Origin of the sequence: Kordiimonas marina (assembly GCF_023006325.1) — a bacterium.
GTDB lineage: Bacteria > Pseudomonadota > Alphaproteobacteria > Sphingomonadales > Kordiimonadaceae > Kordiimonas > Kordiimonas marina.
Genome location: NZ_JAINDF010000005.1, coordinates 1 through 55191, shown reverse-complemented (window position 1 = coordinate 55191; position 55191 = coordinate 1). Strand labels below are relative to the sequence as shown.

Annotated in this window: 54 protein-coding genes, 1 tRNA gene and 1 pseudogene (1 of these 56 only partly in view); 20 read left to right on the top strand and 36 right to left on the bottom strand. The window is 61.3% G+C overall.

The features are described 5' to 3' along the window. Together secB and K6118_RS12060 are read right to left on the bottom strand one after the other, a co-directional pair. A protein-coding gene (gene secB / locus K6118_RS12065) for a protein-export chaperone SecB (RefSeq protein WP_247120615.1) crosses the window boundary here: on the bottom strand, window positions 1-461 show its 5' portion. The gene continues 106 nt to the left of window position 1, outside the view; only the first 461 of its 567 coding nucleotides appear in the window; the start codon lies at window positions 459-461; its stop codon lies off the left edge, out of view. 129 nt (window positions 462-590) lie between these two features. Beyond that, window positions 591-1091, bottom strand: coding sequence for an FxsA family protein (locus K6118_RS12060; RefSeq protein WP_247120614.1), 501 nt, complete (start codon window positions 1089-1091; stop codon window positions 591-593). 102 nt (window positions 1092-1193) lie between these two features. On the opposite strand from K6118_RS12060, the gene K6118_RS12055 reads away from it, so the two are divergent. From K6118_RS12055 to K6118_RS12035, 5 genes are all read left to right on the top strand, one after another. Further along, window positions 1194-1844: a Tim44/TimA family putative adaptor protein gene (locus K6118_RS12055; RefSeq protein ID WP_247120613.1), complete on the top strand. Its 651-nt coding sequence runs from the start codon at window positions 1194-1196 to the stop codon at window positions 1842-1844. 4 nt (window positions 1845-1848) lie between these two features. Next, complete coding sequence (mltA, locus tag K6118_RS12050; protein WP_247120612.1) at window positions 1849-3057, top strand: murein transglycosylase A; 1209 nt, start codon at window positions 1849-1851, stop codon at window positions 3055-3057. Then, entirely contained in the window at window positions 3054-3641 is a 588-nt protein-coding gene (locus K6118_RS17575) for a Smr/MutS family protein (protein WP_247120611.1), read from the top strand. Before mltA ends, K6118_RS17575 begins: the two co-directional genes overlap by 4 nt. Then, window positions 3638-4018, top strand: a complete 381-nt coding sequence (locus K6118_RS12040) for a helix-turn-helix domain-containing protein (protein ID WP_247120610.1) — start codon at window positions 3638-3640, stop codon at window positions 4016-4018. The genes K6118_RS17575 and K6118_RS12040 overlap by 4 nt, the downstream gene beginning before the upstream one ends. Before the next feature lie 83 nt (window positions 4019-4101). Then, window positions 4102-5637: a YifB family Mg chelatase-like AAA ATPase gene (locus tag K6118_RS12035; protein WP_247120609.1), complete on the top strand. Its 1536-nt coding sequence runs from the start codon at window positions 4102-4104 to the stop codon at window positions 5635-5637. A gap of 20 nt (window positions 5638-5657) precedes the next feature. Here the strand turns inward: K6118_RS12035 and K6118_RS12030 are convergent, their stop codons facing one another. Both K6118_RS12030 and K6118_RS12025 read right to left on the bottom strand, forming a co-directional pair. Beyond that, complete coding sequence (locus K6118_RS12030) at window positions 5658-6326, bottom strand: hypothetical protein (protein WP_247120608.1); 669 nt, start codon at window positions 6324-6326, stop codon at window positions 5658-5660. Window positions 6327-6613: 287 nt separating this feature from the next. Further along, window positions 6614-7138 carry a SixA phosphatase family protein gene (locus tag K6118_RS12025; protein ID WP_247120607.1) on the bottom strand — a complete coding sequence of 175 codons (525 nt, stop codon included), beginning with the start codon at window positions 7136-7138 and terminating at the stop codon, window positions 6614-6616. 133 nt (window positions 7139-7271) lie between these two features. On the opposite strand from K6118_RS12025, the gene K6118_RS12020 reads away from it, so the two are divergent. Continuing rightward, the gene (locus K6118_RS12020) at window positions 7272-7901 is read left to right on the top strand and encodes an alpha/beta fold hydrolase (protein ID WP_247120606.1); all 630 of its coding nucleotides are present in this window, start codon (window positions 7272-7274) and stop codon (window positions 7899-7901) included. Window positions 7902-7949: 48 nt separating this feature from the next. On the opposite strand, the gene acs is transcribed toward K6118_RS12020, so the two are convergent. From acs to rpmI, 6 genes are all read right to left on the bottom strand, one after another. Next, window positions 7950-9887: an acetate--CoA ligase gene (gene acs / locus K6118_RS12015; protein ID WP_247120605.1), complete on the bottom strand. Its 1938-nt coding sequence runs from the start codon at window positions 9885-9887 to the stop codon at window positions 7950-7952. 152 nt (window positions 9888-10039) lie between these two features. Then, window positions 10040-11032 carry an SAM-dependent methyltransferase gene (locus tag K6118_RS12010; protein ID WP_247120604.1) on the bottom strand — a complete coding sequence of 331 codons (993 nt, stop codon included), beginning with the start codon at window positions 11030-11032 and terminating at the stop codon, window positions 10040-10042. 129 nt (window positions 11033-11161) lie between these two features. Further along, window positions 11162-13561, bottom strand: coding sequence for a phenylalanine--tRNA ligase subunit beta (gene pheT, locus K6118_RS12005; RefSeq protein ID WP_247120603.1), 2400 nt, complete (start codon window positions 13559-13561; stop codon window positions 11162-11164). Beyond that, window positions 13558-14637 (bottom strand): phenylalanine--tRNA ligase subunit alpha, encoded by a 1080-nt coding sequence (gene pheS / locus K6118_RS12000; protein ID WP_247120602.1) that lies wholly within the window; start codon window positions 14635-14637, stop codon window positions 13558-13560. The genes pheT and pheS overlap by 4 nt, the downstream gene beginning before the upstream one ends. Before the next feature lie 150 nt (window positions 14638-14787). Next, window positions 14788-15147: a 50S ribosomal protein L20 gene (rplT, locus tag K6118_RS11995; RefSeq protein WP_247120601.1), complete on the bottom strand. Its 360-nt coding sequence runs from the start codon at window positions 15145-15147 to the stop codon at window positions 14788-14790. A gap of 37 nt (window positions 15148-15184) precedes the next feature. Next, entirely contained in the window at window positions 15185-15385 is a 201-nt protein-coding gene (gene rpmI, locus K6118_RS11990; RefSeq protein WP_247120600.1) for a 50S ribosomal protein L35, read from the bottom strand. Between the two features lie 262 nt (window positions 15386-15647). Here rpmI and K6118_RS11985 point away from each other — a divergent pair, with 262 nt between their 5' ends. Next, window positions 15648-16529, top strand: a complete 882-nt coding sequence (locus K6118_RS11985) for a TraB/GumN family protein (protein WP_247120599.1) — start codon at window positions 15648-15650, stop codon at window positions 16527-16529. Window positions 16530-16560: 31 nt separating this feature from the next. Here K6118_RS11985 and K6118_RS11980 read toward each other — a convergent pair whose 3' ends face one another. From K6118_RS11980 to cmk, 7 genes are all read right to left on the bottom strand, one after another. After that, window positions 16561-17670, bottom strand: a complete 1110-nt coding sequence (locus tag K6118_RS11980; RefSeq protein ID WP_247120598.1) for a hypothetical protein — start codon at window positions 17668-17670, stop codon at window positions 16561-16563. Then, window positions 17667-18407 (bottom strand): orotidine-5'-phosphate decarboxylase, encoded by a 741-nt coding sequence (gene pyrF / locus K6118_RS11975; protein ID WP_247120597.1) that lies wholly within the window; start codon window positions 18405-18407, stop codon window positions 17667-17669. The genes K6118_RS11980 and pyrF overlap by 4 nt, the downstream gene beginning before the upstream one ends. A 99-nt stretch (window positions 18408-18506) precedes the next feature. Continuing rightward, window positions 18507-19613 carry a hypothetical protein gene (locus K6118_RS11970; protein WP_247120596.1) on the bottom strand — a complete coding sequence of 369 codons (1107 nt, stop codon included), beginning with the start codon at window positions 19611-19613 and terminating at the stop codon, window positions 18507-18509. A gap of 42 nt (window positions 19614-19655) precedes the next feature. Then, window positions 19656-20030 (bottom strand): LapA family protein, encoded by a 375-nt coding sequence (locus tag K6118_RS11965; RefSeq protein WP_247120595.1) that lies wholly within the window; start codon window positions 20028-20030, stop codon window positions 19656-19658. A gap of 55 nt (window positions 20031-20085) precedes the next feature. Continuing rightward, on the bottom strand, window positions 20086-20364 hold the full coding sequence (gene ihfB, locus K6118_RS11960; RefSeq protein WP_343269965.1) for an integration host factor subunit beta: 279 nt from the start codon (window positions 20362-20364) through the stop codon (window positions 20086-20088). A gap of 241 nt (window positions 20365-20605) precedes the next feature. Continuing rightward, window positions 20606-22300, bottom strand: coding sequence for a 30S ribosomal protein S1 (gene rpsA / locus K6118_RS11955; protein ID WP_247120593.1), 1695 nt, complete (start codon window positions 22298-22300; stop codon window positions 20606-20608). A 207-nt stretch (window positions 22301-22507) separates the two neighbouring features. Beyond that, window positions 22508-23140, bottom strand: coding sequence for a (d)CMP kinase (gene cmk / locus K6118_RS11950; protein WP_247120592.1), 633 nt, complete (start codon window positions 23138-23140; stop codon window positions 22508-22510). A gap of 191 nt (window positions 23141-23331) precedes the next feature. On the opposite strand from cmk, the gene K6118_RS11945 reads away from it, so the two are divergent. Further along, window positions 23332-23721, top strand: coding sequence for a VOC family protein (locus tag K6118_RS11945; RefSeq protein WP_247120591.1), 390 nt, complete (start codon window positions 23332-23334; stop codon window positions 23719-23721). A 224-nt stretch (window positions 23722-23945) separates the two neighbouring features. Here K6118_RS11945 and purH read toward each other — a convergent pair whose 3' ends face one another. The 4 genes from purH to K6118_RS11925 all read right to left on the bottom strand — a co-directional run bounded on the left by purH (window position 23946) and on the right by K6118_RS11925 (window position 29455). Then, window positions 23946-25526: a bifunctional phosphoribosylaminoimidazolecarboxamide formyltransferase/IMP cyclohydrolase gene (gene purH, locus K6118_RS11940; protein ID WP_247120590.1), complete on the bottom strand. Its 1581-nt coding sequence runs from the start codon at window positions 25524-25526 to the stop codon at window positions 23946-23948. 65 nt (window positions 25527-25591) lie between these two features. Further along, window positions 25592-27331, bottom strand: coding sequence for a heparinase II/III family protein (locus K6118_RS11935; protein ID WP_247120589.1), 1740 nt, complete (start codon window positions 27329-27331; stop codon window positions 25592-25594). Between the two features lie 40 nt (window positions 27332-27371). After that, entirely contained in the window at window positions 27372-28031 is a 660-nt protein-coding gene (rpe, locus tag K6118_RS11930; protein WP_247120588.1) for a ribulose-phosphate 3-epimerase, read from the bottom strand. A gap of 71 nt (window positions 28032-28102) precedes the next feature. Beyond that, window positions 28103-29455: an RsmB/NOP family class I SAM-dependent RNA methyltransferase gene (locus tag K6118_RS11925; protein WP_247120587.1), complete on the bottom strand. Its 1353-nt coding sequence runs from the start codon at window positions 29453-29455 to the stop codon at window positions 28103-28105. A gap of 197 nt (window positions 29456-29652) precedes the next feature. Here K6118_RS11925 and K6118_RS11920 point away from each other — a divergent pair, with 197 nt between their 5' ends. The 3 genes from K6118_RS11920 to olsB all read left to right on the top strand — a co-directional run bounded on the left by K6118_RS11920 (window position 29653) and on the right by olsB (window position 32703). Next, window positions 29653-30384, top strand: coding sequence for a hypothetical protein (locus K6118_RS11920; RefSeq protein WP_247120586.1), 732 nt, complete (start codon window positions 29653-29655; stop codon window positions 30382-30384). 11 nt (window positions 30385-30395) lie between these two features. Then, window positions 30396-31742 carry an AmpG family muropeptide MFS transporter gene (locus K6118_RS11915; protein WP_247120585.1) on the top strand — a complete coding sequence of 449 codons (1347 nt, stop codon included), beginning with the start codon at window positions 30396-30398 and terminating at the stop codon, window positions 31740-31742. Between the two features lie 64 nt (window positions 31743-31806). Next, entirely contained in the window at window positions 31807-32703 is an 897-nt protein-coding gene (gene olsB, locus K6118_RS11910; RefSeq protein WP_247120584.1) for a l-ornithine N(alpha)-acyltransferase, read from the top strand. Between the two features lie 87 nt (window positions 32704-32790). On the opposite strand, the gene K6118_RS11905 is transcribed toward olsB, so the two are convergent. Genes K6118_RS11905 through K6118_RS11890 form a run of 4 tightly spaced genes read right to left on the bottom strand, consistent with a single transcriptional unit; the run spans window position 32791 to window position 34813 of the window. After that, window positions 32791-33429, bottom strand: coding sequence for a DUF938 domain-containing protein (locus K6118_RS11905; RefSeq protein WP_247120583.1), 639 nt, complete (start codon window positions 33427-33429; stop codon window positions 32791-32793). A 1-nt stretch (window position 33430) separates the two neighbouring features. Beyond that, window positions 33431-33673 carry a hypothetical protein gene (locus K6118_RS11900; RefSeq protein WP_247120582.1) on the bottom strand — a complete coding sequence of 81 codons (243 nt, stop codon included), beginning with the start codon at window positions 33671-33673 and terminating at the stop codon, window positions 33431-33433. A gap of 13 nt (window positions 33674-33686) precedes the next feature. Then, complete coding sequence (locus K6118_RS11895) at window positions 33687-34136, bottom strand: hypothetical protein (RefSeq protein ID WP_247120581.1); 450 nt, start codon at window positions 34134-34136, stop codon at window positions 33687-33689. Continuing rightward, window positions 34133-34813, bottom strand: a complete 681-nt coding sequence (locus K6118_RS11890; RefSeq protein WP_247120580.1) for an EI24 domain-containing protein — start codon at window positions 34811-34813, stop codon at window positions 34133-34135. The genes K6118_RS11895 and K6118_RS11890 overlap by 4 nt, the downstream gene beginning before the upstream one ends. 140 nt (window positions 34814-34953) lie before the next feature. Between K6118_RS11890 and K6118_RS11885 the strand changes: the two genes are divergently transcribed. Next, window positions 34954-35943, top strand: a complete 990-nt coding sequence (locus tag K6118_RS11885) for an adenosine kinase (RefSeq protein WP_247120579.1) — start codon at window positions 34954-34956, stop codon at window positions 35941-35943. A gap of 22 nt (window positions 35944-35965) precedes the next feature. Here K6118_RS11885 and htpX read toward each other — a convergent pair whose 3' ends face one another. Next, window positions 35966-36880, bottom strand: coding sequence for a zinc metalloprotease HtpX (gene htpX / locus K6118_RS11880; protein WP_247120578.1), 915 nt, complete (start codon window positions 36878-36880; stop codon window positions 35966-35968). A 199-nt stretch (window positions 36881-37079) separates the two neighbouring features. Here htpX and K6118_RS11875 point away from each other — a divergent pair, with 199 nt between their 5' ends. Both K6118_RS11875 and K6118_RS11870 read left to right on the top strand, forming a co-directional pair. Next, window positions 37080-37970 carry a CPBP family intramembrane glutamic endopeptidase gene (locus K6118_RS11875; protein ID WP_247120577.1) on the top strand — a complete coding sequence of 297 codons (891 nt, stop codon included), beginning with the start codon at window positions 37080-37082 and terminating at the stop codon, window positions 37968-37970. A 30-nt stretch (window positions 37971-38000) separates the two neighbouring features. Beyond that, window positions 38001-38195 (top strand): DUF1674 domain-containing protein, encoded by a 195-nt coding sequence (locus K6118_RS11870; protein WP_247120576.1) that lies wholly within the window; start codon window positions 38001-38003, stop codon window positions 38193-38195. A 26-nt stretch (window positions 38196-38221) separates the two neighbouring features. On the opposite strand, the gene K6118_RS11865 is transcribed toward K6118_RS11870, so the two are convergent. Continuing rightward, window positions 38222-40069, bottom strand: coding sequence for a hypothetical protein (locus K6118_RS11865; RefSeq protein WP_247120575.1), 1848 nt, complete (start codon window positions 40067-40069; stop codon window positions 38222-38224). A gap of 10 nt (window positions 40070-40079) precedes the next feature. Then, window positions 40080-41714: an ATP-binding protein gene (locus tag K6118_RS11860; protein WP_247120574.1), complete on the bottom strand. Its 1635-nt coding sequence runs from the start codon at window positions 41712-41714 to the stop codon at window positions 40080-40082. A gap of 140 nt (window positions 41715-41854) precedes the next feature. Between K6118_RS11860 and K6118_RS11855 the strand changes: the two genes are divergently transcribed. After that, window positions 41855-43081, top strand: a complete 1227-nt coding sequence (locus K6118_RS11855; protein WP_247120573.1) for an MFS transporter — start codon at window positions 41855-41857, stop codon at window positions 43079-43081. Here K6118_RS11855 and K6118_RS11850 read toward each other — a convergent pair. Continuing rightward, the gene (locus K6118_RS11850; protein ID WP_247120572.1) at window positions 43053-44036 is read right to left on the bottom strand and encodes an SDR family oxidoreductase; all 984 of its coding nucleotides are present in this window, start codon (window positions 44034-44036) and stop codon (window positions 43053-43055) included. The two genes, K6118_RS11855 and K6118_RS11850, sit on opposite strands and share 29 nt — an antisense overlap. Before the next feature lie 212 nt (window positions 44037-44248). Here K6118_RS11850 and K6118_RS11845 point away from each other — a divergent pair, with 212 nt between their 5' ends. After that, window positions 44249-45151 carry a DUF481 domain-containing protein gene (locus K6118_RS11845; RefSeq protein ID WP_247120571.1) on the top strand — a complete coding sequence of 301 codons (903 nt, stop codon included), beginning with the start codon at window positions 44249-44251 and terminating at the stop codon, window positions 45149-45151. 10 nt (window positions 45152-45161) lie between these two features. Here the strand turns inward: K6118_RS11845 and K6118_RS11840 are convergent, their stop codons facing one another. The 3 genes from K6118_RS11840 to K6118_RS11830 all read right to left on the bottom strand — a co-directional run bounded on the left by K6118_RS11840 (window position 45162) and on the right by K6118_RS11830 (window position 47494). Next, on the bottom strand, window positions 45162-45581 hold the full coding sequence (locus K6118_RS11840; protein WP_247120570.1) for a secondary thiamine-phosphate synthase enzyme YjbQ: 420 nt from the start codon (window positions 45579-45581) through the stop codon (window positions 45162-45164). Window positions 45582-45583: 2 nt separating this feature from the next. Then, on the bottom strand, window positions 45584-45991 hold the full coding sequence (locus K6118_RS11835) for an Hsp20 family protein (protein WP_247120569.1): 408 nt from the start codon (window positions 45989-45991) through the stop codon (window positions 45584-45586). A gap of 141 nt (window positions 45992-46132) precedes the next feature. Further along, window positions 46133-47494, bottom strand: a complete 1362-nt coding sequence (locus K6118_RS11830; protein ID WP_247120568.1) for an SPOR domain-containing protein — start codon at window positions 47492-47494, stop codon at window positions 46133-46135. Between the two features lie 151 nt (window positions 47495-47645). On the opposite strand from K6118_RS11830, the gene K6118_RS11825 reads away from it, so the two are divergent. Further along, complete coding sequence (locus tag K6118_RS11825; protein WP_247120567.1) at window positions 47646-49046, top strand: tetratricopeptide repeat protein; 1401 nt, start codon at window positions 47646-47648, stop codon at window positions 49044-49046. Window positions 49047-49100: 54 nt separating this feature from the next. Here K6118_RS11825 and K6118_RS11820 read toward each other — a convergent pair whose 3' ends face one another. From K6118_RS11820 to K6118_RS11805, 4 genes are all read right to left on the bottom strand, one after another. Then, the gene (locus K6118_RS11820) at window positions 49101-49514 is read right to left on the bottom strand and encodes a hypothetical protein (RefSeq protein ID WP_247120566.1); all 414 of its coding nucleotides are present in this window, start codon (window positions 49512-49514) and stop codon (window positions 49101-49103) included. Window positions 49515-49544: 30 nt separating this feature from the next. After that, complete coding sequence (locus tag K6118_RS11815) at window positions 49545-50255, bottom strand: ParA family protein (protein WP_247120565.1); 711 nt, start codon at window positions 50253-50255, stop codon at window positions 49545-49547. Window positions 50256-50492: 237 nt separating this feature from the next. Beyond that, window positions 50493-50568, bottom strand: a tRNA-Ala gene (locus K6118_RS11810). A gap of 145 nt (window positions 50569-50713) precedes the next feature. Further along, window positions 50714-51049 (bottom strand): TIGR02300 family protein, encoded by a 336-nt coding sequence (locus K6118_RS11805; protein ID WP_247120564.1) that lies wholly within the window; start codon window positions 51047-51049, stop codon window positions 50714-50716. Window positions 51050-51169: 120 nt separating this feature from the next. Between K6118_RS11805 and aroA the strand changes: the two genes are divergently transcribed. From aroA to K6118_RS11790, 3 genes and pseudogenes are all read left to right on the top strand, one after another. Then, entirely contained in the window at window positions 51170-52489 is a 1320-nt protein-coding gene (gene aroA, locus K6118_RS11800) for a 3-phosphoshikimate 1-carboxyvinyltransferase (RefSeq protein WP_247120563.1), read from the top strand. A 79-nt stretch (window positions 52490-52568) separates the two neighbouring features. After that, window positions 52569-53294: an N-acyl amino acid synthase FeeM domain-containing protein gene (locus K6118_RS11795; RefSeq protein ID WP_247120562.1), complete on the top strand. Its 726-nt coding sequence runs from the start codon at window positions 52569-52571 to the stop codon at window positions 53292-53294. Window positions 53295-53427: 133 nt separating this feature from the next. Further along, window positions 53428-55191, top strand: a pseudogene (locus K6118_RS11790) (histidine kinase N-terminal 7TM domain-containing protein); the annotation flags it as partial.

Sequence of the window (55191 nt, the reverse complement as noted above, 5' to 3'; positions counted from 1 at the left end):
TTGATCGGCTCCAGAAGGAGCGGCGGGAAGCCACCGTCGCGCGAAGCGTCGGCGATGATCCGGCGTGCAAACGGGAACATCATGGTCGGGCCCTGGATCAGCAGGAACTGCTTGAGGGCTTCTTCCGGGAGGCCCCGGACACCGAAGAGCGTGGCGTAGGCCAGCTCGACCACGAAGGCAACATGGCTCTCGCTGCCATCTTCGTTGGCGTGCGATGCGGTTGCGGAGATTTTCAGTTCGACCTCATAAACTTCGTCGTTCATCTTGCGGACGCCGACATTGACATTGACGTCAATCGCGGGCTTCGCAGCCGACAGGGCCTGCAGGCTTGCGGGCGCATTCGGGTTCTCGAAGGACAGGTCTTTGATATACTGGGCCAGAACGCCGGCTTGCGGGCCTTCGGCACCTTCGGGTGCGGCGCCCATCGGCGTCTGATCGGTGGTAAATTCGTTATCAGCCATTTTATCACTCTTGTTTGTCTGCCATCCCCCATGGCCTCCACGGCTTGGGAGACCGGCGAATTCGGGTGAACGGCTAGCACGGTTTCAGCCATCCGACAACCTGCAAATGTGGTGTGTGCGGCGCGTTTCCTAATTTTCCGGCCCGTTTGGACCGATATGAGGCGGAGTATCTGTGTGCTGGTCACCTCTTCCGCGTGTAGGGCGGTCGGGGTGATCGGTTTCCACAAAATCCCCTTCGATGATGATGGTGGTCTGGCTTGTGCCGCTCCCGCGCCGGACCATCAGGTGTGCAAAGCCAAGCTTGGCCAACAGCATCCGGACAGGCGGGATCAGGAGCAAGGCCCCGATAGTATCGGTGACAAAGCCGGGGATCAGAAGGAAGAAACCCGCGACCACCAGGAAAAAGCCATGGACGAGGCTGGCGCCGATCGGCTCCCCCCGGTTCGCGGCCGTTTGCATGTCCGCAAGGACCTTCAGGCCCTGGTGGCGGACGAGCGTCAGGCCGATGGCGGCGGTCAGGAGGCAAAGCCCCACGGTGTTGAGCGCCCCGATTTCGCCGCCGACGTGAATAAGCACCGTCAGCTCGACAACCGGGATGGCTAAAATAGCCATAAGAATGATCAGCGGCATTCCTTGTTCTTTCCTGTGATTCCCCTTATCTATTAGGGGATGAACGGGTGCCGCTTCAATGGGGTGCTTGGAAAAACCGTAATTTCAGCTTCTGGGATCGATATGTTTGAAATCGTTCTGCTTGCCATGGTCGCCGCCTTTATCCTCCTGAGGCTGCGGTCGGAACTTGGCAAAAAAACTGGTAACGAGCCATTGCCGCCTTTTGCCCGCCAGGCCCCTGAAGGCCCGAACGGCCATGTGATCGAGGGTGAAACCGTCCCCCGCGAGGCGCAGGATAATATTATCGACCTGACGGCCGACCCCAAGCTGCGCCGTGCCCTGGAAGATATCCGCCGCGCTGACCGCAGTTTCGACCCGGCAGCCTTCATGGACGGCGCGAAAAGCGCCTACCAGATGATTCTGGAAGCCTTCTGGGCCGGGGACCGCAAAACCCTTCAGGAGTTTCTGGACGATCAGGTCTACAGCCAGTTCGAAGGGGCGATCACCGCGCGCGAGAAGAATAATTACAAGCTTGAAAACCGGCTTCTGGAAATTGAGAAGGCGGAGCTTGTCGGCGCGCAACTGGTGGACGGCAGCGCTGAGCTGACCGTTCATTTCAAGGCCGAGGTCATCGCCATCACCCGCGATCAAGATGGCAATGTGGTCGAAGGCGATGTTTCGGACGCGGTCGAGATGAACGACAAATGGACATTCGCGCGCTCCACCCGGTCACGTGACCCGAACTGGACCCTCGTCGCCACCCGGGCGGCCTGACCTCATGCGCAGGGTATGGGCATGGCTTGCGGCCTTTCTGCTGCTGGCACTGCCTCTTGTCGCGGCCTATTTCCTGATTTCCGCCCCGAAAGCGGGCTTGAGCTTCCGCGCAGTGTCGTTCGAGGACCTACCGGGCTGGCACAAGGACCTGGTGATCGAGGCCCTGCCCGCCCTCCAGAAAAGCTGTGACAAGATCCTGTCCCTGCCGCCGGAACGCCGCCTGCCCGGCGCCAGGATCGGCGGCACCGCGGGCGACTGGCAGGAAGCCTGCCGCGATATCATGCTGGTTCATGCCGAAGACGAGCTGCGCCATATCCTGGAAAGCCGTTTCACGCCGCTTGAAGTGTCGGTCGGCGGTAAAACGGCGGGCACCTTCACCGGCTATTATGAAACCCTGCTGCACGGCAGCCGCACCCGGTCTGCCCGCTATCACATCCCGCTTTATGCCCGCCCGGATGACCTTGTCAGCGTCGACCTCGGCACGTTCCGGGACGACCTGAAGGGCCGCCGCATCGCCGGGCGTGTCGTTGGCAACAAGCTGGTCCCCTATGCCGACCGGGAGGCGATCGAGGACGGCGCGCTCAAGGGCCGCGACCTTGAAATCCTGTGGGTCGACAATCCTATCGATGCTTTCTTCCTGCAGATCCAGGGCTCCGGCCGGGTACAGATGGATGATGGAAGCCTGATCCGCGTCGGCTATGCCGGGCAAAACGGCCACCCCTATTATGCCATCGGCCGCAAGCTGATCGCCGATGGCGAAATCGCGCCCGAACATATGTCGATGCAGGCGATCCGCGCCTGGCTGAAGGCGCACCCGGACCAGATGGACGCGGTGATGAACACCAACCCGTCGTTCGTTTTCTTCCGTCTTTTGGACGGCACCGACGGGCCTTACGGCTCTGCCGGGGTGCCCCTGACCGCGCGCCGCTCAATGGCGGTGGACCGGGTGCATCTACCGCTCCATGCGCCGGTGTGGCTCGCCACCAGCTATCCTGCGCCCGATAGCGCGGTTGACGAACCCGGCGTGCCCTTCGAGCGCCTGATGGTGGCGCAGGACACGGGCGGTGCCATCAACGGCGAAATCCGCGGCGATGTCTTCTGGGGCTTTGGCGACGAGGCCGAGGCCATTTCCGGCCGCATGAACAATGAAGGCCGCTATTGGCTGCTGCTTCCCAAGGCCCTGGCCGCGCGCGCGGTGGAGACCGGGTCGTGAGCAAGCGCAAGGACATGATGACGCCGGAAGAGCGCGCCCTGTGGGAAACGGTGACCCGCACGGTCACCCCGCTCGGCGAGCGCCCGGACGCGCCGCCCATTGCCCCCCGGCGCATGGTGCGCCCGCTTGGGCGCGGCGCCGAGCTTCCGGCTGACTGGTTCGCCGGGACGGCGCCCGAGCCCGAAAAGACCATCGACCGCAAGACCCGCAGGCGGCTGGTTCGCGGGCAGATGCCGGTGGCGCGCTCGGTCGATCTGCACGGCCTTAACCAGGAACAGGCGCAGCGTCTGCTCAAACGCACGGTCGAGTCTGCGGTGCGCGCGGGCGAAAAAACCCTGCTTGTCGTCACCGGTAAGGGCGGCAAGCGTTTTGCCCAAAGCGATGGCACACCCGCCGCCTTCCGCACGCGGAGTGATTTCGATCAGTTCGGCGGTGTTCTCAAGCGCATGGTGCCTCTGTGGCTTGAGGGGCCGGATCTCAAGCCCTTCATTCAGTCTTACGGTCCGGCCGCGCCCGACCATGGCGGTGACGGGGCGCTTTACGTCCTCCTGCGCCGCAAAAGCCCCCTGGAGCGCAGGTCATGACCCCATTCGGTGACAGGTTGCGTGCCCTCAGGCGCGCGAAAGGCGTCAGCCAGGCCGATATGGCGGCGGATATCAATGTTTCGCCCGCTTACCTGTCCGCGCTCGAACACGGCAAGCGGGGGGCGCCGTCCTGGGCGTTCATCCAGAAGGTCATCCAGTATTTTGGGCTGATCTGGGATGAAGCCGAGGCCCTGAAGGACCTGGCGCTCATGTCCCGGCCCAAGGTGACGATCGACACCTCGGGGCTCGACCCGCGCGCGACCGAGGCGGTCAACCTGCTCGCGCGCCGGATCGGCCGCCTGACCGAGCGGGAACTGGACCAGCTTCTGGCGCTCGTCAGCGACGTCCCGGCCCGGGACTATGGCCCGCGTTCCTAGCCTTTCTTAGCTTCAAGTCTTTCTGGACCTTGTTTCTGTTTTGTTCTAATCTCCACAATCCAGAACAGCAGAGCGGGGACTCTATGGTTGCAAGCGTGCAGACGGTGGCGTTCGAAGGCATTGAGGCCCGGCCGGTTGAGGTGCAGGTCCAGATCAGCCGGGGCATCCCCACCTTCACCGTGGTCGGCCTGCCGGACAAGGCAGTGAGCGAAGCGCGGGAACGCGTGCGCGCGGCCCTTTCGGCCATCGGCCTGTCGCTGCCCGCGGACCGGATCACCGTCAACCTGTCGCCTGCTGACCTCCCCAAAGAAGGCTCGCACTATGACCTGCCCATTGCGCTTGGGCTCCTCGTCGCGATGGCGGTGGTGCCCGCCGATGCGGCAGAAGGCGCGGTGGCGATGGGCGAACTGGGGCTTGATGGAACCTTACGCGCGGTCGCCGGTGCCTTGCCGGCGGCGATCCATGCCGCGGCGTCGGACAGCCGGTTCATCTGTCCTGCGGCTTCGGGGCCTGAGGCCGCCTGGGCCGGCGGCGGTGAAATTATCGCCGCGCCAAGCCTGCTCGCGCTCATCAACCATATCCGCGGCACCCAGATCCTGAGCCCACCTGAAGCCAAGCTGGCGGACACGCCCGAGGGCCAGCTCGACCTTCGTGACATCAAGGGTCAGGAGACGGCGAAGCGCGCCTTGGAAATCGCGGCGGCGGGCGGCCACACCATGCTCATGTCCGGCCCGCCGGGCTCAGGCAAATCGATGCTGGCCTCGCGCCTGCCGTCGATCCTGCCGCCGATGAGTGCCGAAGAAGCTTTGGAGACCAGCATGATCGCCTCGGTCGCCGGGCGGCTCGAAGGCGGCACCATCAGCCGCACCCGCCCATTCCGTGCCCCGCACCATTCCGCCAGCCAACCGGCGCTCATTGGTGGCGGCGCGCGCGCGAAACCGGGGGAAGTGTCGCTGGCGCACGCCGGTGTGCTATTCCTCGATGAGCTTCCGGAATTTTCCCGGCAAACGCTGGAAGCGCTGCGCCAACCGCTTGAAAGCGGCAAGGCGGTGATCGCGCGGGCAGCCGCCCATGTAAGTTATCCGGCCCAATTTCAACTGATCGCGGCGATGAATCCGTGCAAGTGCGGCTATCTTGCCGATGAAGGCATGAGCTGCGGCCGGGCGCCGCGCTGTGCCGCGGACTATCAGGCGCGTATCTCCGGTCCCCTGTTCGACCGGATCGACCTGCATGTGGATGTGCCCGCCGTGGCCGCATCCGACCTCAGCCTGCCGCCACCCAGGGAGGATTCTGCGGCTGTGCGCGCCCGCGTGGCAGCGGCGCGTGAGCGTCAGACGGAACGTTATCGCTCCCTTGGTGCGGCCAGTGTGCGCGTCAATGCCCAGGCGGATGGCGAGCTTCTGGAAAAGGTGGCAGCGCCTGACGCGGCAGGGCGGGAGCTTCTGACCCGCGCGGTCGATGCCATGCGCCTGTCCGCCCGCGGCTATCACCGGGTGCTCCGGGTTGCGCGCACGCTGGCGGACCTTGCGGGCACCGATGCCATCACCAGCGGCCATATTGCCGAGGCGCTCAGCTACCGGCGCATGAGCCCGCACAGCTTCGCCCGCGTCCGGGCATAACGGTAATATTCTTTTGAGGGTCAGATCATCACGGTGCCGGCGCGGCGCTGCTGGGTCGGGGAAGGCCTTGCCTTGCCGTCACCCGGCACGTCGATCGACACCACGCGCCAGAAGCGCTGGTAATTGCCGTCATGCACCACGGATTTCAGCACCATCGACAGTTTGGGGTCGAAATAGACCGTGTTGGTCTTGCGTTTGACCACATTACCCTTGTGATATTCGGTGACGATGTCGACCACGAACACCTTGCGCGCGCCTGTGGGCAGCTCGATGGTCTTTTGGTCGACAACGCTGAGGTTGGTCCAGAAATCGGCGCTGGTGCCGCGGTCGATATCCCGCGAGGTGCCGCTGAAGCTGACTTCCTTGCCGACCGTGAGCGGGAACAGGGGTTCAAGCTTGGCTTCGTCGAAATCGGCTTCCCAGTGATAGCCCTTGCCACGGCCGCTGACGGCATAAAGCCCGCGATAATAGGACCGGATGGCGGTTTCGCCGCCCTGCCACTGGAATTCGGTGGTGACCAGCTTGCCTTTGACTTCGCGGATTTCCGCCGTCATTTCCTGGCCGTAGCCCTTGATAAGCGCCCGTGTACCGACAATGGCCTCGGGTGACGCGGGGGCTTTCGCCACCGGGTTACAGCCGGCAAGACCAAGGGTCAGGCATATCAGGATCAGGCGTGAGGCAAGGGACACGCGTAGCTACTCCCCAACTGAACTTAAATCGTCATAGCACCCGTTCGGGACGGTGAAAAGGGCGCTGTTCACGGCGCCGTCCACTTCTCCCCTGGCCTTTGCATACAGAGACCTTGTGTCGTCATTATGTCGGTTTTTCTCCACCACCGAATGCAAACACGGACAAAGAGCAGTCAATCATAGCACGAAAGCCCGGGCGCCCGGCTCTAACGCACCATTTTGTGATTCGAACGCGATATTCAAGGTTACGCTGAAATAGTCCGGAGTGTGCCCTCCGGAGGAAGCCGTCAGGAAGATGCCTGATCGGCGGGGCGCTCGAACAGGGTCAGGCGGCCGCGGGCCGGGCCGATGGTGGCGAAATCATGGTCGGTGAACTCGATCCCGACAAGGCTGCCGGTCGGCAGTTTATAATCCAGCCGGTCCAGAAGGGCGGCGTCGCCACTGCCCGAGAGCGCGAGCGCGCAGTCCTGGAAGCCGGGGTTGTGGCCGATCAGCAGGACCGAGCTGAGCCCATGGCCTTCCTTGCGGACGATGTCGATCAGGTCGCTTGCGCTGGCACCATATAGGCTGTCGCTGAAGGTGACGGGGACATCCTCAAGCGCCCCGGCCTTCAAGGCGCCCTTCAGCGTGTCACGGGCGCGGCGGGCGGTTGAACACAGGATAAGGTCAGGCCGGATCTTGAGCGCACTGATCCGGCGGCCCATGGTTTTGGCGGCGCGGGTGCCGCGCTTGGCAAGCGGACGGTCATGGTCGGCCAGGTCGGGATGGTCCCAATCCGATTTGGCGTGCCTTAAAAGATAAAGTGTCACCATGTTCGGTCTCCCGCTCGTCTGTCGCCTACAGGGTCTTGTCCTGTCCTCAAGGCTGCACAGCATGACGGTCCGCGGCGCTTTGCACAAGTGGTGAAGGATGCTAGACGGGCAAAAGAAGCAAGAAAGGACGCACATGAAGGATGAGTTTCTGATCACGGGCGAGGGGTCCCTGGGCACGCTGCTCCTGGCGCACGGCGCTGGCGCAGGCATGGACAGCCCGTTCATGGACGCCTTCGCGCATGGCCTCGCGGCGCGTGGCCTGAAAGTTGTGCGGTTCGAGTTTCCCTATATGGCGAAACGGCGGGAAGATGGCAAAAAGCGCCCGCCGGACCGGGCGCCCAAACTGTTGGAACATTTCCAGAGTGTGATTGATCAGGTGGGTGGTGAAGACCCGCTTTTCATCGGCGGCAAGTCGATGGGCGGGCGCATGGCGAGCCTGATCGCGGCTGAAAAGCCCGCAGGTGTCGCAGGCCTCATCTGCCTCGGCTATCCGTTCCACGCGCCGGGCAAGCCCGAGAAGGTGCGCACCGAGCATTTCCCGGACATTGCCATGCCCGCGCTGATCGTCCAGGGCGAACGCGACCCGTTCGGCGGCGCCGCACTTCTCGATAGCCTGAGCCTGCCCGGAAATATTCGTGTCGCGCGGATGCCGGACGGCGACCATGACCTGAAACCGCGCAAGAAATCCGGTTTCACCACCGAGGAAAACTGGCAGAAAGCGATGGATGCCGTCGCCGGGTTTGCCGGGGGCGTGAGCGCATGAAAAAAGGGGCCTGATGGCCCCTTTTCCAAGTCTTTTGCCTTCTGAATGCTATTTGTTCAGGCGGTGTTCGATCAGGTCCTCAACCACCGATGGGTCGGCGAGGGTGGAGATATCACCCAGGTTCCCGAATTCGTTTTCGGCGATCTTCCTGAGGATACGGCGCATGATCTTGCCCGAGCGGGTCTTGGGCAGGCCGAGCGCGAACTGGATATGATCCGGGCTCGCGACCGGGCCGATTTCCTTGCGGACAAGGGCGACCAGTTCTTTCCTCAGATCCTCGGACGGTTCAACGCCCTCAGGCGGCGTGACATAGGCATAGATGCCCTGTCCCTTGATGTCGTGCGGGTAGCCCACCACGGCGGACTCGGTGACGTGTGGGTGCTCGTCCAGGACGGATTCGATCTCGGCGGTGCCGATCCGGTGGCCGGAGACGTTGATCACGTCATCGACCCGGCCGGTGATCCAATAATAGCCGTCCTCGTCGCGTTTGCAGCCGTCGCCGGTGAAATACATGCCCTTGTAGGCCGAGAAATAGGTCTGCTTGAAGCGTTCATGATCCCCGTAAACCGTGCGCATCTGGCCGGGCCAGCTGTCGGTGATGACGAGGTTGCCTGAGGTGGCGCCTTCGAGGACCTTGCCGTCGCCGTCAACGAGTGCGGGCTTGACGCCGAAGAAGGGCCGGGTGGCCGATCCGGGCTTCGTTGCCGTCGCACCAGGCAGCGGCGTGATCATGGCGCCGCCGGTTTCGGTCTGCCACCAGGTGTCGACGATCGGGCAGCGCTTATCGCCCACCACGTCGTGATACCACATCCAGGCTTCCGGGTTGATCGGTTCGCCCACCGAGCCGAGAAGGCGCAGGCTTGACCGGTCGGTTCCCTTCACGGGGCCGTCGCCCAGGCGTTCCAGCGCGCGGATGGCGGTCGGGGCGGTATAGAAGATGTTGACCTTGTGCTTTTCAACCACTTTCCAGAAGCGGCTGGCGTCCGGGTAGGTCGGCACGCCTTCGAAGACAAGGCTGGTGGCGCCGTTCGCCAGCGGGCCATAGACGATATAGCTGTGGCCGGTGACCCAACCAACATCGGCGGTGCACCAGTAAATCTCACCCGGCCGGTAGTCGAAGACATATTCATGGGTCATCGAGGTCCAGACCATATAGCCGCCGGTGGTATGGAGCACGCCCTTGGGCTTGCCGGTGGAGCCGGAGGTATAGAGGATAAAGAGCGGGTCCTCGGCGCTCATTTCCTCAGGCGCGCATTTGGCCGGAACGGTGGCCGAGGCTTCATGGAGCCAGACATCGCGGCTTTCGTTCCAGGCGACATCGCCGCCGGTGCGGCGGACGACGATCACGCTTTCCACTTCCGGGCATTTCTCGCACGCGGCATCGACATTGGCCTTGAGCGGGATCTTCTTGGACCCGCGCAGGCCTTCGTCGGCGGTGATGACCATGCTGGACTGGCAGTCGTCGATGCGGCCCGCCAGCGCTTCGGGCGAGAAGCCGCCGAACACCACGGAATGCACGGCACCGATGCGCGCGCACGCCAGCATGGCATACACGGCTTCGGGGATCATCGGCATATAGATGGTGATGCGGTCCCCCTTCTTCGCGCCCTGGTCCTTCAGGACGTTCGCGAAGCGGCAGACATGCTCGTAAAGCTCGCCATAGGTGATATGGGCGTCATCCGACGGGTCGTCGCCTTCCCAGATCAGCGCGACATCGTCTTTCTTTTCGGGCAGGTGGCGGTCGATACAGTTGACCGAGGCATTGAGCGTGCCGTCTTCGAACCATTTGATCGATACGTCACCGGTGAAGTCTGTGTTCTTTACTTTCGTGAACGGCTTCATCCAGTCGATGCGGGCCGCCTGCTCACGCCAGAAGCCTTCCGGGTCGGTGACCGACCGCTCGTACATGGCCAGATATTGTTCGTTGGTGCAATGTGTGCCCTCAAGCGCCGATGCCGGCACCGGGAACGTCAGATGTTCGCTCATACCTTACTCCCTCAGATAACAGAGAAGGATCATGACCGGACGGACAGGTTGTTGCAAGTCCACAACCCGTGAGACAGGCAGGGAAGGCGGCGGAAACAGGTGAAATTTTCTATGGAGGCAGGATAGGCCCGCCATGAAGGCGTGGTCAGGTCTTACCAGTCCGACATCATCGACGGGCCGCCGGACTTTTTGTTGCAAACAATCCGCCACAGCTTCAGGTCGCCGGTTTCCAGCATCTTCTTGCGCCGGGTCCAGAATTCGGCTTCACGCATCAGGGTCTGTATCATGACGGTGCCGTCTTCGCGCTTGGCGAGCTTGGCCGCCACTTCGTCAGCGCCGGCCCAGGCCTTGTTGATCATCTCGATATATTGAAGGCTGATATCTTCCGAAACGCGGACCTGCAGGCGGTTGCGCTTCAGGATGTCCGTCATGTCCTCTACCAGCACCGGGAAGGGACGCAGGCGCTCCCCGACGACCCATTCCTTGTAGCGGTCTTTGCCGAGCACGGAATCCGAGCTCAGCACATAATCGGTAATCAGGCACAAGCCACCGGGTTTCAGCTTGTCCTCGATCTTCTCGATCATGGCAGCCTTGTCTTCGATGGTATAAAGCGCTTCCTTCGCCAGCACGCGGTCGAACTTGCGGTCGAACCCCTCGAAATCGTTGGGGTTATATTGCTCCAGCGTCGCCTTTTTCTCCATTCCGGCCATTTTGGAGAGCTTGTTGCCCTTGTCGACAAGGGTTTGCGACTCTTCATAGCCGGTGATCCAGACACCGAACCGGTCACACAGCACGCGGGCAGGCCCGCCGAGGCTGGCCCCGATCTGCAGCATGGACATTTCCGGGCTCAGCGCCAGGAGTTTGGAAAGGGAGACGATATAGTCCGGCCCCCCCGGACCGCAAAAGCCCTTGCCCCAGATATATTGGGCAATGTCGACCGTGGCTTCATCCCACGGGTCCAGGTTTTCGGCATCCAGCCGTTTCGGCTTATCGGTTTTTGGCGCTGAGGCGGCTGTGGCTTCGGGCTTGGGCTGCCGGGCTTGTAGCCGTTTTTTGATATCGTCAGGATCATACCCTTCCCACCACGCCTTAAGGCGCAGCTTTAAGGGAACGCTCGCGTCCGATTTGTTTTGCTTTCCGGCCAAGTTAGGTGCCCATACCTTAAAAAGAACGGAGTTAACCCCATTCTTAAATACCTCTCTCCCGCCTATGAAAACCGATCGGGAACTTTTTTCAAGCCCGATCGATTAAAATTTGATCTATTTTTTCGGGTTCTAGCTCCGAAGAACGGCCCCGGTGGCCTTTTCAGCGGCTGCGCAAACGCGCCCGGCAATGGCCTCAATGTCCTTATCCGCGAAGGTGGCATCGGTCGGCGTCAGCAGCACGGAAAGCGCGATTGACTTCTGACCTTCCGGCACACCTTTGCCTTCATAGACGTCGAAAACGCTGACATCGGTGATGAAGGTTTTATCCGACCCCTTCACCGCGCGCACAAGGTCAGCCACCTTGGTATCCCGCTCGACGAGGAAAGCGAAATCGCGTTCCACGGACTGCAGGTTGGAAACCGTCAGCGCCGGACGGGCGGCATCGGTTTTCTTCGGCTGCGGGATGCGGTCCAGATAGACTTCGAAGCCGACAACGGGGCCGTCTGCGTCCAGGCCCTTCAGGGCCTTGGGGTGCAATTCGCCGAAGCTTGCCAGGACATTCTTGGGCCCCAGGCGCAGCGTGCCGGACCGGCCGGGGTGGTAATAGTCCGGGGCTTCGTCGAATGCCTGCAGGTTGGCGACAGGCGCGCCGACGGCTTCAAGGGCTGCCATGGCATCGCGCTTGGCGTCGAAGACATCGACGGTGCGGGTGCTCGTGGCCCAGTGACGATCGGCGAAGCGACCGGCGCGGATACCGGTGGCGACCAGCAGCTGGCCTTTTTCCGTGTCGTCCAGATAAACCGGCCCAACCTCGAACAGAGCAACCCCTTGCGCGCCGCGGTCGCGGTTGCGCTGGGCGGCTTCCACCAGGTTCGGCAGGACCGATGGGCGCATACAATCCAGCTCGGACGAGACCGGGTTGTCGACGATAAGACAATCGTTCCCACCGCCGAACAGGGTGGCCAGCGTGCGGTTCATGAAGGACCAGGTCATGGTTTCATGGAGACCGACGGCGGCGAGTCGCCTTTTGGCGGCGCGGGCGCGCTTCTGGCGCGGGCTCAGTGTCGTGCCGGCTTTATGGTCGGTCACCGGCAGCTGAACTGACGGGATATTGTCATAGCCGTGGATGCGCAGGACTTCCTCGACAATGTCGGCTTCGCCTTCGACATCGCGGCGCCAGCTCGGCACTTCGACCGTGTAGGGGTCATCGCCGATAACGGTGAAGCCGAGACGGTCCAGGATCGCGAGGCTTTCGTCCGCGCTGAGGTCAACGCCGCCCAGGGTCTTCACGCGGCTCGCGCGGAACGGCACGGCGCGGCCCCAGTCCGGCGTCACGCCCGCCTGGAACAGCGTGCTCGGCTTGCCGCCGCAGAGATTGAGGATCATCTGGCTGGCGATCTCGGCGCCGGTCTCGACGAACAGCGGGTCGACACCGCGCTCGAACCGGTAGCGGGCATCGGTGATGATGCCGTGCTTGCGGCCGGTGATGGCGGTGCGTTTGGGGTCGAAATAGGCGACCTCGAGGATGACGTCGGTGGTGGTCTCGTCACAGCCGGTGTCTTCGCCGCCGATAATGCCGCCGAAGCCCTGAACGCCGGCGTCGTCCGCGATCACGGTCTCGCCGCCTTCGGCCGTGTAGGTCTTGCCGTCGAGCGCGAGGAAGCTTTCGCCAGCCTCGGCCAGCCGGGCTTTCAGGTTGCCGGTCAGCTTGTTCGCATCATAGACGTGGAGCGGGCGGCCGAGATCGTAGGAGATATAGTTGGTGACATCGACAAGCGCGGAGATAGGCCTCAGGCCGATGGCTTTCAGCCGGTCCTGCAGCCATTTGGGGCTGTCGCCGTTCTTCACGCCGGTGAACTTGCGGCCAATGAAGATCGGGCAGGCATCCTCAGCGCCTTCCGGCAGGTCGATCGAGACGGTGACGTCGCTCTCATACTCACCACCGACAGCCGTCGCCTTCAGGGGCTTCAGCGTGCCGAGGCCCGCCGCCGCCAGGTCGCGGGCGATGCCGTGCACACCCAGGCAGTCCTGCCGGTTGGGGGTGATGGCGATCTCGATCACCGGGTCATCCAGCTTGGCATAATCGGCAAAAGCCTGGCCGACAGGCGCGTCTTCGGGCAGTTCGATGATGCCGTCATGCTCGTCACCGAGCTCCAGCTCACGCACCGAGCACATCATGCCGTTCGATTCGACACCGCGGATCTTGGCTTTCTTGAGCGTCACATCGAGGCCGGGCACATAGGCGCCGGGCTGGCCGAGCACGACCTTGATGCCTGCGCGCGCGTTGGGGGCGCCGCAGACGATCTGCAGCGTTTCCGTGCCGGTCGAAACCTTGCAGACCCGGAGCTTGTCGGCGTCCGGATGGGGCTCGGCTTCCAGGACTTCGGCGACCGTGAAGGGCGCCAGCTTCTCGGCCGGGTTCTCAACACCTTCGACCTCAAGGCCGATGCTGTTCAGTGTGCTCAGGATTTCATCAAGGCCCGCCTCGGTTTCCAGGTGGTCCTTAAGCCAGTTCAGGGTGAATTTCATTTGCTCAGGCCTCCGGCGATGGTGGGCAGGTCGAGGGCGGCGAAGCCATAATGCTTCAGCCAGCGGAGATCAGCGTCGAAGAAGGCGCGCAGGTCGTTCATGCCGTATTTCAGCATGGCGAGGCGGTCGATGCCGACGCCGAATGCGAAGCCCTGATATTCGTTCGGGTCGAGGTTGCAGGCGCGGAGCACGTTCGGATGCACCATGCCGGACCCCAGGATTTCCAGCCAGTCGTTGCCGTCGCCGATCTTGACCGAGCCTTCATTGAAGCTGCACTGCACATCCACTTCCATCGACGGTTCGGTGAAGGGGAAATAGCTGGGGCGCAGCCGCAGCGTGACGGCGTCGACTTCGAAGAAGGCCTTCAGGAAGGCTTCCAAAGTGCCCTTGAGGTGACCAAGGTGGGTGTCACGGTCGATCACCAGGCCTTCGACCTGGTGGAACATCGGCGTATGCGTGGCGTCCGAGTCGTTCCGGTAGGTGCGGCCGGGCGCGATGATGCGGATCGGCGGCTTCTTGGAAAGCATGGTGCGGATCTGCACCGGGCTCGTGTGCGTCCTGAGGACCTTGCGGTCACCGTTTTCATCGGGCGTCAGGTAGAAGGTGTCATGGTCCTGGCGGGCCGGGTGCTCTTCCGGGATGTTGAGCGCGGTGAAGTTATGGAAATCGCTCTCGAGATCCGGGCCTTCGGCGACATCGAAGCCGAGGGAGGCGAAAATCTCGGCGATTTCGTCCATCACCTGGCTTACCGGGTGGATGGTGCCTGCGGGATGGTCCATCACCGGCAGGGTCACATCGACACGCTCAGCGGTGAGGCGCGCTTCCAGCGCGGCGTCTTCGAGTACATCTTTGCGGGCAGCAAGGGCGTCGGCGACTTCGGTCTTGAGACCGTTGAGCGCGGGGCCCATTTCCTTGCGCTCCTCAGGGCTCATGCCCCCAAGGCCTTTCATCAGCCCCGAGACACTGCCCTTCTTGCCGAGGGCGGCGACCCGGATATCTTCTAGCGCCTGAAGGTCGGCAGCACTACCGATCTGGGCGGTAAGCGCGTCCCGGAGGGCTGAAATCTGTTCCTGCATGACTTTTCCCGGTTTCCGAATGATCTAATCAAAGCCAGTGTCGCGGGGGCTGTCGCCGGATAGGCGGCCTCACCACCCGCGCAAATAGAAAGGGGACCTAGCCAACGGCCAGGCCCCCTTCATGTAACTTGGTCGCTTGCGCGAAGCACCTTAGTTGGCGAGGGCGGCCTTAGCCTGATTCACCAGTGCTTCAAACGCAGACGGTTCGTGGATCGCAAGGTCGCTCAGCACTTTCCGGTCAAGCTCGACGCCAGCGAGCGACAGGCCGTGCATGAACTGGCCGTAGGGCAGGCCGAGCGCGCGCGCACCGGCGTTGATCCGCTGGATCCAGAGAGCGCGGAAGTTGCGCTTCTTGGCTTTGCGGTCGCGGTATGCGTACTGGCCGGCTTTTTCTACAGCCTGGCGGGCAACCTTGATGGTATTCTTACGACGACCCCGGTAGCCTTTAGCAGCTTCCAGAACCTTCTTGTGACGAGCGTGGGATGTAACGCCGCGGGTAACACGTGCCATGGTATGGTCTCCTTAACCTTGAAGGGTCCGAAACGGCTTAGAGGCCGTAAGGGATGAACTTCCGAATGATGTTGGCGTCGCACTCAGCCATAATGGTGGTGCCGCGCTGGTTGCGGATCTGCTTGTTGGTGCGCTTGATCATGCCGTGCTGTTTGCCGGCCTGAGTCGCACGAACCTTACCTTTGGCGGTCAGGGTGAAGCGTTTTTTGACGCTCGACTTCGTCTTCATCTTGGGCATTTCTTGGTCTCCACTTTGCGTAAAGATTGCTGTTTTGAACGACCTCGGCAGCCCATATATCAGCCGGACCGTTCGATGAAGTGGGGTGTATACAGCCGCGCGCGCCGGTTTGCAAGTGGATTCATTGCGGTTTTAGGGCGCGTTTCTGCGGTTTCGGCCCGGCTTTTGCGTGTCCTGTTGCACCGACCCCCGGCACCGTGAAATTATTGCCGACGGGCCCGGCCGTCAAACGGTCGGCCAAATGACAATGAAGGATGGATTTGTGACCCGTAAACTGCGCTTTCTCGCCCTTGGTTTCCTGCTTGTGCTGGCCACCGCTTTCGGCCCCGCTTTCCAGGCCCAGGCGGCCCCTGCCCTGTGGCGCTACGGCGATCAGGACACCACGGTCTATCTGTTCGGCACCATCCATATCATGGAGCCGTCCACGCCCTGGCTAAGCCCGGAAATAAGCAAGGCCTTCGACAGCGCAGGCACGCTGATTGTCGAACTGGATGACGGCCAGCTCCAGAAAGCCGGGCCCTTGTTTGCCGCCGCGGGCAGGCTGCCTGAGGATCAGACCCTGCGCCTGGTTGTCGGCACCGGGGTCTATAACGATGTGCTGCGGCTCTGTAAAAAGCTCAGCGTGCCGACCTCGGCGTTTGATCATGCCCGGCCTTGGTTTACCGCCATGTCGTTGAGCGTGGGGTCGCTTGTGCGCGCGGGCTATAACCCGGCCAGCGGCGCCGACAAGGCTTTCCTCGCCATGGCGGAGAAGGGCAAAAAGGCGGTGGTGCCGCTTGAGACGGCCAGCTTTCAGGCCGGCCTGTTCGGCGGTCTCGACCCTGCATCCGAGAAAGCCATGCTGATCCAGACGCTCCGCGAGGCAAGCAAGATCAAGGCGATCTTCGGTGACATGCAGGAAGCCTGGGTCGCGGGGGAGCCTGACCGGCTGGCGCATATCATCAATGCGTCGATGGAAACCAGCCCGGCGCTGGCTGACCGCCTGCTCTATGCCCGCAACCGGGACTGGGCGGGCAAGCTCAGCCAGCTTCTGGACCATCCCGGCGTCTTTTTCGTTGCGGTCGGCGCAGGCCACCTGGCGGGGGATAAGTCGGTGATCGCGCTGATGACCCATAGCGGGATCGTGATCAAACGGGTGGAATAAAGGCGCGCGGGTCTTGCCCCGCCCACAGACGTCAGTCTTTTGCCCGGCTTTTGGTTTTGCCCGTCTTGCGCGCTTTCAGCGCCTCGATTTCGGCTTCGAGCTTTTCGATTCGCGCCTGCTGTTCGATCCACAGTTCGGCCCCCATGGTCAGGGCGTCCTGCGGGGTTGGCATCCAGTCTTTCTGGCTGTCGCCATACATGGAAAAGTCGTCGCCGAACAGCGGTGCCGGCAGGTCCGGAAAATAGCGTTTCCTGAGCTTCTCGTTGCTCCAGCGATAGAGATTCTGGAATTTGCGGGCATAGTCCTTCGGCGGCATGACGCCTTTGCCGGTGAATTTGTCTTCCAGCATGGCGATCAGGTCGCGCCGGTAGCCGTCCGCTTTTGGTCCATTGCCGCCGTTGCGGAGCTTGTTGAAGGTGGACAGGAATCGCTGGGCGATCGGCTGGATCGACAGGTTCTGCGGCTGGATTTCTTCCCATTCGGCGTCTGCCGGCAGGCTGAGCAGGTCGCAGAAATCGACGATCAGGTCGCCGTCCTTGAAATGCGCCCGGTCGAACAGCCGCACTGTCAGCGTGCCTTCCCCGAAAGCCTGTTCGTACATTTCCGCGATGCGCCAGTAATTATAGTAAAGCACCATCGTCTTGATGTTCATCTGTGGCCGGATGCGGGTGTGGCCCATCTTGAGCGCCGTAGTCAGCAGGCTGATGGCAGCTAGGTCCTGGCGGCGGACATAAAAGATGATCCGGACCTCATCGGCATAGCGGCGCAGGAAGGCGGCGAGCCGGGCGGCTTCCTCGGGCGTGTGGATGCGGCTGTGGCAATGTTCGTTGGTGAGGACGAGCGCCTTCAGCCCGCTTGCTGCGGCGGCTTCTTCATCCATGGCCTTTTCAAGCCGGGCGCGAAACGCTTCGATGCTTTCGTCCGCCCGAACATGGGCAAGGCCCATGAGATTCTTGTCGGATGTGTCTTCCTGGGCATAGGCGGCGAGCGCGGGCTGGTTGTCGTCCCCCGGTGCGTACGGGAACAGATAGCCGTGTGCCTTCAGCCGATCACGGTTGGCCTTCAGGAATGCCTGAAGGCTGGTGGAGCCGGTTTTCTCCGCCCCAATATGCAGATAACAGACCTGAAACGGCTTGGTCATGCCGCGGAAGACTCCGCATTGCCCCCGGACTTGAGACTTGCCGAGATCGCGCGGGCGGCCTCGGCCGGGTCCGCGGCCTGGGTGATCGGCCGGCCGATCACAAGGACATCGGCGCCGGCATCGACGGCGTCTTGCGGTGTCATCACCCGCTTCTGGTCGCCGACGGCGCTGCCCGCCGGGCGGATGCCGGGGACGACCAGCTTGAAGTCCGGCCGGGTGGCTGCGCGCGCGAGGGTGATTTCCTTCGGGCTGCAGACCATGCCGTCGAGACCGTTTTCGGCGGCCAGTCTGGCCAGGCGTGCGACCTGATCAGGCACGCTGTCGGCGACACCGATGGCCTTGAGGTCACTGTCGTCGAGGCTTGTGAGGATGCTGACGCCGATCACCCACGGCTTTTTCAGGCCGTGCTTGTCGGCTTCTTCCGCGGCTGTCTCGGCGGCGCGGCGCATCATCTCCGGTCCGCCCTGGGTATGGATGGTAAAAAGCTTCGGCGCGAGAGGCATCACGGCGCGGATGGCGCCTGCGACCGTGTTGGGGATATCATGGAACTTCAGGTCCAGGAAGATCGGCAGGCCCGCGTCGGCGACACGCTTGAAGCCGTCCGCCCCATTGGCGCAATAGAACTCCAGTCCCAGCTTGATTCCACCGACTGTGCCCTTCAGTTTTTTGGCCAGCGTCACGGCGTCGGCCGTGTCGGTGGTGTCGAGGGCGCAGAAAATTCGGTCGCTGGGGCGCATGGCGTGTCCTTTCGCTGATTGGACCGGCTGGGTTTCATGGGCTTTAGCCTGCTTCAGGTCCTGTTGGCAAGCCTTGGGTGTTCATCCCATTCCAGGCCGCTACAGCGCCGTCAGCCTATCGCGGAATTCTACCACATAGGCCTCGGTTGCGCCCAGGAGGCGTTTCCGCTTGGGGAAAGAGGCTTTCAGGTAAACAACCACATCATCCGGCGCCATCAATTCAAGCGGCTTGTCCTCTTCCGGATACCGGCTGAAATCGTCACCGAACAGGGGCGCGGGGCGGTCAGGCAGAAAGTGGCGGCGCAGGGCTTCGTTGTCTTCGGCGAACATGCCTGCAAAGGTTTGGGCGCGGGCGCGTCCGGGCATCAGGCCCCGGCCTTCGGCGCCTTGCTCCAGGGCCCGGACAAGGGCCAGGCGGCACACACCGGTCTCGGGGTGGAGGGGGCCGTCAGGCCAGCGGTTCACGGTATAAAGAAGCGCCTGGGCCGCTTTGTTCAGCGAACGGTTCTCATGGGCGGGGGTCCGCCAGCGGGCCTTCCGGTCCGTGCTGAGGTCAAGCCCGATCACGCGGCCGAAATCACCCACCAGGCCACCTTCCGCCCTGTGTGCGTCCTGATAGAGGCGGATATCCAGGGCATCGGCCCCGAAGACGCTTTCATACAGCTGGCTCACGCGCCAATGGTCATATTGCGGGTTATTCACCTGCGATTTGAACTCGGACCGATTAAGCGCAAAGCCGACCTTGAGCGCGGTCGAGAACAGGCTGACGGCAATCTCGTCCTGCCGCCGGATATAGAAGACGATGCGGACGTCTTCGGCCACTTCATGGAGAAGGGCTGCGAGGCGGCGGGCATCTTTGGGACGCCGGACCTCCGACTGGCAGTGCTCGCTTGACAGGACCAGCGTGTCTGCGCCCTTGGCGGCCGCGGTCACTTCGTCCAGGAAGGCGCGCCGGAAGTCCCTGTGCAGGGCTTCAAGCGCCGCTTTATCGGGGATGCGGAAATTTTTCAGGAACCCGGCATTGCTGAAATCCGCCTGGGCGTATTTCGCCAGCAGCATATGGTTCTGGCCGCCCGGGCTTTCAGGATACACAACCCCGGCCTTCGCCAGCTTTCCCCGGTTGAGGGCCAGGAAATTCTGAAGCGCGGTCGTGCCGGTTTTTTCGCCACCGATGTGCAGGTAGGCGGTTTTATAAGGACGGGTCATGGGGTATCCGGAAAAGCGAACCTGAGACGGCTTTAGCGCGCTTTAGGGCTTTTTGACAAGGCCGGATGCCGTCGCGGCTGGGTCGGCGGCAGCTGCGTGGGCCTCCGCCGCATGGCCCTTATGGGCATCTTCCGCCATGGCCGCGACCTGGGTTTCCAGTTGGCCAGCCCGGCGTTCGGCCTGGCGCCTTTTGGTGAAGCCCTTGAGCCGCAGCCAGCCGGTGACGGCGCCCGCGACAATGAGCCCGATGAAGATGCCGAGGAACAGCAAGCCATAGGCCGGCATGCTGATGGTGAAACTGAAGGGATCGAACCGGAGCGGAATGGCTTCCCGGTTGTTGACGGAGAAGAACACAAGGGCCAGGGCAAGCGCGAGCCAGAAAAGACGCCGAATCAGTATGGCAAACGAACGGGCCATGGTGTTCCTGTCTGGGCGGGCATCCGGGGACGTCTGCCCCCGGTCGTGCGGGTTATCAGCCGTTCAGGCGTTCCCGCAGGTCCTTGCCGGTCTTGAAATAAGGGACGCGTTTTTCCGCCACTTCGACTTTTTCCCCGGTGCGCGGGTTGCGTCCGACACGTGCAGGCCTGTCTTTAACGGAAAAGGCACCAAAACCGCGGAGTTCGACCCGGTCGCCTTGGGCGAGGGCCGAGGTAATTTCGTCGAAAATCTTGGAAACAATACGTTCCACGTCCCGATAAAAAAGATGCGGATTGGCTTCAGCAATTTTGGCAATCAACTCGGACTTAATCATCCTAGGTCCTCCCGTGGGGCGAAATTCATCGTCACTCAATACCAAAGTCACCCGTGTGCGTTTGTCTGAGCGTGCCATCTGATGACGCGTACGTCAATATAAGTCTTTCAAAGGAAAGGGCTTTTATTCGCTCTTTGTCTCGATTCGGGTATTTTCCAGTTTCGGTATGGTCGGTGAGGGCAAAGAAAAAGGCCGCCCGCGGGTGCGGACGGCCTTCCTGAGACTGATAAGCGAATGCTTATTATTTGTCTTCTTTGGCTTTCTCAAGCGCAGCGCCGAGGATATCGCCCAGGCTCGCGCCCGAGTCTGCCGACCCATACTGCTCGACAGCGGCTTTTTCTTCCGCAACTTCAAGCGCTTTGATCGACAGGTTCACCTTGCGGCTCGACCGGTCAACACCGGTAACCATGGCGTCAACCTTGTCACCGACAGCGAAGCGCTCAGGGCGCTGGTCGCCGCGGTCGCGGGCCAGGTCGGAGCGGCGGATGAAGCTGGTCATGCCAGTTTCGCCAACTTCTACCTCGATGCCATTGTCGTTAACGGCCTTGACGACACAGGTAACCTGCTCGCCTTTCTTCTTGGCCGAAACGTTGGCAAACGGATCGCCGGACAGCTGCTTGATGCCGAGGCTGATGCGCTCTTTCTTGGTGTCGACGTCGAGAACGACAGCTTTGACCATGTCGCCCTTCTTGAAGTCCTGGATGGCTTCCTCGCCCGAACGCTCCCAATCGAGGTCGGAGAGGTGAACCATGCCGTCGACATCGCCGTCGAGGCCAATGAACAGACCGAATTCGGTGATGTTCTTGACTTCGCCTTCGATCTCGGTGCCGGCCGGGTATTTAGCCGAGAAGGCTTCCCACGGGTTCTCGCCACACTGCTTGAGGCCGAGGGAGATACGACGCTTGGCCGGGTCCACTTCGAGGACCATGACTTCGACTTCCTGGCTCGTCGAAACGATTTTGCCAGGATGGACGTTTTTCTTGACCCAGCTCATCTCGCTGACGTGGACAAGGCCTTCAACGCCGGACTCGAGCTCAACAAACGCACCGTAATCGGTGATGTTGGTGACAACGCCCTTGAACTTGGCGCCAACCGGGTATTTGGCTTCGATGCCTTCCCACGGATCGTCGGCCAGCTGCTTCATGCCGAGGCTGATGCGCTGGGTTTCCGGGTTGATGCGGATGATCTGAACCTTGACGGATTCGCCGATGGACAGAACTTCCGACGGGTGGTTGACACGGCGCCAGCTGATGTCGGTGACGTGCAGGAGGCCGTCGATGCCGCCGAGGTCAACGAACGCACCGTAATCGGTGATGTTCTTGACAACGCCTTCAACGCTGTCGCCTTCGTTGATCTTGTTCATCAGTTCAGCGCGCTGACCGGCACGGTCTTCCTCGAGAACGGCGCGGCGCGAAACAACGATGTTGCCACGGCGACGGTCCATCTTGAGGATCTGGAACGGCTGCTCGATGTTCATCAGCGGGGTGATGTCACGGATCGGACGGATGTCGACCTGGCTGCCCGGCAGGAAGGCCACGGCACCCGACAGGTCAACCGTGAAGCCGCCTTTGACGCGGCCGAAGATAACGCCGTCAACGCGGGCGTCGCCTTCGAAGGCTTTTTCAAGCGCTTCCCAGGCTTCTTCGCGGCGGGCTTTATCGCGGGACAGGATGGCTTCGCCGAGGGCGTTTTCGATGCGGTCTACAAAGACTTCAACATCGTCGCCAACTTTGATTTCGGCGGCCTTGCCAGCAGAAGCAAATTCTTTAAGGGGTACACGACCTTCGGCTTTGAGCCCGATGTCGATGATGGCGAAGTCGTTTTCGATCGCAACAACTTTACCAGGAACTACGTTGCCTTCGAAGCCGTCTTCGGTCGGCAGAGTTTCATTGAGAAGCGCCTCAAAATCGGAGAGGCTCGGCATTTGTGCCGTCATGGATGGTATCCTTTCAAGTTCATTCATTTTCGTGCCTGCCGGTTGGCTCCGGCGGTCTTCTCCCGAGGGGGTTAAAGTAAGGGTCGGGACCATCCCGCCCTTTTCCGGTCCCCCGGAAGCCTAAACACCAACAACAAAAGTCCGGATCGGCCGTCCTGATGGTCGGCCCCGGAGGGTTCCTGTGCAGCGTCTTCGGCTGTTGGGGCGTCAGAGCCTGGCTTTCACCTGCTCGGCCGCCCTTAAAAACACGGCGTCTATAGCTAAATTGGTCGTGTCAAGCAAGAGGGCATCTTCCGCGGGCCTCAAGGGCGCGTCGGCGCGGTTCATGTCGCGGTCGTCCCGGGCCTTCACATCTTTGAGGATTGCCTCGAAATCGGCGGCCTCGCCACGGCCTTCCATTTCGAGCGTGCGTCGGCGCGCGCGCTCCTCCGGGGAGGCGGTCACGAACAGTTTCACGTCGGCGTCCGGGCAGACGACGGTGCCGATATCGCGGCCATCCAGCACGGCGCCGGGCTTGCCGTCAGGCGGGTTTTTGGCGAAATTACGCTGGAATGCCAACAGGTTGGCGCGCACGGCCGGCACGGCGGCAACCTTGGAGGCAGCGCCCCCGGTGGCTTCGGTCCGGAGCTCGGGGTCGTCCATGAGCGCGAGGTCCAACCGGGCGGAAGCTTCGGTCGCCGCAGCCGCGTCAGCCGGGTCCCCCCCCGCGCGCAGCACGCTCAGGCCCACGGCGCGGTACAGTGCGCCGGTGTCCAGATAAGCGAAGCCGAAATCGTGCGCCAGCCTGCGCGCCAATGTGCCCTTGCCCGCCGCCGCCGGGCCGTCGATCGCGATAATCATAGCGAATCACCCCTTAACTTTGCCCGCCTTATAGGCCGAAAGCGGGACCTCCCGCCAGCCACAAATGCGGCTTTGACTCCTCCTCGGGGTATGATAAAAAGAACAAATAGCGAACATATAAAGCACCGAGCCACGACGGCGCCCGGCGCCCGTTCCATGGTGCCTGCCTGGCCAGATTGAGGAGTGAAGCCATGATCAAATCCCTGACCCCGGTCCTGCCGGTTGAGCGTATCGAGCCGACGGCGGCCTTCTTTGCCCATGTCGGGTTCAAGATCACCGTTTCGGTGCCGGAGGGCGACCATATGGGGTTCGCCATCCTCTCAAACGGCGACGTTGAAGTGATGGTGCAGACCAAGACCTCGATTGCCGAGGATTCGGCCGCCTTCGCCGACGCCGTGCAAACCGCGCCCGTGCTTCTGTTCGTGCAGGTGGACGATATCGACGCCGCCGACAAGGCGCTTAAGGGCGAGACGGTCATCATGCCGCGGCGCGAGACCTTCTACGGCTCGAAAGAAACCGGCTACCGCGAACCCGGCGGCCATTTCGTCACCTTCGCTCAGTTCCCCGAGGAAGCAGGCTGAGGGAAGTTAAGCGCGCTTGTGCCTCTCCCACCCTTGTCATTCCGGGGCGTGACCCCGGAATCCACACCCCTGTTTGAGACAGCGATGTCCGCGGCAGACTCACCATGGATTCCGGCATCAAGTGCCGGAATGACATAGGTGTGTGGGATCAGTGCTTGGTGCGAAAAGAAAAAGCCCCCGGCGGTTAATGCCGGGGGCTTTGTCGTTTCTGCGGGGCGCCTGCCTTAGTGGCGGAAGTGGCGCATCCCGGTGAAGACCATGGCGAGGCCGGCTTCGTCGGCAGCCTGGATCACTTCATCGTCGCGCATGGATCCGCCCGGCTGGATAACCGCGGTGGCCCCGGCTTCGGCGGCGGCGAGCAGGCCGTCGGCGAACGGGAAGAAGGCGTCCGAGGCGACGACCGAGCCCTTGGCGAGGCTTTCGCTCTCCCCGGCCATCTCGGCGGCTTCACCGGCACGGATGGCGGCGATGCGGCTGCTGTCACGGCGGTTCATCTGGCCGGCGCCGACGCCGACGGTCATGCCGTCCCGCACATAAACGATGGCGTTGGATTTCACATGCTTGGCGACCTGGAAGGCGAACAGCATGTCCTTCAGTTCAGCCTCACTGGGCGCGCGCTTGGTCACCACCTTGAGGTCGTCGAGCGTGACGCGGCCCGTATCCCGGTTCTGCACCAGGAAGCCGCCCGCGACCGACTTGACCATCTTGGCTGCCTGCCCCGGCTGGGCAAGGCCGCCGGTGGTCAGGAGGCGAAGGTTCTTCTTCTTGGCGATGATGGCCTTGGCCTCATCCGAAACGCTCGGCGCGATGATGACCTCGGTGAAGATCTTGATGATCTCTTCAGCCGTTTCCGCGTCCAGCTCGCCATTCAGCGCCACGATGCCGCCGAAGGCCGAAACGGAATCGCACTTGAGCGCTTTCTCGTAGGCTTCCTTGAGGGAGCTGCCTGTTGCCACACCGCACGGGTTGGCGTGCTTGATGATGGCGACGGTCGGCACGGCCGGGTCAAATTCGCTGACCAGCTCAAACGCCGCGTCGGTGTCGTTGAGGTTATTGTAGGAAAGTTCCTTGCCCTGGTGCTGGACGGCGGTCGAGATGCCGGGGCGGTTTTCCGAGTTTTTGTAGAAGGCGGCAACCTGGTGCGGGTTTTCGCCGTAGCGGCATTCCTGCACCTTCACGCCCGCGAACGGCATCCGGTCCGGGAAGTCTTCGCCGATCTGGCCCGCGAACCACTGGCTGATGGCAGCGTCATAGGCGCCGGTGCGGCTGTAGGCCTTGGCCGCAAGCTTGCGGCGGGTCTCATGGCTGGTGCCGCCGGTGGCTTCGATCTCGTTGATGACCGCGGCATAGTCGGCCGGGTCGGTGATGATGGCGACCGAGCGGTGGTTTTTCGCGGCCGAGCGCACCATCGACGGGCCGCCGATGTCGATATTTTCGATGCAGGTTTCGAAGTCGGCGCCGGAGGCCACCGTTGCTTCGAACGGATACAGGTTCACCGCCACTAGGTCGATTGCGCCGATGTCGTGGTCCTTCATCGCTTTCACGTGGTCGTCATTGTCACGTAGCGCCAGAAGCCCGCCGTGGATTTTCGGGTGCAGGGTCTTGACCCGCCCGTCCATCATTTCCGGGAAGCCGGTATAATCCGCCACTTCGCGCACCTTGATGCCCGCGTCGCGGATCATTTTGGCGGAGCCGCCGGTTGACAGGATTTCGACGCCCTTATCGGCCAAGACCTTGGCGAGGTCCAGAAGACCGGTCTTGTCCGAAACAGACAGAAGCGCGCGTTTGATGGTGACTGTATCCATTGTTCAGTTTGCCTTATCCAAATTTGGCCTCGTCTCTTGCGCGGGTCCGTGTTTCCCGGCGGGTGTCAGAGGCTCATCTCACTCAATACCCAATTACAGATGGGCGCGTTTGTCCCCTCCCGGTCCACCCGCACCACAATCTGGCGGGTGGGACGCGGATGATCGGGCCGGCTGAGGTAAAGGCTGTCCTCTATCTCGGCGTCGCCGCCATCCACATCGAAAATCCATGTCTTGCCGCTTTTGGTCTCAAGCGTAATCCGGCCATCCGGTGCCTTGAGCGCCGAGATGTCCGGGTGCAGGTGGAAGCGCAGGATGATCTCCCGGTCCCCCAGCTTCTTGAGCTTCGGCCCGAAAACCTTGTCGCTGCCGCGCAGGCGCTTGCCGTCGCTTTCCATGAAGAAGCTGCGTTCATGCTTGACGCCGAAGCGCTTGAGGTAGCCGTCATGCAGCACCTTCAGGTGCACGCCTTCGTCCGATACTTCGCGGATGGTCAGCGTTTCGGCCACACCCGGGCCCAGTCGTCCGTCATCCAGAATGCGCGTGCTGTTGCGGTCGCCGATCACCAGCGCCGAATGCGCGGCGGTGGTGCGTGAAAGCCGGTCCAGGTCCGGGATGGTGCCGCGCCTGGACGCCGGGCCGACGTTGACGATCATGCGTTCCTGTCCGACCGAAAACTCGAACGACCCGGTCCCGGCGTGCGACCGGCCGGACAGGGCCGGTGCGGGCGGTGTCCCGGCGTCGGCGATCAAGAGGCTGGTGCCTGCGGCGATGCGCTGGAAGCCGGTGTGGGCGGCGTTTTCGATCGCCTTGCCGCGGGCCTCGGAAGCCGCGAGGATCGCATCGGTGCCGTGGCCGCCTTCGGCGGAGACACCGGCAAACTGCGCGAAGCTGCCGTCGGCATGGCGCATGGCGCGCACAAAAGGCGCGATCCGGTCCAGCGTGGTCTGCAACCAGTTCGGCGGGACCTTGTTGGTGTCGATGGCGGCGCCGCGCACGAGGATCAAGAGCTGCATGGTGCGGATGGCGTCCGACGTGTTGCGGCTCGCGGGCCCGCCGTCCGGCAGGATGAAGGCCGTCAGCGTGCGCTCAAGCGCCTTGGTGCCGCGGGCGAGCCAGGCGTCGCCGCCCGGCAGCAGCAGCCCGGCCAGCATCAGCGCCACGCCGGTATAGACCTGCGGCAGGCCTGCGTCGGCATCGCCGTGCGTGCGCATCAGGTGGCGGGTCTGGCGCGCCATGCTATTGAGAACGCTGGAGCGGTAGATAAGATCCTTCGCCGACAGAATGAGCGGCGCATGGACCAGCCAGTTGATCAGCCTGCGCGCCAGCGTTTCCGCCTGCCAGATTTCAGCGTCCCAGTTTTCGCCGTAGGGCAGCCACCAGCCGAGGATGGTCTCACCAGCGTCGCGCGCTTTCACCTGGTCGCCGACCTGGGCCAGGTCCTGCAGCCAGTGGAAGCTGTGGGCATATTTGCGGAATTCGGGGGAGGCGGTGTGCAGATGGTCCCAGAAGTCTTCACCGAGCGCGCGGCGTTCGCCTTCATGCAGCATGTCGCCGCCGAAAATGGCGGACCCGAGTGTGGCGTTGCCGGGGGCCGGGTCATCGGGGCTCGCCAGCAGCTTGACCGGGTGGCGGCCTTTAAGCCGCGGGCTATAAAGCGCGGAGCCATACCCCCATTCGCGGACCTGCCGTCCGGCGCGGGTGAAAAGCTGGACCAGGAAGCCGGGGCCTTGGTCGCGCCTGAGCGTCACGCGCGTGAGCGGCGCCTTGGATGCATAGCCGGCAATCTGATCGAAGGCCGCGTTCATCGCCGCCTGCTCCCTTTCGTAACGGTGTGGCCCCTAAGGGTTATCCTCTAAGAGCCTTCATGTTGGCGGCATACATGGACGCCCCGCCCCCAAAGGTAGCGCTGCCGGCGACGAGAACGTCGGCCCCGGCGGCAATGACCTGCTTGGCGGTTTCGGCGTTGACGCCCCCATCAACTTCAAGGTCGATGTCGAGCCCGAGCGCATCGATGCGCTTGCGGATGGCTTCAATCTTCCTCAGTTGGCTTGAGATGAAGCTCTGGCCACCGAAGCCCGGGTTGACGGACATCACCAGGATCAGGTCCAGCTCTTCATAAAGATAGTCGATGCTGCTTTCAGGCGTGGACGGGTTCAAGGAAACCCCGGCCTTGGCTCCGGTGGCCTTGATGGCCTGCAGCGTGCGGTGGGTATGCGCGCCGGCTTCCACATGGGCCGTGATGATATCCGCGCCTGCGGCGGCGAACGCCTCGATATAGGGATCGACCGGCGCGATCATCAGATGGACGTCGAACACCTTTTTCGTGTGTGGCCGCAAGGCTTTAACCACATCCGGGCCGATGGTGATGTTGGGGACGAAATGGCCGTCCATCACATCGATATGGATATAGTCGGCACCGGCTTCGTCAACGGCACGGACTTCCTCGCCCAGGCGGGCGAAGTCGGCGGACAGGATCGACGGTGCTATGCGGGTCGGCTTTTGCATGGGGTTTTTCCTATCAGTTTGGCCTCGCTCCCGCAAGCGTGCAGAAGGGGGCCGCGTCACGATTTTTTGGCTTATTCCTGCCGGGTGAGCCGGGCGGCGTAAAAGCCGTCCATCCCGCCGCTCTCTGCAAGGCAGGACGGCAGGCACAAAAGGTCGCCCTCTTCGGTGATCAGCTCGGCCAGGTCGCCCACCTCAGCGGCCCCAATCGCCACGCGTTTCGCGGCCTTGGTGTGGGCGAGGAACGCGGCGATCTGGTCCCTGCCCTCACCGGGCTCCAGCGAGCAGACACAGTAGACAAGCGTGCCGCCCACCGGCAGCAGGCTGAAGGCATGGTCGAGGATGCGGGCCTGAAGCGCGGTCAGCTTGGCGACATCCTCGGGTGATTTCGACCACAGAAGGTCCGGGTTGCGGCGCAGCGTGCCGGTGGCGCTGCACGGCGCGTCGAGGAGGATATGGTCCGTAGGCTCAGCCGGTTTGAAGCGCGCGGCATCGCCGACCTTGATGTCGGCCTTGAGGCCGGTGCGCGCCAGGTTGGCCGACAGCCGCTTGAGCCGGTTTTCCGAGCGGTCGACTGCCGTGACCTTGGCGCCCAGGCTTGCCAGCTGCAGGGTCTTGCCGCCGGGGGCCGCGCATAGATCGAGCACGGATTTGCCCGTGAGGTCGCCAAGCAGCGTTGCCGGGATGGCGGCGGCCATATCCTGCACCCACCAGTCGCCGCTTTCGTAGCCTTCAAGCGCGGTGACGTCGGTGGACGCGCGGCGGAGGGAGCCTGTGGGCAACTCAGTGGCCTCCAGCTTCTCGGCCCAGGCCACGCGGGCGGCGGCGTCTTTCACCGTGATGTCGAGGCTGGGCTCGCTCTGCAGGCTTTTCGCCACCAGGCGGGTGGTCTCCGCGCCGTAAGCCGCTGACCAGCTTTTCCACAGCCAGCCGGGCAGGTCCTTTTCTGGCGTGGCATCCAGGGTGGCTGTGAGCGCGTCGCGCTCGCGGATCGCGCGGCGCAGGATGGCGTTCACGAGCCCCGCGAAGCCACGTTCCTTGCCGCTCAGCGTCTTGATCATATCCACCGTTTCATGGGTGGCGGCATGGTCTGCTGTGCGCATGAGCAAAATCTGTGCGAGCCCGGTAATCAGCGCGGCCTCGGTCCAGGTGGCATTCCGGGGGAGGCCCCGGTCGATCAGCGTGCCCAGCAGCGCTTTCAGACTGCCGTAACGGCGCAGGCACAGCATGACGAGGTTGAAGACGAAGGCGCGATCGCGCGCGTCCAGCCCCGCCTGTTTGGTGATTTCATCGAGCGCGGCATCGAACGGCCGGTTTTTCAGCGTCACCGCCAGCAGCGTGCGCACCGCCGCTTCACGCGGGCTGTGGCTATGCACCTGACGCGGCTTCTCGGCGCTGGCTTTCGCAGCGGCCGGTTTGCCGGTCATTGGCTTTTTGCCTCCCGGTTTTCCCGGGTAGTATTGCCGGGGTCTCCCTTGGGATTTGGGGGAGGCTGGTTTTTTTGTGCGCTCGGTCATGGCGCCTCATGGCATATTGTGCCTGCCTTTGAAAGGCCGAACTTGCATGTGCAGGATGAAAGCCCGTAACTAGGGGCCAGCCCAAGGGCTTTCAGGGAGGATACTATATGGAAAAGACCGTTACCATCGCGTCGCGTTTCAACGGCCCACCGTCGAGCGCCAACGGCGGCTATGCCTGTGGGCTCATGGCCAGCCTGATCGACGGCCCGGCGGAAGCGAGCCTGAAGGCGCCGCCGCCGCTCGATAAACCCCTCACGCTCAGGGGTGAAAGTGGCGAGGCACGACTTTATGATGGTGAAACGGTCATTGGTGTTGCACGTGCAACAGCCCTGACCCTTGATGTGCCGCAGATGCCACAGCCTTTGGTGTTGGGGCCGAGCCCGGTGGCGGCGCTTGAGGATAGCTCGGGCCGTCCGGTGGAGTTCGAGCCCTTCGGCGGCTGTTTCGTCTGCGGTCATAACCGCACGCCCGGGGACGGCCTCTGCATCCATGCCCATAAGGTCGAAGGCCATGACGGCCTGGTCGCCGCGCCGTGGAAAATCGATGAAAATCTTGCAGGATCAGATGGTTACGTCGACCCGGTCTATATCTGGTCGGCGCTTGATTGCACCGGCTATTACGCCTGTGCCGCCGGTCGTGCCGCCCTCCTCGGCCGCCTGAGCGCCGAAATCCTCGCGCCCTTGAAGGCCGAAGGCGACGCCACCGTCCTCGGCTGGGACCTGGGCTCCTCGGGGCGGAAACATCGTTGCGGAACAGCGATTTACGCCGCGGACGGCACGCTGATTGCCAAGGCCGAAGGCCTCTGGATCACCGTCGACCCCGCTAAAATCGCGGCCTGAGGGGTATGGGAATGGACCAGCACAAGGCCGATGGGGTCAGGGGCTTTCTCGAAGGTCTCCGACCCTACCACGACCGGCGTGCGATCGCCACGTTCGGGCTCGGCATGTCGAGCGGATTTCCGCTCACATTTGTGCTTTCGCTGATGGGAATCTGGCTGTCCCGCGCGCATGTGAGCCGCGCTGATGTTGGTCTGTTTGCGCTCATTACCACCTTTTACACCTGGAAATTCCTGTGGTCTCCCGCGATCGACAGGCTGCCGCTTGGGCCGATCACCCGGCGGTTCGGGCAACGGCGCGGCTGGCTTTTTGTCCTGCAAGCCCTTATGGCTGCAGCGCTTTTGGCGATCTCGGAACTTGATCCAGCAACCCAGCTTTACAGCGTTGCCGTCCTGGCTGCGTTGATTGCTTTCCTGTCGGCCAGCCAGGATATCGTCATTGATGCCTACCGCATCGAGATCGTCGGTGCAGATGATCAGGGGTACAGCGCCGCTTCTTATGTCTTCGGCTATCGGACCGCTAATTTTATCGCCGGGGCCGGTGTGGTTGCTTTCGCCTATTATTACGGGTGGTCGGCCGCGATAAAACTCCTGCCGCTCCTGCTTCTCCCCGGGGTCGTCGCGGCGCTGGTGATCGGGGAGCCTGAGCGCCCGGATGCTGATGTGTTCCTGAACGAAGAACGCCGCACGCATCCAATGAATCCCATTTTGATGCGGCTAAGGGAGGCGGTTGTCCTGCCTTTCAAAGAATTCGTCCGGCGCGACAATTGGTTTCTAATCCTGCTGTTTATCTTTCTGTTTAAGGCGGGTGATGCGGTTACGGCGGTTATGACTTCGCCGCTGATCGTCAATATGGGCTTTTCCGACCTCGATATTGCGGTAGCCAACAAAACCGTTGGCTTCGTCGCGTTGATGGTTGGCGTCGGGCTTGGCGCGATGCTTTACAAGCGGGCCGGAGTCTATCCGACGCTCATGTTCGTTGGGGTGTTGATGATGTTAACCAACCTCGGTTTTGCCTGGCTTGCAGCCGGTAAAAACGAGGGCTGGCGGTTGGCCATAACAATCGGGCTTGAAAATTTCGCGACCGGGCTGGGCACCACGGTGGTCATTGCTTATATGGCCGGGCTTTGTAACGCCAATTTTACCGCAACCCAGTTTGCGCTCCTGTCGTCACTTGGTAACCAGGCCCGAACTTTGTTGGGCGCTCCGAGCGGCTTCGTGTCTGAAGCCGTCGGTTGGGTTGATTTCTTCATTCTCGCCACCGCGCTCGCGCTGCCGGGCCTTATTGTGCTCATGATCTTGTGGAAAAAGGACATTCGCGCGGGTGATCTTGAAAATGTTACGGAGCCTGCCGACTTGTGATGTCATGATTTAGTAAAATAGTTGTAATATCGCTGCCACACCGTGTCCCTACTAGGATGGCTCTATGAAAAGATATGCACCCATTCGCCCCACTGTCGCCGCCGCGCAAGCCATGGCCGGGGCGCCGTCTTATGTACGGCAAGGTAGTCTGGAAGTGCGGCTCGCTCGCTCTTTCAAGGAAATCAAAGCCGCGCAAAAGCTGCGCTACAAGATTTTCTATGAGGAAATGCAGGCCAAGCCGGACTGGCGGATGCGCATGGCCAAGCGCGATATCGACGCCTATGACGTGGTGTGCGACCATCTTCTGGTCATCGACCATGACCGGAAGAAAAAGAAACAGATCGTCGGCACCTACCGGCTTCTGCGCCAGGAAGTGGCCCAGGCGCACCGTGGCTTCTATTCCGCCGGTGAGTTCGACCTCACGTCGCTGATGTCAGGCCCGTTCAAGGAACAGATGGGCCCGGATCGCCAGCTGCTGGAGCTCGGCCGCTCCTGCGTGCATAAGGATTACCGCGCCAACAGCACCATCAATATGCTGTGGAAGGGCATCGCCGAATATCTGAAGCAGCATAATATCGCTTACATGTTCGGCTGCGCGAGCTTCGAGGGCACCGACCCGGAAGCGTTCAAGGAAGCCTTTGCTTATCTCTACCACAACCATCTGGTCGCCGATGACTTCAAGGTCCGCGCGCTCGATGGCCAGTTTGTCGAGATGAACACCATGGCCGCTGACGAGATCGACGTGAAGCGTGCCCGCCGCGCCCTGCCGCCCCTGGTCAAAGGCTATCTGCGGATCGGTTGCTTCATCGGCGACGGCGCCGTGGTCGATGAACAGTTCGGTACCACGGACGTGTTCATCCTTTTGCCGGTCGAACGTATCGCCAGCCGCTATTCCAAGCATTATGACCTGGGCGCGGAAGCGAACGACACCGAAGAGAAAAAGCTTGCCGCCGCGCTTTAAACCCGCCGCGACCGAGAAATCAAACAAACGCCCCGGCTTTTCGGGGCGTTTTCTGTTTGTCTAATGTCGTTTTGGACGACTTCAGGGTTATTTCCTGAAAATCAGTGAGAAATTATTGGTGGGCATCTCGACGATCGTCGGCGTGCCGAACCCGGCCTCTGTTGCCAGGTCGGTTACCGCTTCCATGTCTCGCAGGCCCCAGGCCGGGTCATGGGATTTGAGGTGGGCATCAAAAGCTTCGTTCGACGGTGCCGTGTGCGCCCCCCCGCGCCTGTAGGGGCCATAGAGAAACAGCACCCCACCACCCCCGAGCAGGTCGGCTGCGCCCGCGATCAACGCTTCGGCGACCGCCCAGGGCGCGATATGGATGAGGTTGTTGGCGGTAATGGCGGTGACGGGTGCAGGCAGGTCATGAACCGGCCAGGGCTCCAGCACATTGAGCGCGCGGGGGGCGAGCAGGTTTTCGGCGCCCGCCTCTGCCCGCCAGGCCTCTATGCTGGCAATGTGCCGTGGGTCTAAATCGGTCGGCTGCCAATGCAGATGGCTGAGCCGGGGGGCAAAATGCACCGCGTGCTGGCCGGTGCCGCTGGCAATTTCCAACACCGTACCCGCGCTTGGCAAATGGTCGAGCAGGACCTCCAGGATGGCGTCCTTGTTGCGCTCAGCGGCAGGGGCGTGCAGCTTGCCCTCTTCGCTGATCTGGTCTGGGTTGAAGAAGCGGGCCATGTCAACGCTGCAGCTTGTTCTTGAAATGGAACAGCAGGTAAAGCGGCACGACGATGGTGGCGCCGAGCAGCACATAATTGAGCCCGATCCCGACAAGCCAATCCCAGGCGGCGGCGATTTTGTTGATGATCCAGGCGTATACTTCCCCCGGGCTCCAGTTAAGCCAATAGAGAAGGGCGCCGACGAGGAAGCTCCAGACGGTCAGCTTCAGGATCAGGCCGAAATCGATACGCGGGCTTGTCATGGGTGTTGTTTCCTCAATTCCGTTCTTCACGCCATTGGCCACCCGGCAGGATATCGGTCAGGCAGGCTGAGGCGTCGACAGGGGTGCCCTGGCGGGTGCGGGCGCTGATGTTTTTCGCACGGAAATAGTCGCCCGGATGATCTTCGTAAAACACGACCTCAAGGACGCAGCTCGGTTTTTCGAACAGCATCACCTGGACGGTATTTTCCCGCCGGACAAGCGTGGGTTCACCGACAAGTGCCTGCACTTCCTTTGGGTTCAGGCCCGCCAGACGCTCAGGATTGGGCGGTTCAGGTTTCGGTGCCGGCGCTGGTGTCTCGGCCGCGGGCATCTCCACCGGTGCCGGGGCGGTGGCCTGGGGCGGCGGCGCGCTTTCAGGCGCGCAGGCTGCCAAGCTTAGAAACACTGAAACGGCAAGCGTTTTGACCGCAAACGTTCTGGCCGGGGCGATAGATTGGGTCACTGAGCCTCCCCGCTCTTCAAATACTGGAAAATATGGGTCATCACGGCAGCACCGATGATGGGTGCCAGAATATTGAGGAACGGGATGGCAAACAAGCCCGCAGTGACAGCGCCCCCCATAAACACCTTGCCGCTATAGCGGCTGCGCATCCGCTCCACCTCCTTGAGCGGCATGTGGCGTACCGCAACCATTTCAAAATATTCGCGGCCGAGCAGATAGCCGTTGATGGCGGCAAACAGGATGAGCGCGCCGGTGCCCGCAGTCGACAGGAACAGGATCAGATAAGGCACAAGCGCCAGCAGGTTGAGCGCGATCATCGCCAGCATCAGCTTGAGCGAACCCCACAGCATATCAAGGATAGGGACTGGCCGTGTGCCGACCCGGTGCGGATAATATTCTTCCTCGACCGCGGTGGCGATCTGGTCGGTCAACATGCCCATGACCATGCTGACGATGGCCGGGAACAGGGCGTAGGAGCCGATCAGGACAATGAGCCAATAGCCGGTCTCGTCGATCCAGTCATAGCCGGAGGTATAGCCTTTGGGCCACAGGGCATAGAGCACATACATCAGAAGCGCGAGAGTGACCGCAGCCACGCTCACGGCGGTTATGAATACCTTGCGGAATTTGGGGTGCAGCAACTGCTGCCAGGTTCGATTGAGGGCTGTGCCGATCATGGGTTTCCTCGCCGTGTTTATGGTGCCCTTGTGGGTGGGCTATCTTTCGTTTGCTGTTCTCCAAAGATAAGGGCGACGGCTTGTGCTTGCAATCCCGCAGGTCTTTTCTATGGTGCAAACAAACCATGAAGGAATTTCTTATGCCGCACGATATTCAGGTTCTTTGCATCGGCAACGCCATTGTCGACATTATCGCCCGCGTCGATGACGCCTTTCTGGATGAGCATGAGCGCATCAAGGGCTCAATGATGCTGGTCGACGCCGAAACCTCCGCCCGCATCTATGAAGGGATGCCGCCTGCGGTCGAACGTTCGGGCGGGTCGGCCGGGAACACGGCAGCGGGTGTTGCCTCCTTCGGTGGCAAGGCCGCCTATATCGGCAAGGTGCATGAGGACCAGCTTGGCGGCGTTTTCCGCCATGATATCCACGCGATCGGCGTTCATTATGAAACCCCGGCCAACACGGTGGGCGCGCCGACCGCGACCAGCATGATTCTGGTGACGCCGGATGCCGAACGCACCATGAGCACCTTCCTCGGCGCCTGTGGCGAGCTGACGGTGGATGATATCGACGAAGATCTGGTGTCCTCGGCGGCAGTTACCTATTTCGAAGGCTATCTGTGGGACCGGGACAACCAGAAGGAAGCGATCCTGAAGGCGATGGACATCGCCCACGCCGCGGGCAAGCAGGTGGCGCTGACGCTGTCCGACAGCTTCTGTGTCGACCGGTTCCGGACCGAGTTCAAGGACCTGGTCCATGACCGGGTCGATATCCTGTTCGCCAACGAAGAAGAGATCAAATCGCTCTATGAGGTCGATACTTTCGAGGAAGCGGCCAAGGAATTTGGTCCTTACGTCAAGCTGGCGGCGCTGACCCGGTCCGAAAAAGGTTCTGTGGTCATGACCAAGGACCAGACTGTCAGTGTGCCGGCCTATCCGGCCGAGGTGATGGATACCACGGGCGCGGGCGATCTGTATGCCGCCGGGTTCCTGTACGGATACACCAACGGGTATGACCTGGAGGCTTGCGCGCGCCTGGGTAGCTTGGCGGCTGCTGAGGTGATCTCCCATCTTGGCGCCCGGCCTGAAACCAGCCTGGCGGCGCTTAAGAAAGACCAGCTCGGCCTGTAAGCCGGGCTTCCTCCCTTAAGATTTATCCCCACGGCCCGCGGCGCGGGCTGTCGGTCCCGTGCGGGGTGCTTGTCGGCACCGAGGTCCGGCGCGGCCTTATGCCGCCCGCGATTTCCTGCAGGCGGGCAATGCGGTTTTCCGTGCTCGGGTGCGTCGCGAAAAGATTGTCGAACGCCTGGCCGTGCAGCGGGTTCACGATGAACAGGTGCGCTGTGGCCGGGTTCGCCTCGGCATCGCGGTTGACGATGTGGGCCGCCCCCGACTGCAGTTTGGCCAAGGCGCTGGCGAGCGCGAGCGGCTTGCCGGAGATTTCCGCGCTGCCGTGATCGGCGGCATATTCGCGCGTGCGGGAGATCGCCATCTGCACCAGCATGGCGGCCAGGGGCGCCAGGATCATCATCAGGATGGTGCCGACGAAGCCGAGCGGATTGTCGCGCCGACCGCCGAAGAAGAGCGCGAAGTTGGCCAGCATGGAAATGGCACCGGCGAGCGTGGCTGTCAGCGTCATCGTCAGCGTATCGCGGTTTTTGATGTGGGTCAGCTCATGTGCAAGCACTGCCTCGATCTCATCCCGGTTCAGGATGCGGAGAAGCCCGGTGGTGGCGGCGACGGCGGCATGGTCGGGGTTGCGGCCGGTCGCGAAGGCATTGGGCTGGTCATTCTCGATGATATAGACGGCGGGCATCGGCAGCCCGGCCCGCCGCGCCAACGTTTCAACGCTGCGGTAAAGCTCAGGCGCTGAGCGGGCATCCACCGGCTGCGCCCGGTGCATCTTCAGGACCAGCGTGTCTGCATTCCAATAGGCGATCATATTCATGGCGAAAGCGATGATGAAAGCGATCATCATGCCGCCCTGGCCCCCCAGCATATAGCCGAAGGCGAGGAACAAGCCGGTCATGGCGGCCATCAGAAGTGCGGTTCTGGCAAAGCCTTTCATGGCGAATACTCTCCGAAAAAACCTGTTCGTCCTGTCTTGTGCACGGTTCGTCTGTCCGGCCCTTTTAAGGACCGGATATATGTTCCTATATTTGGGGATGGCCCCACGGGGCTTCAAGAATGTCGCTTTTGCTTATCATGCGCGTGACGCTTCGGTATGACTGTAGACCGCGCAGAAGGGCAAAGGAGAAGGAGCGCAGATGAGTGCAAATGGTCAAACCGATACATTGCCGGCCGGCAAGGTCCTGGTGGCGGTGGCTCTGTTTCTGGCGCTGACAGCCCTCTTCAGCGCCGGGGCCTATGTGCTGGTGCTTCAGCTCGGTCTGTTGCGCTATTATATCGCCCTGTTGATGTGGGCGCCGGGGCTGGCCGCGCTTCTGAGCTGCAGGGTCATGGGCGTGAAGACCGCTTCCCTTGGCTGGCGCTGGGGCAACCCCCGCTGGACGGTGGCAGGCTATCTCCTGCCGGTTATCTACGGTGTTATCGCCTACGGCCTGATCTGGCAGCTGGGGCTTGGCGGCATGGGTAATACAGGCTTTGTCGTCGACCTTGGCCGCTATCTCGGCCTGTCCGGCTGGTCCGATGGCGCGACCCTGGCCTTCGGCATCGCCATTCTCGCCACCGTCGGCATGATCTGGCATGTGGCGACGGCGCTGGGCGAGGAAATCGGCTGGCGGGGCTTCCTGATGCCGCAGCTGATGCGCGTGATGCCGTTTCCGCTCGCCGCTCTGGTGACCGGCCTTGTCTGGTCGCTGTGGCATGTGCCGCTGATTTATTACACCACCTATAACGCCGGGCCGGTGAACCTGAATTTGCAGATGGCCTATTTCACGCTGCTGACGGTTGGCCTGTCGTTCATTATGGGCTATCTGAGGCTACGGTCCGGCAGCCTGTGGCCGGCAGCGGTGCTGCACGCGGCGCATAATGCCCTGGTGCTCAGCATCCTGCAGCCGATGACGGTGCAATATGCCGATACCTGGCGCTATGCCAACGAGTTCGGCCTTGTCCTGCCGGTTGTTGTGGCGTCGTTCGGGCTTGTTGCCTGGTACCGGGCATCGAAGGAAGGCCTGACAGGCCCTATCAGAGAGTAGCAAGGCCAGACCTGCCTTAAAGGAGCCACCATGGCGGATGTGAAGAAAAGCACGGATGAAGCTGGGGCCACGGACGCGGCTCCGAAAAAGCCTGAGACATCGCCTGCCCCTGAAACGGCGCCTGAAACGGCGCCTGAAACGGTGAAAGAGATTGGCGGCCGCCAAGGGCCCGAGCCGACCCGCTACGGGGACTGGGAAAAGAACGGCATCATTTCCGATTTCTGATTGAGCCGGGCGGTTACCCGGAAAGGCTAGTCTTTGGCCTGTTCCTGAGGCGCTTCGGGGGACGGCTCGGATGCTTGGTCCTCGTCCGCATCCGGCGTGTCGCCTTCGTCACCTTCCGGCGCAGCTTCATCCGCGTTGGCGCCCTCGGAGGACACGTCCTCTTCTTCGGAGGTGGCTGGTGTCGGTTCAGGTACTTTGACGAAGCCTGAGCGTTCGAGCAGTTGCTTGAAATCCAGCAGGATTTTTTCGGCTTGCCCACGGTCGGCCCCGGCGATCAGGCCCGAGGTGAAACCCGGCTGCTTCATATAGACGCGCACCTGATGTTCGGCGCGGTTCAGACAGTCACCTTCGGTGAAATAGCCGTCCGCCATCATCGACAGGATTTTCTTGGCCTTGTCCTGAAGGCTGATGTTCATGGCGTGGATTTTCTTCAACACCTGGGTGTTGTCCAGAATGGTGCGGCAGAACAAGTCGAGACGCTCGGCGATCTTACGTTTGTGCATTTCGGTGAGGTCGGCCTCATAGACCCGGGCCTGCAGCTTCACCAAGTCGTTCATCCGCTTGATCGGGTGGCTGTCGAGCCCCATGAAAACGGATTCATATTCCGGGCGCGACAGAATGGGCAGGATGAAGTTGGCGACCATGCGCTTGTTTGCCATGCCGATGGTGACCTGTTCCAGGTCCAGAAGCGCATTGACCTGATCGACCGGATTCTTGAGCTCATACAGCATTTCACCGACGACCTGGCTGTTGATCAGGCGGCCCGCACGGGATGCCAGCGCTTCATACATGGTATCGACGTCGGCGCTGTCCTTGTGAAGCGCATCAAGCGCCTGCAGAAGCCGGTTCAACGCGCGAAGCTGTTCGACAAGGCCGCGGTCGTTGATCGGTTTTGCAGCTTCGATTTCCGTCTTCAGCCGGTCATAGAGAACCCGCGCCGTTTGTGGCAGCAGTCCTTCGGACAGAAAGCCGTTCAGGCGCAACACCTCGTCGCTGAAGCGCGGCGACCGCTCGGTTTCACCCATCATATTGACTTGGCCGACCTGAAGGTGCGCCACTTCTTCCATGAAGACATCGCGCTGCTCCTTATCGCCCATGAGCTGGACGAGCACGCCTTCATGCATCAGCAGTTCGGAGAGGAACTGGTCGAGAATTTCAAGAACCCATGTCGGCCGTTCGGCGGAGAGGAAAGCCACTATCCGGCCGAACTTGTCGCCAAGGGTGACGGCCGGTTTCAGATAGTCGGCGATGGCTGCGGTCAGCAGGAAACGGCGGTTTTTGATCTCGCCCATGTCGGCGATAACAGGCTTCAGCCGCCCCATCTCGAGCGAGGGTACCTTCGGCTGATTCTGCTTCATGATCTCCAGCGCGGTGTCGATCACCTTCTGGATCTTGCGCATCCGTTCCTGGATCGAATCCTGTTCGTTCTCGAAGGCGACGGCGGTGCGCTGGACCGCGTTCTGAAGCTTGGTGCCAGCGTTATAAAGCTTGTAATAATGGTCGAGGTTATGCAGGAGCTCGGTCGGCGTGATCATCCAGTCGGCGAGCGTGTTATGCAGGAGCTCCCAGATCGACCGGCGCCCGGCCGTGGTATAGAGGTCGTCCGGTGTCAGGCACGGCGAAATGGTGCCCGACTGGTCGTATTTCGAGGTCTTGCGATTGGCGCCGCGCGAATAGATTTCGATGCTGGCAAATTCGTTGGTGGCCTTGTCGTAGCTTTCCTTGACGACACGGACACCCTGATATTTGCGGCTGCCCCACAGTTGTTCGGCAGCTGCGACAGCATTTTTTCGGTCTGGGATGACTTCGAGGATTCGCCAGTTGTTGCCGCGACGTCCTAAAATTTCATAGTGGACGCTTTGGCCTAACGACACTCAGTCCTCCTTACCTAACCCCTTTGCGCCAGTTCATGATGGTATCGTTCACCAATTCCTCAAGGCAGTCAATATCCTGCCGCCAGCCATTTGTGAAGCAGGGATCGTCACTTGCAGGCCGTCTTTCCGGTTCGAGGAAATCAAGCTCAACCCTGACGGGACACCCCACACCTTCCCCGGCAACAAGGCATTCCCGGTTCTGCAGAGACGGCAGGGCTTCGAGGAAACTGTGAGCCCCTTCGGGCATGGAACTGGCGACATAGGCACGGTCGCGTTCGTTATTCATGCGCATGGACAGGATGGTGCCGCACTGGGACAGGACAGCCTCCGACAAGTCGGAGGGGCGCTGGGATACAAGGCCGAGTGCCACGCCGTATTTCCGGCCTTCCTTGGCGATGCGTTCGAGCGATTTCCGCGCGGCCTGGGTGCGGATGTTCAGCCCTTCCCGCGGGACATAGCGGTGCGCTTCCTCGCACACCAGCAGGATCGGCGTTGCGCCCTTATGCCTGCGGCTCCACATGGCGAAGTCGAACACCAGACGGCTGAGGAGCGATACCACGACATCGACAATGTCCGACGGCACGCCCGAAAGGTCGAGCGTGGAAACCGGCTTGCCATTCACGGGGAAGCGCATCAGGCGCGAAACCAGGTCGGTCAGCGTATCCTGCATCAACATGCCGGAGAACATGAAGCCGTAGCGCTGGTCGGCCCTCAGTTCCTCGATCTTGTTCCTGAGCCTGAGGAACGGCCGGGTCTGTTCGGCTTTGTCGAGGCGGCCAAGGTCGTCATCGATCATCTGGAGGAGATCGGTGAGCTTGTAGGGGATCGGCGTATCGACCGTAAGCCGGCTGAGGGAGTAGGTGGGGCCTGCGCGTTTGCGCGCGCCCAGAAGGCAGCGTTTGAGAATGTCGATTTCGGCCTCGCGCCCATCGGTGTTGCGACCGATCAAAAGCTCGACATGCTCCTCGAAATTCATCAGCCAGTAGGGCAGCTTGAGGTCCGCGGTGGTGATGTGGATGCCGTTTTGTGAAAAGGCACGGGCATATTCGTTATGCGGGTCCAGGATCACGATATGGCCGTTCGGGCACCGTTCAACCAGCCGGTGGATCATCAGGGCGACCGTGCTGGATTTACCGGTGCCGGTGCTGCCGAGGACGGCGAAGTGACGGGACAACAGGGGTTCCGCGCTCAAGGCTGCAGCGATGCCGTTGGTGCCGAACACGGTGCCGATGCGGACCGTGTCTGCCGCGCTTGGGGCATAGATGGCTTCGCTGTCGCGGGGCGTGGCGGCGAAGACCGGGTTGTCGGGGCGGGGGAAATCCCGGACCCCGCGGGAGAATGTGCCGTCGCGCTGTTCTCCAAGAAAGTCGACTGTCAGGACCAACCCCTGGGCCGTACCTGGTGCCGTTTCGGCCTTACGGATGGTGCCATAGATGACAGTGGAGCCCACAGGCACACGGACAATGGCCCCGAGACGCATGAAAGCGGCGGTTTCGTCATTGTTCGCCAGTTCCGGCGACACGACAATCGTCAGCGCCAAGGCACTGACGGTGGCGACATGGCCAATAAGCTGTGACAAACGCCCACCGCTGAGGTCGGGCGCATAGTCAGCTGGGCCGCCCTCATATGAGGGAAGTGATGGCATGGGACCCTCCATGCTTGCCTGATGGACTCGATACTTGTTTTTCCGCCATCCTGCGCGTAGGAAGCTTAACAAGATTTTAAAGTCTCAATTTGTATAAAAACCGCCATTTTTGGCGGCTATGTCACCCAAGGCCCTTGTTTATGCGTTTTGATAAAAGCACGGTTCGTTTTCTGGCCTTCGGTCTCGTGACGGCCCTGCTGTCCAGTTTCGGCCAGACCTACCTTCTGGGTGTCTACAAACCGGCCATCAGCGCAGAGTTCGGCTTCGATAACAGTGACTTCGGGTTTTACTATCTGGTTGTCACGCTCGGGAGCGCCATCGGGCTCAACCGTCTCGGTCACCTCATCGACCGGATTGCGCTCCCGCGCTACATGACCGGCCTGGTGCTTCTTCTGGCGCTTGCCTGCCTTGGCATGTTCCTGTCGGGACCGATGGTTACGGTCTTTGCCGCCATGCTGGGCCTCAGGCTTCTTGGGCAGGGCCTGATGACCCACGCCGCCATGACCAGCATGTCCCGCTATTTCGGCCGCGCGCGCGGTCGTGCCGTGGCGGTCGCGGGGCTCGGTATGCCCCTTGGTCAGGCGGTTCTTCCGGCGGCGGCGGTCTATCTGATGACGCGGTTTGCCTGGCGCGAAAGCTGGGGCCTGTTCGCGGCGGGGCTGGTGTTTGTGGGGCTGCCGCTCATCCTCTGGCTGCTCAAGGACCATGACGCCCGCCACGCAAGCTGGCTGGAGGCGGAAGCCAGGGCGGACGCCGATGGCAGGGGGGCTAGTGGCCCGGTCTGGCGCCGCAAGGACGTGATCCGGGACCCGCGCTTCTATATGATCCTGCCTTCGGTGATTGCCATGCCTTTCTGGGTGACTATGGTCTTCTTCTTTGCCGAAAACCTGGCGGCATCCAAGGGCTGGACCTTGCAGGCCCTTACCGGTTTTTACTGGTTCCATGCCGTGGGTTTCGTGACGGTGCCGTTTATCGGCGGCTATCTGATCGACCGCTTCGGAGGTTTGCGCCTCCTGCCCGTTTATCCGCCGATCCTGGCCACCGCCCTTGTGGTTGCCGCCCTCGCCCACAGCCCGGTGAGTATTGCGCTTTTCATGGCGCTTCTCGGGATGGCGGCGGGGCTTGCCATACCAGTCAATAACGCCATGTGGGCGGAACTTTACGGCACCAAATATCTGGGGGAGATCAAGTCGCTTGCCACATCCCTGGCTGTGTTCTCGACGGCCTTGTCCCCCTTCTTGCTTGGGGCGCTTCTCGATGGTGGCGTGACGATCCCGACGCTCCTGTTCGCAGGCGCCGTCCATGGGGTGGCGGCGCCTGTGTTGGCGACCCTTGGCCTCAGGCGTCGAGCAGCTTCTCTTCCTTGAGATAGTCGATCGCTTCACGGATGGTCTGCTCCAGCGGCACCTCCCGGTAGCCCAATTCCCGGGCGGCTTTGTCGGTCTTCACGGCGATGGCCTCGCCGGCAAAATAGGCTTCCTCAGGCGTGATCATCGGGCGTTTGCCGGTGAAGAGGGAGAAAAAGCCCAACACGCGCGACAGCAGTTTCAGCAGCCACTCCGGCATGGGTTTTTTCGGGTGCGGCAGACCGAGCAGGTCGGCGGCGATGGACAGGAATTCATGGAAGCTGGCATGGGGCCCGCTCAGGATATAATTCTCTCCGGTCCGGCCTTTTTCATAGGCTGCGACAATGCCTTCGGCGACGGCACGGCCATTGGCGAAGTTGCCGGCCCCAGGGGGCACACCGGGCAGCGAGCCATCGGCCATCATCTGGATAAGCCGGGCCCAGTTATGGCTGTCATAACGGCCGACGATATGGGTCGGGTTAACAATGACGGCGTCGATGCCCCGGTCCACCGCTTCCTTGACCTTGCGTTCGGCGAAGGCCTTGGTGCGGACATAGGAGACCCAGCTGGTGGCACCGAGGCGCGGGGTGTCTTCCGAGATCGGGTCCTCGTGCAGGCCGTAAATCGCAATTGACGACACATACACCATGCGGCCCACCTTCTTGTTCCACATGGTTTGAAGCAGGGTCGATGTGCCCTCGACATTGATCCGCTGTTGGCGTGCTGCTTCTTTTGACCAGGTGCTGGTGTCGGCGGCTGCGTGGAAGACACAGTCCACGCCCTCTGGCATGGCATCATGGATGCTGTGGGGGTCTGTGAGGTCCCCCTTCACCAGCGTGACCCGGTCGTCCAGCACGGCACGGGCAGCTGCCGGATTGCGGACCATGGCGATGATGGTCCAGCCCTTTTCTTCCAGAACGTCGATGAGGTGACGGCCGAGAAATCCGGTCGCCCCGGTTACGAAGGCTGTCGGCATTTCCAAATCCCCTTATTTTTGTACGACTTTTCTTGTCTTTAAGTACTGAAACCGCTAGATCACGGGGAAATTTTAATCCCTGATGCAGAAGGACTATGACTTTGAAGCTGCGTTTTGGCAATGCAACGGCAAAATTTATCGGTTTATTACTTTTGACCAGTGGTCTTGTTGCCCCGGCGGCCTATGCGAGCGTGCCCAAGGGCGTGTCGGATATGCTGAAGCAAGCGGCGAAAAATGAAGACCATGCGTCCTTCGATACGATCCTGGAAATGGCGCTGAAAACCTGGCCGAAGGACCGCAATGCCGTCCTTAAGATCGCCAATGAGGTCAAATCCGACTGGATGAAGGAAGAGCACACAGCCGAGCTTGCCAAAGCCAAGGCGGATGCTGAAGCCAAGGAAAAGGCCTCCCGCGCGCGCGGTATCATCTATTATCTCGATCCGACGCTCTGGAACGGTCAGGCCCAGCTTGGCGCGGGCACCACAAGCGGGGACACGCAGGAGCATTCGGTTGCGCTCGGCCTCAGCTTCAAGCGCAATTTCGGCAAGGAATGGGAACACCATATCGACTTTGCTTACGACTTTGCGCGCAGCGCAGGCGAGACCACGCGCCGCCGGTTTGACGGCAAGTATGAAATGCTGTGGAAACCGTGGCCCAAGCTCTATCTCGACAATTACACCGAATATGAACAGGACCGCTTCTCGGGGTATGCCTACCGGATAACCGAAAACCTTGGTCTGGGTTACCGTCTGATCGAAAGCAAGCGCCAGTCGCTCCGCGTCGAAGCGGGCCCGGGTGTCCGGCTTTACCGGCTGTCGGATACTTTCTCGGATATCGGTGAACTGATCCCGGGCTACAACACTACCGAATTCCTTGGCAGGGTATCGGCAACCTACGAACTGCAAATTTCGGACTCGCTGAATTTCAAGAATAGGGCGGCCGTCATTGCCGGTACCGATTCGACGTCACTTGAGAATTTCGCCCAGCTTTCCGCGCGCATCAATGCGCATCTGGCGGCCCGGCTGACCTTCCAGGTCAACTATGATTCGCCGGCCCCGGAAGGCACGGCTCCGTGGGATACCGCGACCCGGATCACGCTGGTTTACGGCTTCTAGTAAGGGGTCGTCATTCACCCATCAGATGGCACACGACCGTACGGTTGTGTGCCATTTTTCTATGTTCGAACACATAGATGCCCTGCCAGGTACCGAGTGCGGGCAGGCCACCCCTGACGGGGATGGTCAGCGTCGTGTCGGTCAGGGCAGATTTGATATGGGCGGGCATGTCGTCCGGGCCTTCGGCGCTGTGGCGGTAGAGGTCCCGGCCTGAAGGCGCAAGCCTGTCCATGGCGTCCTGGAGGTCCAGAAGCACATCAGGGTCGGCATTCTCCTGGATGGTCAGGGATGCGCTGGTGTGGCGGATGAACAGCGTCAGCAGGCCGGTGTCTATCCCGGTGCCCCGCACCCAGCTTGCGACCGAACGGGTGATGTCATAAAGGCCGGGGCCGTGGGTCTCGGCGTGAATATCCTGTTGGGCCTGCCGCATGGTCAGCGGATCGGGATGCTGCGCTGGACCTCTTCCGGCGCGGGCGGGACAAGGTCCACATGCAGGAGGCCGTGCTCGATGAAGGCATCCGCAACGTCTACCCCATCCGCCAGCACGAATTTACGCACGAACTGCCGGGCGGCGATGCCGCGGTGCAGGTAGGTCTTGTCGCCTACCTCATCCTTCTGGCGCCCGCGGATGATCAACTGGTTGGCTTCCTGGCTGATCGACAGGTCTTCCCGCGCAAAGCCGGCGACCGCCAGGGAAATGCGGATCGTACCGTTATCCAGATGTTCGATATTGTAGGGCGGATAGCCTTCGCCGGCATTTTTTGCGGCGGCATCCATGACCTGTTCAAGCTGGTCGAAGCCCAGAAGAAATGGGCTGTTGAAGATGGAAAGACGCGACATTGGGTCCCCTCCTTGGCGTTGGCTCGGGCCCGGCACCCCACCTCATGGGCAGCGCCGGGAACGGCGAAGCGGGGGCCCCGGTATCGGGCGCCCCCAGCCAATTTGGGAATCTATCGCCTGTCCTTCAAGCGGAAAGACATCTTATTTGTGATCAGCCGCCGTCTTTGTGGTGGCCTTTTTGGCGCCCTTGCCACTGGCTTTCGGCAGCTTGCCTTCGCTTTTCTCCGGCGGGCGGATCCAGCAGTCGGTCCCGCGTTCCTTGAGCGCCTTGCACAGCGTCCGCGCTTCCTGAAGCGTCTTCAAAGGACCCGCGTTCAGGCGGTAATAGAAGCCGCTGGGCTTCTTGTTGCGCTTGCCGAAATCCACCTCCGAGCGCCTGGGCGGCACATCCTGGAGGAGGTCACCACTGCGGCGGTAGAGGATGGTCCAGCCGCGCATCAGCTCCTTGATCGTGCGGTAAGCGGCGATCTGCAGGGCCCAGCCTTCCGGCTCCAGAAGCGGCGGGACTTCCTTAAGCTCATATTTCGAGCGGTCGACCACCGGTTTTGGTTTGGGGGGGTCAGCAACTTTTTTAACAGGCTGAGGCGCGGGTTTTTCTTCGGGGACCAACCGTTTGGCCGCGGCCTTCTGGGCATCCGAGTCTGCGACGGCCATGTTGCCCATGGCTTGGGCGGTCCAGGACGGGTCGACCGAGCCGGAGACAAGCGCCTGCATCCGGTGCGCGGGTGTCAGGCTTGCAAGGCTGCGGTAGAAGGTGAAGGTCTCGTCGACTGTTTTGGAATCAAGGTCGACGCGCGCCAGCTTGAAGGCGTCTGCCTCACGCCCTGCCATCAGATAGGCCATGGCGAGATTCTGCCGTCCCTGTACCCCGGCTTTGCCGCTTCTGACCAAAGGCTCCAGGATGCCGATAGCATCTGTGGGGTGGCCGGCTGCCGCCAGCACCAGCGCCATGTTGGACATGCTGGCGGTGTCGATCGCGCCAGAGAAGGCGCCGATGGCTTCTTCGACATGGCCGGTGGCTGCGAGGGCGACCCCGCGTCCGGACCGGACCTTCGGATTACCGGGCATCAAGGCCCAGGCACCGTCGAACGCTTTGCGCGCTTCCTCATATTTGCCGAGCGCCAGTTCGTTCTTGCCCAGAAGATAGTAACCGTCACCGGTGAGCTGGCCGCGGGTGCTGAGGGTCATCAGCACCGTGGTGGCTTCTTCATGGGCACCCTGGCTTGTCAGGCACCGCCCGAGGGCAAGCATGGCGCTCGGGTCGCCTGTCGCGGCGGCAAGATGTCGGTAAATGGGAATGGCTGCGGCGCATTTGCCGTTTGCCGCGAAATTGTCTGCCATCTGGCGAAGGCCGCTCCCGTCTTGGGATTGGCCGGCCATCTGGCCATTGCCGGTAACCGGTGCCTTGACCGGTGTATCGGAGTAGCCGTCATAGCTGCACGCGGCAAGCGCGATAGCGCTTACGCATACAAACAAGGGCCTGATCGATCGATATAATGTCATTATTACGCTCACTGAAGCGTTGGATTGCCTGATATTTATTGTGTAGGACGGTAACGCAGCAGGAATGAAGGAAGCTTTAAGGGCTGATTTCTCTTTTAGGCATTTTTTCAGCGAGTTTATGTTAAATTTGCTGAAAGGGTGGATAGGGCACATGCGGACTTTGACTATATTGGCGGTAACGGTATGGGCGGCGGTGTCGCTGCCTGCGGCCGTCTATGCGGTCCCGGGTGATGCCGTGAAGGTTTCCGTGCCTGCAAAGCCAGTTGAGAAAGTGCCTTCTGCTGCGTCTGTAACGGCGGGAAGGGCAGGCTCCGCCTCAAAAACGGCGACTGCCACAGCGACAGGGGATGCTGACGACCCGGTAGAAGCCGCGCTCGACCTGATCCGCACAGGGTCTGTCGATGCCGGGGTTGAGGAACTGCGCAAACTGGGCCAGCAGGGCCACGCCGAGGCCTTCTTCCATTTAGGGGAAATCCATCGTCTCGGGGTGGGCCGACCGGCTTCTATCCCCGTCGCCATCATGTATTACCGGCTTGCAGCCCAGCTCGGGCACAAGCGGGCAGCGCTTAATTTGGCGAATCTCCTGTTTTTCGAGGCCGGCCACACCCAGGCCAATGTCGATGAAGCGATGGCGCTTTGGCAGAAATATGCCCTGCAGGGCGATTCCGAAGCCCTCTATCTCCTCGGGATGGCCTATTGGAATGGGGAGGGCGACCGCTTGCCGGACCCGATTCGCGGTTATGGCCTAGTCTGGGAGGCCGCGGTCAAAGGCTATGCCGATGCCGTAAAAACCCGGGATATGATGCAGGGGCAGTTGAGCGAGGAAGCGCAGCGGCGCGGCCGGCTGTATGGCGGCAATCTCGATACCGAGGGTTTCAGCGACACGCCGATCGACCTGTATCTGGTGATGGGCCGCAAGGAGGACCAGCCCCAGAAGGCCGTGCACAAGACGGACGTCGCTTCAGCGTCCATTCCAGGCGCCAGCGATATTACCGCCGATGCGCCGGGTGTGTCTGATGCCTCGCCTTCAGCGCCAGCGCCTGCCCAGAAGCAGGCAGAAACGCCCGCACAGAGGCTAGCAGGCCATGAGGTGGTGGCTGATGCAGCGTTACCTTCGAAAGCGCCGGAAGCCGGTAAGGGCGATGATCCAGCCCCGCAAACGGCCAAGGCCGCCCCGGCGGATGCCCCGGAAAATACCTCAGAAAAGGCTCCGGCCCAATTGGCCCAGGCAGCACCGGGTGGGGATAAGGAAGCACCAAAGAATGACGGTCAGGCCGGGGAGGACGATCAGCCCGTAGACTGGTCCTCGGTTTGGCATCTGGAAGTTGGTGTTCCCATGAAGCAGGAAGAAGTCATCAAGTTGCAGAAGGTCATCACTGTGGCCCATGGCAGCATCGTTCAGGGCCTGAAGAGTGAAGTGACCGAATCGGTGACAAGCCCTGGGCTTTTCCTGCTGGTCTTCGGCCCGGTTGACGGGCTGTCGGGGGCGGTGCGCCGCTGTGTTTCCCTCAAGCGTGCGGGCTATGATTGCTTCGCCCGGGCGCCGGGATAACAGAATTCCCTGAAAGGCTGGCTGACTTTGGCGGTGGGCCTGACCGGGGTCCGGTCAGGCGTCGGTCTTTTTGGCCCCGCAGATACAGCCAATGTGCCCGGTTTCTTTCTTCAACAAGCCGGAGACGGCCTTTTCCATCAAGGCCTGTTGGCTGACGCCGAGATGGGCGGCCAGCAGGCGCAGTTGACGGTTCTTGTCCCTGTCGAGACGCAGCGTCTTGCGGGCCCGCTTGTCGGTGTGTGTCTCCGTGCCCTTTTTCATCCGGGGTTGAGGCGCGATGGCCTTCTGGGGCGCTGTCTGGGGCGCTGTCTGGGCAGACGGCGTAACCAGTTGGGGCCGTTTGGACGGGAACATCTCCTTTACCTTCTCCTGCGAGAAGGGCCCGTGCATAGAATCGGTTGGCCTGCTGGTGGGACTGGCCTGGCCTTTGCGGGCGAGCAGGGAGGCGCTCAGTGAAGCCATAGACATCTGCTTTTCCTTTTCCTCTTCCTCTGGGCCTTAAGCCATGTGCCCCGGTGCGCCCGCGGCGATGGACCGGTTGCCGAAGTTACTGCGCGGCAAGGTAACAGGGCGGAACGTTGCCTTCACGGGCAGGCGCTTGACCCTGTCTTCCACATAGCCCCACAGCGTCTCGATTTCGCTGGCGGATTTGCCGGCGGTGGTTTCCATCACCGTCCGGCCGTCGATCATGCTGGCGGCAAAGTCCTGGCGGTTGTGGATAACGGTTGGGGCCACGGTGCCATGCTGCGACAGTGCGATGGCGGCTTCGCCGGTGAGGCGTGCCCGGGCCGTGGCGCCGTTGACCACAAAGATAAGCGGCTTGCCCGCGCGCTCGACCAGGTCGACGGTGGCGCCGGCGGCGCGCAGGTCGTGCGGGCTCGGCCGGGTGGGAATGAGGACGAGGTCCGATTTGGAGACGACTGTCTGGATCGCGCGGGTAATGGCGGGCGGCGTATCGATAAAGACAAGCCGGAAGCCTTTTTCGCGTAAGGTCTGAAGGTCGCTATCTAGGCTGCTCAGGGTGCACTGTGCGAAAGCCGGGCTTTCGTCCTGACGCTCGTTCCACCAGGCGGCCAGGCTGCCTTGGGGGTCAGTATCGATAAGAGCGACGGGGCCGGCGCCTGCACGGGCTGCAGCAACGGCCAGATGACCGGAAAGGGTGGTTTTGCCTGACCCGCCCTTTTGCGAGGTAACAGCGATGATTCGCATCTTTTATCTCCATTTGCCTGATAGGGCTGTTGCCCTTTTGCAGAACAGTATGAAGACGGCGACGTAAAAATCGCCTTAAAAGACGGTGCGAATACAATCTTAAATAAATGAAAATAAACATCTATTACTGTGAAAAGCTCACGAAAATTTATCAAATATTTTAAGAGTATCTTGCTGCGACCGGTGTCGGGGCGGCTGAAAAGACAAAACCCCCGCCTGTTCGGCGAGGGTTCTGATTGGTGGAGCTAAGCGGGATCGAACCGCTGACCTCTACAATGCCATTGTAGCGCTCTCCCAGCTGAGCTATAGCCCCGGAAATCCGGTTGTCCGCCAGCTTTTACCCCGGCGGGTGGCGCGGACTATAGTGAGACGCCAAGGTCCGCGCAAGAAAAATTTTTGCCAATTTCCGCCTTATGCTTCGACCCTGCCGAAGGCAACGGAAACCCTAGGCTTCAAGCCTAGTTTTCGTCGTCATCCAGGCTCGTGGCGACAATGACAGAAACTTCTTCGTCATCGTCATCATCCAGGCTGACATCGCCAAGAACATCATCGTCATCATCATCGATGTCGAGATCGTCGTCATCGTTGAGATCTTCTGCGTCCTCGTCTTCTTCCTTAGGCTTGACAGCCTTGACCTGTTCAACCACGACCGGTTGTTTGGTCTTCAGAATCGGTTCCGGCGTCCAGGTGGTCCCGCAATCGATGCAGGTTGCCGGGTCGTCTTTTTGTAGGTCGTAAAAGCGCGTGCCGCATTTCGGGCAGGTGCGCTTAGTGCCCCATTCGGGTTTCGCCACGTCTATCTCCTTGCATTTGCCGCGCTATCGAGCAAAGAATTCGGCGCTTCCCTTGCCATGATCGGTGGCGCCTGTCAAAGATTTGTTGATCTATTCACCCTCAAATATGGAATCTTTTCTGTGCCGAGCCTCATTTCCCAGCCCAATACTGTTTTAAAAGGGACCGTCCGGGTCCCCGGTGACAAGTCAATTTCGCACCGGTCGCTCATGCTGGCGAGCCTGGCCGTCGGCACGAGTGAGGTCACGGGCCTCCTGGAAGGCGAGGATGTTCTCGCCACCGCCGCGGCCATGCGCGCCATGGGCGCGACGATCGACCGGCTGGGCGAAGGCCACTGGCGCATAAGCGGGGTCGGCGTCGGCGGCCTGATGGAGCCGGATGACGTTATCGACATGGGAAACTCGGGCACCTCGACCCGCCTGATCATGGGGCTGATCGCCAGCCATCCGATCACGGTGACCATGACGGGGGACGCCAGCTTGCGGGGGCGGCCGATGGGGCGGGTGACGGTTCCGCTCACGCAGGTGGGGGCATCCTTTTCGGCCCGGGAAGACAAATACCTTCCGCTGACCGTGACAGGTACGGCCATGCCGATGCCGCTTGATTACACGCCGCCGATGGCCAGCGCGCAGGTGAAGTCCGCTGTCTTGCTGGCCGGGCTCAACACCCCCGGCATCACCCGCGTGCGCGAACGCGTCGCTACGCGCGATCATACCGAACGGATGCTCAGCGCCATGGGGGCGGACATCACGGTAACGGAGGAGGATGGCCTCAGGACCGTCAGCCTTGTGGGCCAGCCGGAGCTCAGGCCGATCAGCCTTGACGTGCCGGGGGATATTTCATCGGCGGCCTTTCTCCTGGTGGCGGCCTCGATCGTGCCGGGGTCGGACGTCACCATTGAAAATGTCGGCCTCAACCCCTTGAGGACAGGGATTGTCGCGGCGCTTCAGGCCATGGGGGCGGACATCGAGATTGTGAATGAACGCCAGCTGGGCGGCGAGCCGGTCGGCGACCTGCATGTCAAGGCCGCCCGCCTGCATGGTGTTGACAGCTTGCCGGTTGACCCCTCAACCATGATTGATGAGTTCCCGGTGCTTTTCTGTGCGGCAGCCGTCGCCGAAGGGCCGAGCCGGTTCACCGGGCTTGAGGAATTGCGGGTTAAGGAATCGGACCGCCTGGCGGTGATGGCGGCGGGTCTCAAGGCCAACGGTATCGCGGTTGAGGAGCTTCCGGACGGGCTTGTGGTGCCGGGTGCTGGCGGCCGTGTTCCCGGCGGCGGCAGGGTTGAAACGCACCTCGACCACCGCATCGCCATGAGTTTTTCGGTGCTTGGCCAAATGGCGGAAGCTCCGATCACCATTGATGACGCCCGCCCCATCCAGACCAGTTTCCCGGTTTTTATCGACCTGATGAAGGGGCTGGGCGCAGGTCTAAGCCTATAGGATTATTGGCTGACCTCCACCACGGCGCGGCCCCTGTGAAACGACGGAATCAGGGAGTCACACATACGCACGCGGGCGCATGATTGGTGTGCCCGTCAATCCATATTTGCGCCTCACACCCCCTTTGCGTGCATTGATCGTTCCAGAAAGCCTCCTTTCCGGCGTAAACTTGCGTTGGATATATCGTCCAAGTTGCAACGTTAACGGGCAAAACAGGAGATCTTTCATGTTAGCTGATCAACAATCTTCTTTCACCACGGAGCAAATTTATAAGCTGAGATATACTGCGTATCTCAGTAATGATTCGATCGACCCCAATCCGAACGCGGTCTTTTATGATCGTTATGACGCGGCGGGCAATTGTCTTTCTCATATCGAATATATCGATGGGCAGCCCGCAGGGTCGATCCGCGCTTGTGTCTATGATCCGGCAGAGCCGGACCTCCCCATCCCGGCGATGGAAAATTACGGCGCTGAAATTGCCCGTGTCCTGGGGCCGGACAAAAAGCTTGTGGAGGCCAATAAATATACCATCCACCCAAGCTTCCAGCACCGGAGTATCCGGATAAAAGCCCTTCTCTATGGCTTCATTCTGGATGTTGCCCTGAAGGAAGGCGCGGACTTTATCATCGGTGCAATCCGGCCGTCGCAGGCACTGTTTTACAAACGGATTGGCCTTAAACCGGTTTCAACTGTAAAGCCGTCCCTGCATATGAAATTCGATACCGTGCTCATGAGTGGTGCCGTTGAGGATTGTGAGCGGTGTTTCAACGCCAACGCACACCGGCACAGGGGAGCCGCATAGCCGTGAGAGGGGCACGGGAGCGGCCACCCAAAGGCCGCTCCCTGCGTCTGCCACCTCAAAATGGTTGGGTTTATACAATCTTTGGTATAATTTAGGCTGTTGGGAAGAGTATGCAAACAGGAATAGGTCTGACATGATCGTCTATCTCGTGGCTGCGATTGCTGATTTCATGCTGGCGGGCATCGTGTTGGCGCACGACAGAAGCCGGACCGCAGTGTCTTTCGCTTTCCTGTGTTGTTGCCTGGCAATCTGGTCGACAGAATTGTTCTTCCTGGCCTCGGTCCATGACGTAGCCAGCCTGGCCCCCTTATTCCAGATAACCCGCATGGGTATGTTCTTTATCGGGCCGGCTACTTTCTTATTTGCGACCTTGATCACGCGGACCCGGGTAAACTGGGTTCTTGGGACCGGCCTTGCCCTTTCTTTTGCGAACGCCGCGGTGACATCCCTGGTCAATTGGATCGCGCCGACGAAGCTTCTTGTCGTTCCTGGCGGACATTCCCCGGAGTTGGACGGCATCACGGTTGCGTTTTACGCGAACCTTGCCATGGCGTCCCTGGCATCGGTTTATATATGCGCGGTCGCCTACAAGGGGGCTATTTTCAGGGAACGTCTCCGCATCAAATGGATCATGTACGGGGTCACTATCGGGGTGATTTGCGGCTGGCTCCATGCGCTCTGGCCGAAATTATACATCGGGATCGTTGGATCCATCCTGTGCCTCTATTTCATTTCTTACGCGGTCATTCGCTACCGTCTTATCGGCGTGAAAGTCGCTGTCAGCGACGGTATTGTCAGGGCCTTGGCGGCCATTCCGCTGATATTTGTTTTCGTCGCTTTCGATCAGATATGTGACTCTATGGAACTGAAGACGGATGGATATCTCGTCGCACAGATATTGATGTTCCTGGCCTTGCTACAAATGTATCCATGGCTGGTTGAATATCTTTCCGAAAAACGGTCGAAAATTTTCCCGCCGGCCTCGAAGGGCTATAGCTTCACGATTGGCCAGGTGCAAAACGCCTTTAAGTCGACGTTGACGCCCCAAACCTTTTCCCGGGTTTGTGAGGAGCTGTTGCGCTATGTCATTCGCGTTGACGGCTACAGCTTTCACCTGGTGCCGCGGTTGATGGGGGAGACAGGTGAAGGCCTTCGCCTGTTTGATCCCGGTAGCAAGCCTCTGCCGGAACCGGCGCCAATGTCCCCGATTGAGAAGGGGACGTTTCTCGAGATGCTCTTCGCCCAGGAAGAAACGCTTTTCTATGATGAGGCGGCCCCGGCCTTCAAAGGCAACTTTGCCCGCCTTGGTGCCAGCGCCTTGGTGCCGGTGCGGATTGCCGATGAGACGGTCGGTTTCCTTCTTCTGGGGGCGCCGAAGAAGGAGGAACAATTCTCCTACGACGATATCCGTCTCCTCAATTGGTTCGGGGAGGAAGTCGGCCCTGTGCTTGAGAACCTGCTCGCTATGATGCGGCTGGAATCGAGCCTGGACGAAGCGGAGAAGACCTTGTCGGTTGTCTCCCGCCTCAATGAATATAACCACGATATCAAGACGCCATTTTCGAACATCGAAGCGCTTCTGCTCGCCGGTGACGCCTTCTCCAATGAGGAGCGCCAAGCCAAAATCCTCGATCAGGTCCGCAAGGGCCATGCGCTTGTCTCGACCATGACCGGGCTTCTCAAGGGCCAGCATACGCATCAGGCAGACGCTTATGATCTCAATGCCGTTATCCGGCGTGTGGTCGCAAGTTTCCCGACCAAGGCAAGCCTTGTGCGGACGGAACTCGGTCCGCTGCCGCTCTTGGAGGGCTATGAGGACGAGATGGAGCTTCTGTTCTCGAACCTCCTGTCGAACGCCTTTGCGGCCCAGGACAAGCCCGAGCATCAGGTCCGTGTC

What these genes read in the sequence shown, in the direction of transcription:
- K6118_RS12040 (WP_247120610.1), top strand. Translation starts at nt 3,638, where the DNA reads ATGACCCCATTCGGTGACAGGTTGCGTGCCCTCAGGCGCGCGAAAGGC.
- K6118_RS11900 (WP_247120582.1), bottom strand. Translation starts at nt 33,673, where the DNA reads ATGACAAGCCCGCGTATCGATTTCGGCCTGATCCTGAAGCTGACCGTC.
- ihfB (WP_343269965.1), bottom strand. Translation starts at nt 20,364, where the DNA reads ATGATTAAGTCCGAGTTGATTGCCAAAATTGCTGAAGCCAATCCGCAT.
- K6118_RS12055 (WP_247120613.1), top strand. Translation starts at nt 1,194, where the DNA reads ATGTTTGAAATCGTTCTGCTTGCCATGGTCGCCGCCTTTATCCTCCTG.
- K6118_RS11815 (WP_247120565.1), bottom strand. Translation starts at nt 50,255, where the DNA reads ATGCGAATCATCGCTGTTACCTCGCAAAAGGGCGGGTCAGGCAAAACC.
- cmk (WP_247120592.1), bottom strand. Translation starts at nt 23,140, where the DNA reads ATGATTATCGCGATCGACGGCCCGGCGGCGGCGGGCAAGGGCACATTG.
- K6118_RS11845 (WP_247120571.1), top strand. Translation starts at nt 44,249, where the DNA reads ATGCTGAAGCAAGCGGCGAAAAATGAAGACCATGCGTCCTTCGATACG.
- K6118_RS11945 (WP_247120591.1), top strand. Translation starts at nt 23,332, where the DNA reads ATGATCAAATCCCTGACCCCGGTCCTGCCGGTTGAGCGTATCGAGCCG.
- K6118_RS11795 (WP_247120562.1), top strand. Translation starts at nt 52,569, where the DNA reads ATGATTGGTGTGCCCGTCAATCCATATTTGCGCCTCACACCCCCTTTG.
- K6118_RS11875 (WP_247120577.1), top strand. Translation starts at nt 37,080, where the DNA reads ATGAGTGCAAATGGTCAAACCGATACATTGCCGGCCGGCAAGGTCCTG.
- K6118_RS12020 (WP_247120606.1), top strand. Translation starts at nt 7,272, where the DNA reads ATGAAGGATGAGTTTCTGATCACGGGCGAGGGGTCCCTGGGCACGCTG.
- htpX (WP_247120578.1), bottom strand. Translation starts at nt 36,880, where the DNA reads ATGAAAGGCTTTGCCAGAACCGCACTTCTGATGGCCGCCATGACCGGC.
- pheS (WP_247120602.1), bottom strand. Translation starts at nt 14,637, where the DNA reads ATGCAGGAACAGATTTCAGCCCTCCGGGACGCGCTTACCGCCCAGATC.
- rplT (WP_247120601.1), bottom strand. Translation starts at nt 15,147, where the DNA reads ATGGCACGTGTTACCCGCGGCGTTACATCCCACGCTCGTCACAAGAAG.
- K6118_RS11850 (WP_247120572.1), bottom strand. Translation starts at nt 44,036, where the DNA reads ATGCCGACAGCCTTCGTAACCGGGGCGACCGGATTTCTCGGCCGTCAC.
- K6118_RS11925 (WP_247120587.1), bottom strand. Translation starts at nt 29,455, where the DNA reads ATGACCGGCAAACCGGCCGCTGCGAAAGCCAGCGCCGAGAAGCCGCGT.
- K6118_RS11885 (WP_247120579.1), top strand. Translation starts at nt 34,954, where the DNA reads ATGCCGCACGATATTCAGGTTCTTTGCATCGGCAACGCCATTGTCGAC.
- K6118_RS11855 (WP_247120573.1), top strand. Translation starts at nt 41,855, where the DNA reads ATGCGTTTTGATAAAAGCACGGTTCGTTTTCTGGCCTTCGGTCTCGTG.
- K6118_RS12025 (WP_247120607.1), bottom strand. Translation starts at nt 7,138, where the DNA reads ATGGTGACACTTTATCTTTTAAGGCACGCCAAATCGGATTGGGACCAT.
- K6118_RS11965 (WP_247120595.1), bottom strand. Translation starts at nt 20,030, where the DNA reads ATGGCCCGTTCGTTTGCCATACTGATTCGGCGTCTTTTCTGGCTCGCG.
- K6118_RS11835 (WP_247120569.1), bottom strand. Translation starts at nt 45,991, where the DNA reads ATGTCGCGTCTTTCCATCTTCAACAGCCCATTTCTTCTGGGCTTCGAC.
- K6118_RS11825 (WP_247120567.1), top strand. Translation starts at nt 47,646, where the DNA reads ATGCGGACTTTGACTATATTGGCGGTAACGGTATGGGCGGCGGTGTCG.
- K6118_RS12035 (WP_247120609.1), top strand. Translation starts at nt 4,102, where the DNA reads ATGGTTGCAAGCGTGCAGACGGTGGCGTTCGAAGGCATTGAGGCCCGG.
- K6118_RS11915 (WP_247120585.1), top strand. Translation starts at nt 30,396, where the DNA reads ATGGACCAGCACAAGGCCGATGGGGTCAGGGGCTTTCTCGAAGGTCTC.
- K6118_RS11870 (WP_247120576.1), top strand. Translation starts at nt 38,001, where the DNA reads ATGGCGGATGTGAAGAAAAGCACGGATGAAGCTGGGGCCACGGACGCG.
- K6118_RS11920 (WP_247120586.1), top strand. Translation starts at nt 29,653, where the DNA reads ATGGAAAAGACCGTTACCATCGCGTCGCGTTTCAACGGCCCACCGTCG.
- K6118_RS12060 (WP_247120614.1), bottom strand. Translation starts at nt 1,091, where the DNA reads ATGCCGCTGATCATTCTTATGGCTATTTTAGCCATCCCGGTTGTCGAG.
- olsB (WP_247120584.1), top strand. Translation starts at nt 31,807, where the DNA reads ATGAAAAGATATGCACCCATTCGCCCCACTGTCGCCGCCGCGCAAGCC.
- K6118_RS11890 (WP_247120580.1), bottom strand. Translation starts at nt 34,813, where the DNA reads ATGATCGGCACAGCCCTCAATCGAACCTGGCAGCAGTTGCTGCACCCC.
- pyrF (WP_247120597.1), bottom strand. Translation starts at nt 18,407, where the DNA reads ATGCGCCCCAGCGACCGAATTTTCTGCGCCCTCGACACCACCGACACG.
- purH (WP_247120590.1), bottom strand. Translation starts at nt 25,526, where the DNA reads ATGGATACAGTCACCATCAAACGCGCGCTTCTGTCTGTTTCGGACAAG.
- pheT (WP_247120603.1), bottom strand. Translation starts at nt 13,561, where the DNA reads ATGAAATTCACCCTGAACTGGCTTAAGGACCACCTGGAAACCGAGGCG.
- rpe (WP_247120588.1), bottom strand. Translation starts at nt 28,031, where the DNA reads ATGCAAAAGCCGACCCGCATAGCACCGTCGATCCTGTCCGCCGACTTC.
- rpmI (WP_247120600.1), bottom strand. Translation starts at nt 15,385, where the DNA reads ATGCCCAAGATGAAGACGAAGTCGAGCGTCAAAAAACGCTTCACCCTG.
- K6118_RS11820 (WP_247120566.1), bottom strand. Translation starts at nt 49,514, where the DNA reads ATGTCTATGGCTTCACTGAGCGCCTCCCTGCTCGCCCGCAAAGGCCAG.
- K6118_RS11860 (WP_247120574.1), bottom strand. Translation starts at nt 41,714, where the DNA reads ATGCCATCACTTCCCTCATATGAGGGCGGCCCAGCTGACTATGCGCCC.
- K6118_RS11980 (WP_247120598.1), bottom strand. Translation starts at nt 17,670, where the DNA reads ATGACCAAGCCGTTTCAGGTCTGTTATCTGCATATTGGGGCGGAGAAA.
- K6118_RS11935 (WP_247120589.1), bottom strand. Translation starts at nt 27,331, where the DNA reads ATGAACGCGGCCTTCGATCAGATTGCCGGCTATGCATCCAAGGCGCCG.
- K6118_RS11970 (WP_247120596.1), bottom strand. Translation starts at nt 19,613, where the DNA reads ATGACCCGTCCTTATAAAACCGCCTACCTGCACATCGGTGGCGAAAAA.
- rpsA (WP_247120593.1), bottom strand. Translation starts at nt 22,300, where the DNA reads ATGACGGCACAAATGCCGAGCCTCTCCGATTTTGAGGCGCTTCTCAAT.
- K6118_RS11905 (WP_247120583.1), bottom strand. Translation starts at nt 33,429, where the DNA reads ATGGCCCGCTTCTTCAACCCAGACCAGATCAGCGAAGAGGGCAAGCTG.
- K6118_RS11830 (WP_247120568.1), bottom strand. Translation starts at nt 47,494, where the DNA reads ATGACATTATATCGATCGATCAGGCCCTTGTTTGTATGCGTAAGCGCT.
- K6118_RS11840 (WP_247120570.1), bottom strand. Translation starts at nt 45,581, where the DNA reads ATGCGGCAGGCCCAACAGGATATTCACGCCGAGACCCACGGCCCCGGC.
- mltA (WP_247120612.1), top strand. Translation starts at nt 1,849, where the DNA reads ATGCGCAGGGTATGGGCATGGCTTGCGGCCTTTCTGCTGCTGGCACTG.
- acs (WP_247120605.1), bottom strand. Translation starts at nt 9,887, where the DNA reads ATGAGCGAACATCTGACGTTCCCGGTGCCGGCATCGGCGCTTGAGGGC.